Source organism: Jeotgalicoccus nanhaiensis (assembly GCF_015235105.1).
Lineage (GTDB): Bacteria > Bacillota > Bacilli > Staphylococcales > Salinicoccaceae > Jeotgalicoccus > Jeotgalicoccus nanhaiensis.
This window is the reverse complement of sequence record NZ_JADGLW010000003.1, coordinates 346,029-403,699: the sequence shown is the minus strand read 5'-3', so window position 1 is coordinate 403,699 and position 57,671 is coordinate 346,029. Positions and strand designations below refer to the sequence as shown.

Sequence of the window (57,671 nt, the reverse complement as noted above, 5' to 3'; positions counted from 1 at the left end):
CCCTGCAGTGACAAAATTGAAGGGTTTACTGCAAGAATGTAAGCCATCGACAGAAACGTCGTCAGTCCCCCGATAATTTCCTTTTTAAAATTAGTGTCCAGTTCATCGAATCCAAAAAACTTTTTCATAACAAACTCCAATCATATAATGATTATTTAAATTGTATAATCTTCGGATCATCGTAACCGATAAAACGAATCAGCAGTTCCCTTGTATAAGGGAAAAACATTTCGATAATTCTGCCGTAAAAAAGCACAATCAGCACCGTACCAATAAATACCGGTCCGCCAAGTATAAGGCCAAGTACAGCAACTGTAAGCTCCATTAAAAACCGCGCTCTCGCCATTCTTAAATTAAACTTCATGACCAGCACCATCATTAGCGAATCTCTCGGTCCCGCTCCTAAATTCGGTGTCATGTAAAAAGCCGAACCAAAGGCTGCAATAAATACACCCGCTGTAAAAAATAGTGCCTGTGCCGGCCAGGCTTCCGCATCCGGCAGTATCCAGACAAAAAAGTCGATGAATGCACCGATCGTTACCAGATTGACGTAAACTCCTCCTTTAGGAAGAGCTTTTAAAATCAGCGAAGTTGCAATAACTATTCCAATGCCGACGATAACCGACCAGCTTCCGAATGTCAGTCCGAGTGATTGCCACAGGCCAAAATGCAGTACATCCCAGGGAGACAGCCCCATAACGAAACCTTTGACCTGCATCGCTACACCGACCGATAATATGATTAAACCCGCAAAGTAAAACAGGCAACGCTTAATAAAGCTGTGCGACAAATTATCACTCCTATGTATAATAAGCATAAATTTTACCAGTTGGATTAAATCTCAAATACAAGTATATTATACACCTTTTTTTATATTAATCCATGCTAAAACCGTACATTTACATTTTTTTTAACGTTAACGTTTGTCTAAAATTTATTGCTTTCTCATCACAATTAGAACTCCACTTTTATGATATGATATTAATTAAGTTTAGGTGGTGGTAAAAATGGATTTGGAAAGCAAATTGCAGGAGTTAAAGTATGAATATGTTCACCTTCAGGGTGATTTGGAAAAAATTGAGTCAACTGGTCATCCAACTGCGAAAATGACTGACCGTCTTCACGACCTCGAACAGCAAATTAAAGAAGTTCGCCAGGCGCTAAAAAATAAGTAATTTCAGGACGTGTATATAATGAAACGAATGATTACCCTGATTATGATCATTCAATTTTTAATCTATTTCGGATTCAGTATGATTATCCCCGTCATTCCCGAACTTGTGAATCAGCTCGGTGTCAATACGATACATATGGGGCTGCTGCTTGCAGTTTATTCACTTGCAAGTTTTCTTTCGGCACCGTTCTTCGGGCGGCTGTCGGATAAAGTCGGCAGACGTCCGCTTCTGCTCGGAGGGCTCGCTGCTTTTGCACTCAGCTTTTTAATTTTCGGTTTATTCATCGATAATTTAACCGTACTGTATATAAGCAGAATTATTGGGGGTGCCGCTTCAGGCGCACTTTATACCGCCACAACGAGCATGGTTGCAGATATTACAACTCGTGAAGAGCGTACAAAATACATGGGCCTTGTCGGTATGTGCATTGGTCTCGGCTTTATTTTCGGCCCGGGTGTCGGAGGAATTCTCGCCGGCATCTCTTTAAGTTTTGCCTACTACATGACGACAATCGTGATTACCGGCGCCTTGATTTTCAGCTTCTTTAAAGTCTCTGAAACATATCGTCAGTCAACACAGCAGGCACCGAAGAAAATTACCCTCGCCGCTGATTACTTCACGCAGCCGATTGGCATACTGATGATCGGCACTTTTTTCGTAATGTTTTTCATGAGCGGGATGGAAAGTACTTTCCAGCTGCTCGGACAGGACCGCATTGATATTACACCGACAGAAATGGGTGTACTGTTTTTCATCGGCGGAATATTCAATGCGCTGACTCAAGGAGTGTATATAAGAAAGCTGAAGGACGGCCAGGAGAAAAAAGCAATGGTTGCCGGACAAATTATGGCAGTTATTGCCTTTATCATGCTGCCGTTTATGACCGGACTTGTCTACGCAGGAATCTGTATTGTGCTGCTTATGACAGGCAACGCACTCGCAAAAACATTAATGACATCACAGATTACGAAAGAAGCATCTGCCCATGATATGGGACGCGTTACAGCAACGACATATTCTCTCGACAGTCTCGGTAGAATATGCGGGCCGCTTATATTTAACGCACTGTTCTTAGTATCTGCCGGCCTGCCGTTTTATTTCGGTGCGCTGATGACTGTGCTGTCTACACATTTTATTTTTCAATATTATAGAAAACGAGGGAGAGCCGCATGACCTTACTAACGCTCCTCATGCTTTTAATTTATATCGTTATCAGTGCTGCTACCATTTTAAATATGCGGTCGCGCGTTCTTGACGTTGCACGTTATATTTCCGGCGCTGCATTTTTAATGATGACAATTACATTCAGTCTGTCACTGACCAGCCCGGATATTTTTATCGTACTGGCACTTTCTTTATGTATTGTTCTGTCAGTTGAAATTACAGCTTTTAAAGAATCAAAAGGCGACCGCGAAAATTTATTTTTAGTTCATGCCTTTACGCTGACGATGGCGCTTGTACTTATAATAATACTGCTCACGCTGTAAGGAGATGTGTACATGAGACGTGTTATCCTAATACTGCTGATGTTAATACAGATACTGTTCTTTATAAATTATTCGATTAACGACGGCATTATTTTCTACAACATTTATATCTGGTTCACTCTCGCAGCGCTGGCTATTATTACAGGCATCCGGGCTTTCCGCTCAGAGCCTCATCTGAATGAAAGCCGGAATATGCACTCTTACTTTTCACTCGCGCTGATTATTATCTCGTGTGCGTCCGTGCTGTTTATATTGTATATTGCTATAATGCAGCCTTATTATTTATAAGCGAAAGATCCATCCGGAGTACCCGGATGGATCTTTTTTACTATTATCTTCTTTTAAGTATTCTATTCAGCTGCATTTTACTTTTCTGGAACAGCGGAAACATCACTTCCGCCATGGTATACAGAGGACGGTTTATTACATAATCAAATTCACCAATTTTATCTGATACTTCTGTGCCCCATACTTTTTTAAATTGCCACAGCCCAAAATGTTCATCCTCTTTATCGGGCTCAACCGATACACCGCCGAAGTCATATGTCACTGCCCCGTGTTCTCTTGCATACTGCATCATATGCCACTGCATGTGATGATTCGGTAGAAACTCCCTGAAATCGTTTGAAGATGCTCCGTAGAGGTAATAAGATTTATGACCGGCCTGGGCATAGAGCGCTCCTGACAAAAGAACCCCGTCCGGATGTGTACGCTGAATTTCATTCATGCCTTCAAACTGCGCCTGAACTTTTGCCATACGCTTATTTAAGTTTTCAAGCTGATTTTGCTTCTTCTGTTCATCTTTAATTTTTTCCGCTTTCCTGATATCTTTTTCCACCTTGGCAATATCGTTTTCAAGAGCCTGCAAAGCTTCTTCCGGCATCAGTTTTACCATAAACAGTTCCATGTGGCCTTCTGGATTTAAGTTATCATACAGCGATTCAAAGTAAGTAATATCTCTCGTTAAGAAACCGTCGCGTTCGCCGGTCTCTTTCATCAGCTTAACAAAGTCAGGCAATTCTTCTCTCGCTGCCTTATACACCGTCGTTCCCGCGCGAAGAGAATTGCGGACTTTCGTGCGGTTGTTGCGCTCGAAACTCTGCAGCAGCAGTTTATCATCAACACTGATATCCGTCACCATCGTCGTACGGGGCTGGATAACATCTTTGCTCATTCCGTCTGTAAGACCGTGGTGTTTAAAACCGAGGGATTTCAGGTATTCTATTGTATCTTCATTGCCTTCAGCGGGAATGTCCGGATCTATTTTAATCGTATAGGACTTTTCATCCGCTGCAATTTTCTTGGCCGCTTCGAGCAGTGCGCGGACAACTTCTTTGTCCTTGTAATCACAGACGAAACCCCGGGAGGCATAACACATAGTGAAAAATGTTTTCGGCACTTTTTTAAACAGGAGCAGCGCCGCTCCTTCAACTTTGCCGTTCCGCCCGACAGCTATGCGCCTTGAGTACCAGCCTGTTAATTCCTTTGAACCTGCCCATGATGTCAGCTGCAGCAAATCTCCTGACGGATGGGACATAACAAATTCATCGTGCATTTCATCTGTAATATTCAGTAGTTCAACCATAGTTTCTCACCAATCATTTCTCGATTATTTCTGATATAATAAAATCCCAAAGGGAGCGTGCAAAAATGAAACAGATTATTTTAATTTTATTTGCAGCATTTAACATTTACAGCTTAATTAATATTTCAACCTCTTACCAGCATGATGAGCTCATTGCTCTGCTCAGCACAAGGATAATTTTCATGGCAATCTCTATTATACTGTCTGTATTATTCCTCATTGCCGGTGCATCCAAAAGTACTAAAATTATAGCAGTCCTAACGATTCTAACCGGTCTGCTGCATTTTGCTGCCATCCTGCTTATTTACATTTAATTTCTACAATATTGTAGCATATTTTAGTATACAGTTCTTTTGAAATCATCTGGTTTAGGGAGTAGATAAATATGAGAGACCTCGGTATATATTTTGGTACATTTGCACCTTGTCACGTCGGTCACTTCGAACAAATTGTCAGAGCAAAAAGAGAAAATAAGCATGCCGCTGTAATTATTAGCGGTTACGAAGGTGATCGGGGCGACCGGATCGGCATGAATCTGGCACACCGTACCCGGTCGATGCGCCAGCTGCTCCGGCACGACAACAATGTCTCGATCCTTGAACTCAACGAAACAGATATTCCGCGTTATCCTGCCGGCTGGCAGCCGTGGCTTGAAATGCTCGAAAGTCTTATTCGTCAAACTAAAGATGCCCTCGATTTTGATGTTGAAAGTGCCACATTTTATATGGGCGAGAGGGAATATATAGAACCGCTTGAAAGTTACTTCAATGATAAGTGGCCGGAGATTGATATTCATATGACTATGGTGGACAGAAAAATTCTTGGTATCAGCGGGACTGAAATTAGGGAAACACCTATATTAAACTGGGACTACGTTACCCGTCCTTTCCGCCGCTTCTTTGTACAGAACGTCCTTGTTACCGGCGCTCCAAACAGCGGTAAATCAATGCTCATTGAAGATTTGGCCCGGAGATATTCTACGAGCTGTTCCATCGAATATGCTGAAGAATATTTTGAAGACCATCAGCTGAAATCACCCGATCTTGATGCTAAAGATTTTCATGCCATCGGCATCGGTCAGTTCGAACTGAACCGCCGCCATATCCATTCCAATGCAACACGCAAAATATTTTTCGCCGATACCGATGTCCTGTACTCAAAAGTACATAATATGCTCGCTGCTCACGACGAGCAGGATTACGTCAATCAGATTTTTGAACATTATATTCATCTGCAGACATGGAGTCTGATTCTGATTATGCCGCCGCCAGAAGACTCATCAGATTACGACCGTAAATTTTACAGTCTGCTTCTCGAACAGCTGGAACATTATAATTTAATGAACCATGCGGTCATTTTAAATGATACATATCTTGAGAATTACAACCGTGCTCATGCGCTGATCGATGAAATTTTAGAAAAAGGAAAAGGTAACTGAATTTAATGATTTTTCTGTTATAATGTAATTTACTATTCGTTTATACAGGAGGAATCGCTATGCAAGAAGAACTGCTGCTAACACCGGGACCAACTCCGGTGGCCCGACGCACGTATCAAGCAATGTCCCAGGGTATTTTCGGTCACAGAACAAGCCGCTTCAAAGAAATGTCAGCCGGCATTCAGGAAAAACTGAAACCTTTATTTGGTACAGATAATCCCGTTGCTATATTGACTTCATCAGGCACCAGCGCACTTGAAGCTGCTATGGTTAACCTTGTTGATGACGGCGATACAGTTGTTTTAATTGTCAGCGGCGTATTCGGCGGCAAGTTTGCCGATATTGCCGGACGCTATAACTTTAATGTTCATATCTATGATGTGAAATGGGGAGAAGCGGCTGATCCAAAAGCTTTTAAAGAATATCTTAACGGACTCGATAATGTTACTGCAGTATTTACTCAGGCATGCGAGACTTCCACCTCGGTTCTGCATCCGCTGTCTGAACTGGCTGATGTCGTTCACAATTATAATGAAGAAACGCTGTTTATCGTAGATGCGGTCAGTGCCCTCGGCGGCGCAGATATGAATATGCAGCGAGATAAAATCGACTGCATCGTGTCGGGCAGCCAAAAAGCGCTGATGCTTCCTCCGGGACTTGCATTTGTTGCGCTGAACGACAGAGCTGTAAAAAAAGTAAATAACTCTCGTCATGGCCGCTACTATCTGGATTTAAAAATGTATTTTAAGTCTCTCGAAGTTGATTACACACCGCAGACACCTGCAGTCACTCTGTACCAGGGGCTCGAGGATGTTCTCGATATGATACACGAAGAAACAATTGAAGAAGTATTTGTACGCCATAAAAAAATGCAGAAAATGCTCCGCCGCGGCATTGAAGCGCTGGAGCTGGAACTTTTCGTCAAAGAAGCAGCGGCTTCGCCGACAGTAACAGCCGTCACCTCGACACCTGAAGAGATTTCGCATATTAAAGACACGCTTGAAAAGGATTATCATATTTCGGTAGCAGGCGGTCAGAAAGACCTCGCCGGAAAAATTATCCGTATCGGCCACATGGGCTTTATGTTCCCGAAAGATATGCTCGCTATATTAAGTGCCCTTGAAGATATTCTAAGCAGACTGCGCAGCAAAAACTACTACGGCAAAGCATTAACTGCCGCCCAGGAGAGTTTATATGACCAAGCATAACGTAATCGTACTGGACCCTGTCAGCCAGGATGGGATACAGGCACTTATTGATAATGATAACTTCAGAGTTACACGTCAGGAAGGCTTATCGGAAGCGCAGATTATCGATATAATCCATGATTTTGATGCAGCAATAGTCCGAAGCCAGACTAAAATTACAGAACGTATTATCCAGCATGCGAAGAAACTTAAGATGATTGCACGTGCAGGCGTAGGCGTTGATAACATCGATATTGATGCAGCCACCAAACATGGTGTAATTGTCGTCAACGCTCCTGAAGGCAATACTATTTCAGCCACTGAACATACGCTCGCTATGATGCTGTCGATGGCACGCGATATTCCTGAAGCATATAAAGAGCTGACAGATGGTACATGGAACCGTGGCGCTCATAAAGGAGTGGAGCTTTACGGCAAAACTCTCGGTATTATCGGCGCAGGAAAAATCGGCTTCGGCGTTGCGAGACGTGCCAAAAGTTTCGGTATGAAAATTGCAGCATTTGATCCGTACCTATCTGATGAAAAAGCCCGTGACAACGAAATCCTTAAAATGGAAGTTGATGAACTGGCAGCTGCAGCAGATTTTATCACTGTACATACACCGCTGACACCTCAGACCAAAGGTATTGTCGGTGCAGACTTCTTCAGCAAATGTAAGAAGAGTGGTGTCTACCTTATTAATGTGGCACGCGGAGGGATTATCGATGAGGATGATTTACTTGAAGCACTTGATGCAGGCATTGTAAAAGGTGCCGCACTCGATGTATTTGTTACCGAGCCGCCGGAAAACACTGCACTCCTGACACATCGCCGCACTGTGGTAACACCGCATCTCGGAGCTTCTACAGCTGAAGCTCAGGAAAAAGTTGCCGTCAGTGTATCGAAGGAAATTATCGAGTACTTTGAAGACGATAAGATTACTCATGCTGTCAATGCACCGCGAGTCAGCAGTTCTGTCACAGAAGAATTGAAACCTTATATGTCTATCGTGAAACATTTGGGACAGTTCGGCATTCAGCTCCTCGACAATCCGCCGCAGGAGATTAAAATCAAATATCATGGAGATATCGCGGTAGATGATACGAGTATTCTGACACGTACTTTCGTGACTAACATGCTAAAACCCCATTTCGGCGACGAAGTGAATATTATTAACGCTCTGTACTACTTAAATGAGCGGGATGTAACTTACAAGGTTGAGAAGAAAGCAAAAGCGGACGGCTACACAAACTATCTGGAAGTTGAACTTATCAACGATAACGAACACGTTACTCTCGGCGCCTCGACTATCCCAGGCTACGGAGAACGTCTCGTAAAAATTAACGAATATCCTATCGACTTTAAACCGGAAGAAAATATACTCATTATAGAGCACACGGACCGCCCCGGTATTATCGGAGAACTTGGGGCACTACTTGGCGAAGATTCAGTGAATATCGCTTCTATGCAGCTGGCCCGGCTGTCTAAGGAAGGCGACGCCATGGTTCTGTTTATATTGGATAACCAGGTCCTGGAAGCAACTTATGAAAAAATAAAAGAAATACCAAACATCCATAAAGTCCACACGATTAAGCTCGGATAAAAAAGAGACTGGAATAAAAGTTTTGAAACAATAAGAGAAATGGCTTGGAAATCTTAAGTTTAAGATTTCCAAGCCTATTTTTATAGAATAAAATATATTAAAAACCGATCGCCGGACAAGTCTACTATCATGAGAGTAAATGCCCGGTCCTTAGGTTTGCGTGACAGGGTTTCATGTGTATCCGAGCTTCTTGGGGGTGGCATGACGGGGTTTCATGTGTATCCCAGCTCCTTGGGGTTGGCATGACAGAAGCTCATATGTATCCCAGCTCTCCAGGGTTGGCATGACAGAAGCTCATATGTATCCCAGCTCTCCAGGGTTGGCATGAAGGAAGCTCATGTGTACCCCAGCTCTCCAGGGTTGGCATGAAGGAAGCTCATGTGTACCCCAGCTCTCCAGGGTTGGCATGAATGAATCTCATGTGTACCCCAGCCCAGCTTCTTTTTATTTAATTAAGCGTTCCACAGCATCGGGAACATCCAGTACATCTTTCAGCATCTGCTGTTCCGGTACATTCAGCTCTTCAAATGTACCAATAATTTCACGTCCTGTAAGTCCTGTCAGCGTTGCAATAAATACTGCCCCAATCTTATCGGCGCAGTAAAAATCTGCTACGGAGTCACCCACGATAAAAATTTGTTCATCGCTCTTGTTTTTTCCGTCAACAGCTGCTTCAAACAGTGCATCGTTCTGCACATACAGACTCCATAAGTAGCTGAAAGGGTGCGGCTTTGTCAGCGCATGACCGGCAGTATTTCTATCTTCCGCTTCCATCACTTCACTTGCAGTTGAAATACGGCGTTCATCGAATACTTCCAGCAGGCCGCCTTCTTCAAACGGCAGAAGCGTTTCCTGTCTTGGCCTTCCTGTGGCAACACCCACTGTGTAGCCTTTTACTTTCAGTCCATCGAGCATTTCTTTAATCAAGGACGGTTCAACAATCCACTCTTCATCGTAAATAAATCCCGGTTTCTGCAGTTCTTCAGCAGGTTTGCCGGTGTCCGCTTCAACAAGCTCACTGCCTAAATACCATTCCTGATATTTAAAGTGTCCCTGCTCCCATATCGGACCGTACATACTGAAGTCTTTCGGATCTTTCAAATTCTGAAGTGTTCCGGCATAGTTCATTAAAGCACTGTAAATTTCATCTTTAGTGAAATTTTCCCGGGAAATAAATTCAAGCACTGCTTCCGGATTTACAGATACTTCTCCGAGCATATCTCCGACTTCATTTAAATTCGTCACGTCGACATCAGCCAGATTTAAGTTTTCCTGTTTCAATATATCTATGTACATAATTGCAAAGGTAATAAACAGCATATCCCAGTTTGAATTCAGTCCTGCTTCCTTAAAGCGTTTCAGCACCTGATCATCAGCAAAAATCGTTCTCCGGATATCTTTAATTTCGCCCTCTGTATAATCCGTTACGAATTTTCGGCCATCTAAATTTAAATAACGCGGACTGTACAGCAATTCCTCAACTGTCAGTGCAGAAACATCAAAACATCTTTCTTCACTTAAAAATACACCGTCAACATCAAACAGAATCGTTGTCATAATAACACTCCAGTAATTTTTTATGTATTTTCAGTTTCTCACACCGCCTTACTATTGTCGACTATTTATACAAATTTTCTGGCAACTTGAACTTTTAAGTCATAAATGATTTTTATGTTTTAAATTTCACCTTTTTGTAATATGATAAACAGTAGATTGTAAATTTATCGCATAGTTCAATAAGGAAAAGTAAAGTTTGTAAATTAAATATTATATGGAGGACTCTTTATGTCTCTTAGTCCAATGGAAGTTATCTTCATGTTCCTCGGTGGACTCGGTATCTTCTTGTACGGTATCAAACAGATGGGCGACGGCCTGCAGGCAGCTGCCGGCGATCGTTTGCGGGATATTTTAAACCGTATGACATCGAACCCTGTCAGAGGAGTGCTTGCAGGTATCATTGTTACCGTCTTAATTCAAAGCAGCTCTGGCGCTACTGCCATTACTATCGGTTTAGTGAGTGCAGGGTTCCTGACGCTCAGACAAGCCATCGGCGTTATTTTAGGTGCCAATATCGGTACGACAGTTACGGCATTTATTATCGGACTCGATATTGGTGCATATTCTCTGCCGATTCTCGCTGTGGGTTCATTTATGCTGTTTTTCTTTAAAGGCAATCAGATTATTAACATAGGGAGAATCCTCTTCGGATTCGGGGCCCTTTTTTACGGTCTTGAGTTAATGGGCGACGGCGTTGGACCGCTTGCTGATCTCGCATATTTCCAGGATCTGATGCTGACCATGAGTGATAATTCACTTCTCGGTCTCGCTGTAGGTATTATCTTGACTGTCATTGTCCAAAGTTCGAGTGCCACAATTGCCATACTTCAGAATTTCTATGCTAATGATATGGTTGATTTGCAGGCTGCTTTGCCAATCCTGCTCGGAGACAACATCGGTACGACAATCACTGCTGTATTAGCAGCTCTCGCCGGCTCAATTGCCGCTAAACGTGCTGCTCTGGTCCACGTTACATTTAACATCATCGGTGCAGTAATCTTTATGATACTGATGCCGCTGTTCATAATATATGTTGGATATCTCGAAGACTTCCTGAGCCTGAACAAACCGATGACTATCGCTTTCGCACATGGCTCATACAATATAATTAATACATTAATTCATCTGCCGTTTGTCGGTGCTCTCGCCTGGCTGGTTGTTAAAATAATTCCGGGACGTGATTTTTCTGAAGACTTCACACCTCAGCATTTAGATCCGCTGTTATTAAAACAGTCCCCGAGCATTGCTATACAGGGAGCACAAAGCGAGGTTAAGAATCTTGGACAGCTGGTCCTCAGCACTTTGCAGGATGCACGCCAGTACAGTGACAAACAGGATGATAAGCTCTTCAAACAGATTGAAGATAAAGTTAACGTTGCAGCAACACTGCAGGATGCAACACGCAGCTACCTGCTCGATGCATCGAAATACGAAGTTTCACAGGAAGATACTGAACGTGTCAGCACCTTGCTGGAAGTATCTCGTATACTGCTTAAAGTAAGTTCACAAGCTAAAAACCTGGCGGATCAGTATCATACTAAGTATGAAAATAATATCGAACTGTCAGATGATGCAAAAGAAGGTCTGGAAGACCTATACAGACATGTTTACGAATCATTCACAATGGCTCTTGAGACGCTTGATGTTTACAATCCTCAAGCACTGGAGCAAGTTATCAGATTGAGCCAGAAATCTCACAGAATCGAAAACAAACTTCGTAAAGAACATATCAAACGTCTTTCGAGAGGTGAATGTTCAACGGATGGCGGTTCCCTCTATGTTGAGCTAATCAGTAATTTAGAGCGTATTGGCTATAACGCAAGAAACATTACAGAAACAAACTTAAATAACGTTACGGAAGAGCTGCACGATGACTTTACTGTATACGATTGATAAAAAAGGAACCGGGATTAATTTCCCGATTCCTTTTTTTATTTTAATATTTATCCATATAAGATTTAAGTTCCCATTCCGAAACAACTGAACGATAATCTTCCCACTCGAGCATTTTGTGTTCGTAAAATGCTTTATAAATATGACTGCCGAGCGCTTCTTTTGCAAGTTTGCTGTCACGAAGCTCTTTTAAGGCATTGTAAAGCGTCGAAGGCAGATCTTCTACGCCGTTTTCAAGGCGTTCTTCTCTGGTCATTTCATAAAGGTTTAAGTCTATGGATTCTTGAAGCTCCAGCTTATTTTTAATGCCATCCAGTCCCGCCTTTAAAATGACTGCGAGTGCCAGATAGGGATTCGCTGATGGATCGACAGAACGGACTTCCACACGTGTTGATAATCCGCGTGAAGAAGGGATTCTCATCAATGGCGAGCGGTTCTTTTTACTCCATGCGATGTAGCTTGGCGCCTCGTAACCCGGCACCAGGCGTTTATAAGAGTTTACAAGCGGATTCGTTACCGCAGTAAAGCCTCTTACGTGCTTCAGTACACCTGCCATAAAGTATTTCATATCTTCGCTTAAGCCATCTTCTGCAGACTCATCAAAGAATGCATTCTCTTTTCCTTTAAAAAGCGACACGTTAAAATGCATGCCATTGCCGTTAATTCCAAACAGCGGTTTCGGCATAAATGTTGCATGCAGATTATGCTTTCTTGCGACCGTTTTTACAACGAGCTTAAATGTCTGTATATTATCACATGCTGTGACAGCATCCGCATATTTAAAATCAATTTCGTGCTGTCCCTCAGCTACTTCATGGTGGGACGCTTCGATATCAAAGCCCATATCCTCCAGTTCAATAACGATATCCCGGCGGCAGTTCTCCCCCGAGTCCGTAGGTGCTAAATCGAAATAGCCACCCTGGTCATTTAAGACAGTCGTCGGTTTGCCCTGCTCATCCAGTTTAAAAAGAAAGAACTCCGGTTCAGGTCCGAGATTGAATGATGTATAACCGAGCGATTCCATTTCTTTTAAAACAGTTTTTAAATTAGTCCGGGGATCGCCTTCGAATGGTGTCCCGTCTACTTTGTAAACGTCACATATCAGCCGTGCTACTTTGTCACCCCGCGATGTTGTCCAAGGAAATACCGTCCATGTGTTTAAATCCGGAACCAGATACATATCTGATTCTTCGATGCGCGTAAACCCTTCGATTGAAGATCCGTCAAACATCATTTGTCCGTCAAGAGCTTTATCGAGCTGGCTGAAAGGCACTTCCACATTTTTAATCGTTCCGAGAATATCTGAAAACTGCAGCCGGATAAACCTTACATTCTCTTCTTGTGCAATACTGATAATTTTTTCTCTGGTTAAACTTTCCATACCTCACGCCCTTATCTGATTTTGATGTTATTCATGCTGAAAACTCATGAGAAAATATTACCATACCTATTTTTCATGCGCAATCAGCAATTAATTATATTAAAAAAGATGCAAACCCGATATTGAGTTTACATCTTCTCTCTGTTTTAAAAGACACTGATTATATTCATGATAAAGACGAATAAAATTATTGCGGGAAGAATAAATCTGAGCAGGAAGATCCAGGCTTTAAAAACAGTGTATGAACTGCTCCCTTTTGTAACGTTCAGCTGTTCCATAGCAACTCTTCTGTCTAAAATATAACCGATAAAAATTGATGAGAACAAAGCTCCTGCCGGCAGGAGTATATTCGATACAAGGAAGTCCACGTTGTCAAATATCGTTCCCGCAAAGAATTGAACGTCATTCAGCACCCCTTCTGACAACGCAGACGGAATACCGATAGCAAAAACGATAACAGCGTAAATGTAAGTTACTTTTTTACGTTTCGACTGATCACCTTTAACCGTATTGGCAACGTTAATTTCAATCATAGAGAACGAAGATGTCAATGTCGCAAATAAGAATGCGAACAGGAACATCAGATAGAAAATAATACCGAACGGTATCGCATTAAATATTTCAGGCAGGACGATAAATACCAGACCCGGCCCTTCCATACTCTGCATGCCGAACGAAGCAATCGCCGGAAAAATCGCAAGTCCCACCATTACAGAAACTGCGATATTCATGAGTACTATATAAGAGGCCGACTTAGGCAGATTCTGATCAGCTTTTAAGTACGATGCATAAGTTATCATCTGTGTAATCCCCACACTGAGCGCAAAGAACGACTGTCCGAGTGCAAACATTATTCCATTGGCACTGAGTTCACTGAAGTCCGGGAGCAGAAAGTATTTAACTCCTTCAAATGCATTCGGCAGCGAGAGCGAACGGATAATAATGAACAAGAACAAGATGAACAGCATCGGCATCATAATTTTAGATGCGCGTTCAAGTCCTTTTTGTATCCCCTGGGCCACGACAAACGCAGTGATAAATATAAAAATACCCTGAGCAGCAATTACATATACCGGATTGGTAATAACATCCCCAAGCAGCACTGTATAATCATTGACAGTATACAAATTCAAAAAATCCATCAAAGCAATGAGCAGATAAATTAATATCCAGCCGCCGATAACACTGTAGAACGAGAGCAGCAGCATCGTTCCAAAGTGTCCGATCCAGCCGAAAATTCTTAAACTTTTTTTACCGCTTAAGTATTCGAAACCGTCAATCGGATTTCTTCCTGAGGCACGGCCGATAACAAACTCACTGATTAAGAGCGGCAGGCCAATAAGTATAGTAAATAGCAGGAAAACAAACAGAAACGCACCGCCACCGTGTTCAGCAGTCATATAAGGGAAACGCCAGACGGCGCCGAGACCTATTGCAGAGCCTGCTGCCGCCAATATAAAACCTAATTTTGAGTTCCAATTATTTTCGGACAAAATATTACCTCTTTTCCATCATCAATGTTCGTATTTTACCACACTAAAGAGAGTTTTTATATACAAAAAAACCGGGAGAGGCGTTTCTCCCGGCTTTTCGGTATTTTCTATAACTTTAGTTAGGATTATCTTCTAGTTCAGGTATAGATTTCTCTAAATACTGACGGTCCTTATTCGCATTAAAGTGATCGGCTTTTTCCATCTTAACGTCTGTCACATAGTCAGGCATTTCTACGAAACTTTCGTAAATACCTTTCTCCACCAGGAAGTTTCCTTCCGGGAACTGAACACCGATGTTTCCGTCTTTAATTGCTGCATACTTAACGAATCCCTGGAAGACTCCGTTCTTATTGTATAGAACGACCGCTTCCCCGTCTTCGAGTCCTTCTCGTCGTGCATCGTTTTCACTGACGAGTACATCGTAGCGCCCCATGTGGTTAAAGGCATCCTGATCTCCATAAATCATCGCGTTAAACTGCTTGCCGCGTCTCATCAGAAGTTTGAATTCTCCAGCTTTCTTATTGTTGTCAGGAATATCCATCGTAATCAGGTTCGCTCTTCCATCCGGTGTCGGACATACCCCGCCTTCACACAGCCATGCTCCGCCGTACTGATAAACGTCACCAGCTTTCTTCAGGTGCTGAACACCGTCATACTGAGGATTCGCTTTGGCAATCTCGTCGCGGATTTCCTGTCCTGACTGGAAATCGATTAAGTGAGACTCTTCAGGCTTAACACGTTTCGCAAGGTCGACGTAAATCTTCCATTCACTGCGTGCTTCGGCAATGCGGTTGCGGTTCCCTTCAATCTCAGGAGAGAAGTAAATCATACGTTCTGTCGATGTTGACAATCCTCCGCCATCCTGCTCATAACGTGTTTTCGCAGGCAACACTACAACTGTTTCTTTTGCATCGAGCAGGGTTGATGTATTTAAAATAATATCCTGGTGAACACGGATGTCGAGATTTTGCAAAGCTTCTCTTACAAAGTCCGGATCCGGCATCGTTTCCAGGAAGTTACCGCCCGACATATAGTAAAGCTTAAGCTTTCTTTCATTGTCGTCCGGCAGCATTGCGTTCTCAATCGTTACACCAACAGTATCTCCAGGCCACTGAGGAAGTTTGAAATTCCACAGTTCTTCGATGCGCGGACGGTTTTCATCGTTATAATCCCCGCCCGGCAGTGAAAACGGATCTGCTCCCATTTCACCTGAGCCCTGCACTGATGAGTGTCCGCGTAATGGCATAAGACCTTTGTTTTTACCGCCCAGCCAGCCCCGTAATAAAGCTAGGTTCGATACTTGTGAAATATTATCTGTCGCGTGTTTGTGCATTGTTAAGCCAAGTGCCCAGACCATAACGCCTGTTTTCGCTTTAGCAAGACTGTTTGATAATTCGATAATTTGTTCTTTATCGATACCTGAAGACTGGACAATCTCATCCCAGCTCTGCGACTGAACGTTTTCTTTAAGATCGTCATAGTTGTTGACGTGTTCATTAACAAACTCGTGATTAATGGCCGAACCTTCATTTTGTTCTTCAAGATCGAACCAGTGTTTCATTACACCGTGCATGAGCGCGATGTCCCCGCCGATGTTTACTTCATAGAATTCATCTGCTATTTCAGTACCGAACAGTGCTGATTCAACAACTGAAGGCACCCAGTAATTCTCCATAGCAGGCTCCCTGTAAGGATTTATAACGATAATTTTCGTACCGCGTTTTTTAGCTTCCATCATATATTTGGTAGAAACCGGTGATGCGTTTGACGCGACACTGCCCCAGAACACCAGTACATCAGTTCCAAGCCAGTCCTGATAGTTACAAGTCGAAGCTCCGACACCTACAGAGCGTTTCATTGCTGATTTACTCGGCGAGTGACAGATACGCGAGGCATTATCAATATGATTGGTTTCCAGATAACGCGCAGTTTTCGCTGCAACATAATAAGATTCATTCGTAATACCGCGGCTGGTTAAGTAAAATGCATACTGTTTCGGATCGAGAACTTTCATTTTATCCGCAATAGTATTCATCGCTTCATCCCATGATACTCTAATAAATTTGCGGTCGCCTTTACGGCGAATCATCGGATATGGAATACGTCCAAGCTCGCGGAGCTCGGTGCTGTCCATCTTGCGCAGCTCATCTATATCCTGATGCAGTATCTCAGGTTTAATCGGAGGTGCTGTATTCAGACGCAGGACATTAAAACGCGTCGTACACATATGCGGACCGTTTAAAGTCTGGTCCTGCAGACCTGATACTCCCAGTGCACAGCCGTCGCAGACACCTTTTAATATAATATTTTTCGCGTAGTTTAAATTATCTCTGTTTTTCCAGACGATTTTAGCTGTATCTCTCATATGATGCGGTTTTACTTTAGTTAAACCGAATGGCACAGGACTTACCCATAATTTCGGATCCCATTTTTTAGTTTTATTGATCGGACCCGGATGCAGAGTTTTACCCATGTAGACACTCCCTCTATATTATAATAATTCCATTGTACACTATTTCGCGGAAGCGCTCACAGAATCAAGCTTATTTTTTTCTTTAAGCCTTTTAATATCCTGTCTGATAAATATAGAAATTACTAGCGCAATAACAAACAGACCCGCAAAAATGTACAAGGACCATGCATAACTTTGTGTAGCTTCATAAATCTTAGCAACGATAAATGGCCCGGCGAGTCCCGCTGCAGCCCACGCTGTTAAAATATAGCCGTGAATTGCACCCAGCTGCTTGGTTCCGAAAATATCCCCGATATAGGCAGGAATAGCAGAAAATCCGCCGCCGTAGCATGAAATCATGATGAACAGCAGTATTTGGAAAAGCCATTCATTGGTCGTAAACGGCAGAACTGCAAAGATGCCAATCTGCAGCACGAAAAACAGCGTATAAAGATTCGTTCTGCCTATGTAATCTGATATAGATGCCCAGACCAGGCGTCCGGCACCATTAAAGACACCCATGACTCCAACCATGAAAGCTGCTGCACCTGCAGTTAATCCCGCAATTTCAACACCCATCGGACTTGCAACTGCCAGGATAGCAATACCGCACGTCACGTTGATAAACAGCATCAGCCATAAGAAATAGAAGCGTTTTGTTTTTATCGCTTCGTTCGCCGTCAGCTGAGCAAGATCTTTAGAAACTGCCCCGTCGCTTTCATCGATAACAACGCCTTTTGGATGGTAGCCTTCAGGCGGTCTTTCAAGATATAAACTTGATACAAACATCACTGTGAAATAAATAGCGCCTAAAATAAAGAACGTATTCGGAATTCCGACCGATTCTATCAGCATGCGCATAACCGGACTCGCAATCATTGCGGCAAAACCGAACCCCATAATCGCGAGACCCGTCGCCATTCCTCTGCGGTCAGGAAACCATTTAACCAGCGTTGAAACCGGAGTGATATAACCGATCCCGAGTCCTATACCCCCAAGGACCCCGTACCCTACATATAAAAGCCACAGCATTTCAAGCTGTATCCCGAAACCTGCTGTAATCATACCTGCTGCAAAAAAGACTGTGGAAACCAGTCCCGACTTTCTCGGGCCTTTCGCTTCTACAAAGTGTCCCATAAATGCTGCCGACAACCCTAAAAATAAAATAGCGATACTAAATGTAATTGAGACCTGACTCAGCGACCATCCGATTGATTCCTGAAGCGGCGTTGTAAATACACTCCATGCGTAGACTGAGCCGATTGAAATATGGATGCCCACCCCGGCAAGTGCAATCAGCCAGCGATTTTTCTTTGTTTGCATGTAAATCCCCCTATTGTTTTGACGGAATTCCTTAAATTGTAATTTCGTCTTAAATGTGATTATATAAAGAAAAAGAATGCTTTACAATAAGATTCAGAGTGGGAGAGTTATATGTTATGGAAATCGTTACGAAAAATACAATACGGCGGTATACAGACGGGAATTTTATCGAAACTGAAGATATAATAGCTGAAGAATTTCCGCTGACTATATATTTAAACGATGTAGAATTCGCTACTTTAGTCTGTTCGCCTGATGACCTTGAAGAACTCGTCATCGGCTTTTTAGCTTCAGAAGGCGCACTGCGTTCATTTAAGGAAATTGAATCCATGAACATCGATGAACGCGGCGGTTTTTGTCACGTGAAAGTGTCGCGCGAACTTCCTAAAGACTACGGCACGTTTTCAAAACGCGTACTCGGCTCATGCTGCGGCAAAAGCCGTCAGTTCTATTTTCAGGCAGACGTTGATACTGCTAAATTTTCACTGTCGGAGACGAAGCTGACACCCGAGCAATGCATCAGCCTCATGAAAGAAATGCAGGAGAAAAGCACTATATTTAAAGACACCGGCGGCATTCACAATGCGAGCATCGCTTCCCCTGACGGCACTATTGTCCATAAAGGTGATATCGGCCGGCATAACGCGCTTGATAAACTGTACGGTCACTGTCTGCAGAACAATATTTCCGTCAAAGATAAAGTTATCGTATTCAGCGGGCGTATCTCATCAGAAGTACTGACGAAAGCTTCAAAAATCGGCGTCGGCATCGTACTCAGTAAATCTGCTCCGACCGATCTCGCAATTAAACTCGCACATGATTTAAATATTACAGCCGCCGGCTTTATCCGCGGCAGTTCATTTAATATATACAGTCATCCGTGGCGCATTATTGGTGCGGACGAGCTGGATACTGAGTAAACTTTGACATAAGCAAGCTCAGTCTCTTAATTCAACTTTCAAAAAATAGCGCTTGTCTCTGTAAAAAGACAAGCGCTATTATTTATTCTTCATTATAATTTTCTTTTTCCAAGTCATCGTATTCGAGCTCTAAAGCAGAGTAATAACTGTTCATTATACTTGCAATTTTTTCTGCCCATTCTATGTCTGTCGCATACAGATGCGTACCGGGGTTTTCCGGATTCCAGCGCATGCGGTACAATGTATTTTGACCGTTATCCAAGTAATTTGTACGGATAAATTCCGCTCCTCCGATTATTGCTGCTTCCGGTGTCGACCAGCCGGCTTCGCGGGCGTAACTCGAACCTTCCGCTACCGCTGCGCGGTCAAATGCTCCGATACCAAAAAAATTATAATAAGTAGTTCCGTCGACCTCGATGCCGGAAGCGAGCTCCGACCCGCCATGTCCTGTTTCGAGCAGTGCATGGCTGATCAGATACAGCGCATTTACATTATGTTTTTGCTCAGCTTCTGCAAAAGCGGCTCCTGTTCCTTCCAAAATCCCTTTGCCTTCAAGCAGTTCATTCAGTTCATCTTCCCCGGCACCCGCCGCATAATTTAAGGGGAGGAATTGAAAATCATTGCTGCCGCTTATCGTCATCGCTTCCTTTATGTCATCCTCTTCTGCATACTCTGCCGCGCTGCCGGTAAGTTTCACATCTCCAGTATCATTATTTACCTGCATGCTGACAGCTTCATCAAAAGTGTACGTGGAAATCTCCTCCGTTTTAAAAATTGATGTTTCCGAAACGAAGAATGCCAATGTAAATAATGCCATTACAATAATCAGCAGTATAAACGGAATATTTTCTTTTAACTTGTCCATAGACATCCTCCGAAAAAATAAATGAGACTGACAATGTCAGTCTCATATTTTATGTTTAATATATTAACGCTGTTTTTCCGCTAGTCAAATAAAACTGCCTCTAATTGTTTTAACTTTTCCTGGCTCTCTTCATCCAGTGATTCCACAGTAATCCGCTGTTCAAGCAAATCTGCAGCTTCTTCAATAGAAATGCCAATCGCTTCACTGATTTGATATGCAGTTAAATTGCCTTTTAAAATGTTTAAATCTGTCTCCATACAATCACCTGTTCAAAAGTAATATATTATCGAGAGCTTGCACAATTCATCCTCCGCAGACAAATTCATTAAATGATTAATATGAAGCTCCAGACAAATTCGCTGCTAATTAGTGAATTTTTTTACTTAGTAGATTAATTAAACTACATTATTTAAAAATTATCAAGCTGGCAGTAATATTTTTATCATTTTATAATATTTTACAGTCTTATAATATCATACCTGCGATAAAACCGGTAATGACAACAGGAATATTTAAAAAGACAAAAGTCGGTACACATGTATCCCATATATGGTCATGCTGACCGTCGATATTCAATCCTGCAGTAGGTCCGAGCGTTGAATCTGATGCAGGTGACCCCGCATCCCCAAGGACACCAGCAGTACCGACAATCGCAATAATCGCAGCGATCGATAAGCCGAGTTCTGCACCCATAGGGACAAAAATCGCTCCAATAATCGGCAATGTCGCGAAAGATGAACCAATACCCATCGTTACGACTAAACCGACAACCATCATACCCATAACGATAAAGGCCTTGTTATTACCGAGAGAATCTGAAATACTGCTGACGAGCGGCAGGACATCTTCTGTTTCTGTAATCACACCTGCAAAGCCGTTTGCCGCCAGCATTACCATACCGATATACGCCATAATTTTTATGCCGTTTACAAGCTCACGGTCAAGTTCAGCCCACTTAAACTGCATTGACAGAAAGAAGACCATAATACCACCGAGGGCACCGAAGATCATCGAATCCGTAAAGAACTGCACAATGAATGTGACAAGAATTGCAATCACAGCAGTAATAATTGTTTTTGCACTAACTGTTAGCCGCTCTGAGGACAAGTCACTTTCTTTATTAAGATACTTCCGCGGTTTGCTGAAATAGAAAAATGCGAGTATCAGACCAATCACAAAACCGAGAGCGGGAATAATCATATTTGGAGCGACATCGCTGAATTCTATTGTTACCCCGGCATTCGCAAAACTTGTTACAATCGTATTCTGAAATATTTGTCCGTAACCAAAAGGCAGTACCGCATAAGTAAATGTCAGCCCAAAAGTCATGACTACTGCCAGCAGTCTGCGATCCAGCTGAAGCTCATTAAACAGACTGATCAGCGGCGGAATAAGTATAGGAATAAATGCAATATGCACCGGCACTAAATTTTGACTGATTATAGAAATAACAAGCAAGGTTGCGATTATAGAAACTTTCGCTATTACGCGTGCTTTCGCCGTTTTGCTTGCATTCAGCAGACTTAAAATTTTATTGACCATAACGTCGGTTATACCGCTGTATGCTATCAGGGCGGCAAATCCTCCAAGCAGTGCATAGCTGAGTGCAATTTCTGCTCCGTTAACAATTCCTCCGGTAAAGACACCGATGACTTCATTGACGCCCATACCCGATATCAGCCCGCCGGCCAGCGCACCGATAAACAGAGCCAGTATAACGTTAAGTCTGCACAAACTTAAAATGACCATAACGAGAATAGCTATTAAAACTGAATTCATTATTGTTCCTCCAAAATTTATCTGTCTTCAGATTGTGATTTTTTTGATAATTTAGACATTGACTGTCGTTCATTTTCACTGTTACATTATATAGTACTTATCATTTGCTATTTAAGGACGTGAACGCATGCCAATTAAAATCATCGAAGGACTTCCTGTGAGAACGAAACTCCAACAGGAACAAGTATATACCATAGAAGCTTCCCGCGCGATAACCCAGGACATCCGTCCATTAAAAATTCTTATTTTAAATCTTATGCCTCTTAAGGAAAAAACAGAGTTACAGCTGCTGAGGCTGCTTGGCAACTCACCGCTTCAAATTGATGTTGAATTTTTACATATGTCTACCCATAAAAGTAAAAATACTCCGACCAGCCATCTCCAGAAGTTTTATAAGACACATCAGGAAGTGAAAGATGAATATTTCGACGGGATGATTGTTACTGGCGCCCCGGTAGAAAAATTTAATTTTGAACAGGTAGGGTACATCGACGAACTGAAAGAAATTACTGACTGGGCACAGACACATGTCTTCTCCCGATTTTATATTTGCTGGGGAGCACAATTCGCTCTGAATCACTATTACAATATCGAAAAACTTATGTTATCAGAAAAGCTGTTCGGTGTGTTCGGATATCAAAATATAAAACCGGAACATCCATATGTGCGCGGTTTTGATGATATTTACCAGGTTCCTCAGTCGAGACATACAAGAATTGATTACGAAGCATTAAACGGTATTCCGGATCTCGACATCCTGACTGCGCATCCTGACTTCGGCCCGGATATCATTACATCTAAAAATCAGCGGGATCTCTTCATTTTTGGCCACCTCGAATACGACAGAAAAACGTTGAAAGACGAATATGACCGGGATGCAAAAAGCGGGCTCAATACAGCTGTCCCTCTCAATTATTATCCCGATGATAAACCGTCGGAAAACCCAAAATTTCAATGGCGGAGTCACGGGCATCTGCTGTTTAACAACTGGCTGAATGAAACGTATCAGAATACATTGTACGATTTGGAACAGCTTCATAATCTCAAATAAAAAAAGGCGCCCGCGGGCGCCTTTTAACATGTCTTTGTATGCTGCTTAAGACATTCTTTCTGCCTTCTTCTTGAGAGCTCCATGAGGTGTTTACTAAACTCCGAGATGTAGCTGTCCAGCGTCCGGTCAGTCAAATAGGAAATATTTTTATTGATAACCTTTTTTTCGCGCTGCGCATCCAGTACCGGTATGTTATTCGCAAGTTTGTACTCCGCAATTTCCGTAGACACCTTCATTCTCTTCTCGACAAGCTGAACGAGCTCACGGTCTATCTGATCTATTTCTTTACGCAACTCTTCATGTCTCCCCATGGTTAGCCTCCTCATATTATTTTGTTTGAACGATCTTGTTCACTGTTTTCCCTTCAATTTCAAGCAGTACGTTTATCGTGTCCATTAATTCTTTGAATTCTGCAGGTGTCAGACACTGCTGGCCGTCGCTCCACGCATTCTCAGGATCTTCGTGAACTTCTATCTGCAGGCCGTTTGCACCGGCCATAACTGCTGCTTTAGCCATTGAAGGTATCAGGTATCTGACGCCCGCTGCGTGTGACGGGTCAACGATAATCGGCAGGTGCGATTCTTTCTGCGCTACAGGCACCGCTTGAATATCAAGTGTATTTCTTGTTGCTGTTTCGAAAGTGCGGATACCGCGCTCCACAAGCACAACGTTATTGTTGCCGCCGGCCATAATGTACTCTGCTGACATTAACCATTCCTGAATCGTTGCAGACATTCCGCGTTTCAAGTAAATCGGTTTGTTAGTCTGGCCAAGCGCCTTCAGTAAATCGAAGTTCTGCATGTTGCGTGCACCGATTTGAATGACATCGACCATGTCAACGAATGTATCTAAATGATCTGTGCCCATTAACTCTGAAACGATAGGCAGACCGGTTTCTTTTTTCGCTTCATTTAAAATTTTAAGACCTTCTACACCAAGACCTTGGAAACTGTAAGGTGAAGTACGCGGTTTGAATGCCCCGCCGCGCAGCGAGTTTGCACCTGCATCTTTTAATTTAATTGCTAATTCCACTGTGCTGTCTAAATCTTCAACTGAACAGGGCCCTGCACAGACCATGAAGTTTTCCGCTCCGACTTTTACACCGTTGCCAATATCGATAACACTGTCATCTTCCTGGAAACTTCTGTTCGCTTTCTTGTATGGCTTTTGAATTCTGTACACCCCGTCCACGATACTGTATTTTTTGAAATCATTTTCGGAGACTTTAGATGTATCGCCGATCAGACCGATTATTGTACGTCTTTCACCATCAGAACGGTGAACTTTGAAACCTGCTTCTTCGATGTTTGAAACCAGTGTCTTAATATTACTTTCCGTTGCGTCGCGTTTTACATGAATAATCATAATTAAAAGCCTCCTAAAATTTTTAAAAATAAAACTGCCACTTAACTAAAAATTAAGTGGCAGTAAGTATAGAAAAATATGTAGAAGTCCCGACTTCCAGCCACTTATTTAAAGTAAATGGCTAGACATTACAAAATCTTCAGCCATCATTGATACAAACAGTTTGTTTTACGTTTGTACAAATGATGTGTACAAACGGTATCAAAAATAGCTAAAGTAAAGTCGGTTATTCAGTTGTGAAGTTGTATGGGTTAACATAAATAACCGCTCCTTGTAATGTATTTGATTGCCATTATAGGCTGTCTTTAATCAGTTTGTCAATCTATTTATGAGAATTAATTAAATGTTTACATAATTTAGTTAATTAATGTATATTCATTCTTGTAGTATAATGATAAAAATACGGAGGCATAAAATATATGAATATCGCAATTATCGGCTTGGGAAATATCGGAGGTTCCTTTGCTCTTGCTATTAAAGCAAACATACCTGACGCTGACATATATGCAATTGATATCGATGCTGCAGTTATCGAAAAAGCAAAAAAACAGCATCTTATTAAAGACGGTTCTCAGGATTTTAAAGACATCATTCCGCAGGCAGATCTTATTATTTTCGCAGTTTACCCTAAACTGCTTGTTCAATTGGTAAAAGATTACGCACCTTACTTAAAAGAAGGGTGCATCATTACCGATGTTACAGGCGTGAAAACTTCGATTATCGGTGAAGTTGAACCTCTCCTGCCGGACCATGCCGATTTCGTTTTCGGTCATCCGATGGCCGGCAGAGAAAACCGGGGCCTTGAGTTCAGCAGCAGAGAAGTTTTTATCGGTGCAAACTATTTAATCACACCGACCCCGAGGAATAAAGAGAAAAACATCGATTTTCTGAAAAAATTTGTCAAAAAATTGGAATTCGGCAATATTTCAGTAATCACACCAGACTTCCACGATGAAGTTATCGGCTTTACCAGTCAGCTGGCTCACGTCATTGCCATTTCATTAATCAACAGCGATGACGCCGCTCGCAACACTAAAAAATATACAGGTGACAGCTACCGGGATTTAACACGCATCACAAACATTAATGAAAAATTGTGGCCTGAGTTATTTATGATGAATAAACAGCACCTTCTTCAGCATATTGATAATTTCCAGACACAGCTCGACAAACTTTACGCAGCAATTCAAAGTGATGATGTTGAAACGATGGAGAAAATGATGCTTGAAAGTACGAAGCGTTATAAAGATTTACATGATATAGAAGATTAAGTATGAAGAAAACACCGAATTCCTGAAGAATCCGGTGTTTTTTCAATAGACGGCAGCTTATGCCGATTCTGCGAGGCTGGGATACATATGAGAACCGATTATGCAAACCCTGCGGAGCTGGGATACATATGAGAACCGATCATGCCAATCCCACGGAGCTGGGATACATCTGAGAACCGATCATGCAAACCCTGCGGAGCTGGGATACATATGAGAACCGAACATACAAACCCCACGAAGCTGGGATACATATGAGAACCGATCATGCCAATCCCACGAAGCTGGGATACATATGAGAACCGATCATGCAAACCCTGCGGAGCTGGGATATATATGAGACCCGATCATGCAAACCCTGTGGAGCTGGGATACACATGAGAACCGATCATACAAACCCCACGAAGCTCGGATACACATGAGACCCGACCATACCAATCCCAGCCAGCCAAGAACAAAATCAAACACAAAAAAGGCCGCATATCGCATGCGGTCCTTTTATCAAAATATTAATATACTTTATCACCGTTGAAAATTGAGTTTTTAACAACTACATAATCTACTGTACGGATTGCATCTAATTCCTTGCCGCCGGCATATGAAATAGATGACTGCAGATCCTGCTGCATTTCAGTCAGTGTAGCTGCTAATGGCCCTTTGTATTCTACATACATTTTTTTGCCTTCTACGTTTTTGTGTTCACCTTTTTGGAATTCAGAAGCCGAACCGAAGTATTCTTTATACTTCTTGCCGTTTTCTTCATAAACAGTACCAGGAGATTCTTCGTGTCCTGCAAATAGTGAACCGATCATAACCATAGATGCCCCGAATCTTACAGATTTAGCAATATCTCCGTGCGTACGGATTCCGCCGTCTGCGATAATCGGCTTAGAAGCTGCTTTTGCACATAATCGAAGTGCAGCAAGCTGCCATCCGCCTGTACCGAAGCCTGTTTTAATTTTAGTAATACAAACTTTACCAGGACCGATGCCGACTTTAGTTGCATCTGCTCCTGCATGCTCCAATTCTCTGACTGCCTCAGGTGTCCCGACATTACCTGCAATTAAAAATGTTTCAGGAATATGTTTTTTAATATGCTTAATCATATCGATTACTCTGTCGGAATGACCGTGAGCAATATCGATAGTAATATAATCAGGAATTAACCCCTGTTCTTTTAAGCTGATAACAAAATCGTATTCTTCCGGTTTGATGCCGACACTTATAGATGAAATCAGATTTTCATCTCTCATTTTATTAATAAAATCAATACGTGTTTCAGGGTTGAAACGATGCATGATATAAAAGTATCCATTTTTCGCCAAATATTCAGCAATATTCTCGTCGATAATAGTCTGCATATTTGCAGGTACTACCGGCAGCTTGAATGTGTGTTTCCCAAATTCAATTGAAGTATCACATTCTGAACGACTGTCCACAATACATTTGTTCGGAATTAACTGTATATCCTCATAATCAAAAACGCTATCCATGATAAAACGCTCCTCTAATCCGTATATTATTTAACTGATGTTGCAATCTCGTTCGCCAATAGGGATTATAGTAGTTTTATATTCACATGTCAATCAATCTGAAAAAAATAAAAAAAGAATCGAAATAAATTTCGATTCTATCCTTTAAACATGCTTGCTAATTTACCGAGGAATCCTTTTTTAGGCTCCTCGATTTGCTGTTTTGCTGTTTCGTTGCTGTTATCCAGTTCTTCTGAAGCAGCCGATACATTCTCCTCAGCACTTTCTTCCTCGGCGCTCAGGTCAATTGTTCCTGTATTTTGTTCTGCCGGTGTTTCAGCAGTTTCGGTTTCTTCTGTATCAAGTTCTTCGGTTTCTGCTTCGGCGGATTCTTCTTCAGCTGGTGCTTCTGCAACAATCTCTTCTTCAGTTGTTTCCGGTGTCACGGTTTCTTCCATGCCCGCTTCATCCGATGTTTCATCAGCTTTGGTTTCTTCAGCCTGTACAGTTTCATCAGCTTCTTCTTCAGTCTGCGGCGATTCTTCGCTTTCGTATGCCTCTTCCGCTAAAAATGTTTCCACCTTTTCGTCCGGATTGTATTCAAGAGCATTACGATCGTACTCTTCCAATCTGTGTACAAGTGTACTTATATTTGATTTAAGTTCTTTGTTTTCATTTTGGATTTCATCCAGCTTTTCAAGCACTAAAGCAAGCAATCTTGATACGTCGTTATCCGACATTTTCGATACCTGATTCTCACTTTTCGTTTCTTCAAAGTCGTCCATATTTTCTATAATTTCATCTGCCGCAGAGTCCAGTGTATTTCCTGGGGACTTGGCAATTTTAATCATTTCCTGTAAGACACTCACATCTTTTTTTGAAAATAATCTTCTGTTATGTTCATCTTTAGCAACTTCATAATTTCTGTCTTCAAGTAATCTAACGTATTTTCTAACGTTCTGATCAGACAGTTCAACCATGTCCGTTACTTGAGCTGTTGTATAATATATAACGTTCTGTGACTGACTCACTCGTATCACTCCTGTAATTTAATTAACCTAATTATAACGCTTATCGTTACTTTTATCTACCATTTTTTAGCGCAGTGTATTGTCGTTACCCGAATAGAGTTTTCGCAATATTCTACTAAATTATTGACTTATACCGGCTTAATTTATATATTTATAATATCTTTCTAAAAAATACATAAAAGAAGAGGACGATAAATATTGGATACTAAATTATCACAAATCTCATTAAAGCCGGATCACACCGGTGCAACGACTAACCCTATATATTTATCAACTGCATTCGAACATGAAGGTGTGGGTAAATCGACAGGATATGATTACACACGCACCAAAAATCCGACCCGCACACATTTTGAAGAAGCATTCGCAGACCTGGAAGGCGGGACTCATTCATTCGCAACGTCAAGCGGGATGGCTGCTGTCCAGCTGTGCTGCAATTTGTTTAACAGCGGAGATGAGGTGCTCGTAAGTTTTGATTTATATGGCGGTACATATCGTATTTTTGATTTTTACGAACAGAAGTATAATGTGAAATTTCATTATGCAGACTTTAACAACCATGCTGAACTGACTTCTCTTATCAACAGCAATACAAGAGCTTTTTTTATAGAGCCTATTACCAACCCTTCGATGGAAAAAACTGATTTAGCTCCCCTGTACAAACTCGCGCAGGAAAACGACATAATTACTATCATTGACAATACATTTTTAACGCCGTATTTATCGCGTCCGCTTATTGACGGTGCAGATATCGTCCTTCATTCGGCGACTAAATATATCGGCGGCCATAACGATGTGCTGGCCGGTGTTGTTACTGTTAAAGATGAAGTACTTGCTGAGTCGCTCAGCCTGTATCACAACATGATTGGGGCAACCTTGTCTCCTTTCGACGGCTTTTTACTGCTCCGCGGATTAAAAACTTTGCACGTGCGCATGGACCGTGCTATTGAGAATGCCAGGAAAACAGCAGCTCATTTTGAAAATCATGAAGCAGTCGAAGAAGTTCTCTACGCCGGCACAACAGGGATGCTGAGCCTGCGTTTTAAAGAAACTCACAGCGTAAACACATTCTTAGAAAATATTGAAGTCTGTACTTTCGCCGAGAGCCTCGGCGGCACTGAAACATTCATCACCTTCCCTTTTACGCAGACTCATGCGGAAATGCCGGATGAAGAACGCATTAAACGCGGCATCGACGATTCATTAATCAGGCTTTCAATAGGTATCGAAAATTCTGATGATATCATTCAGGATATTGAACAGGCGCTAAATAAATCTGTAAAATAAAAAAAGGCATCGCCTCCTCGGGGGAGACGATGCCTTCTGTATTATTTAGCTCAATAATGCTCCTGCTTCGTGACTTTTCAGTCCTAAAGTATCAGTAGTGCGTTCATTCATTTCTTTGAACAAATCAGGATTATCTGACAGAGAAATTCCGTATGTTGGAATCATTTCTTTAATCTTGTCCTGCCATAATCCGAAATCTTCCGGAAATGCCCGGCTCAAGAGTTCGAGCATAGCATCCACACACACAGAAGCACCCGGAGATGCTCCGAGAAGCGCGGCCATAGATCCGTCTTCCGATACAATTGTCTCTGTACCGAACATTAATGTACCTTTTCCTTTATCCGTATCCTTAATCATTTGAACACGTTGTCCCGCTGTAATCGTCTTCCAGTCTTCTGAACGTGCTTCCGGAATAAATTCTCTCAGCTCATCCATACGCTGTTCTTCTTTTAAGAGAACCTGCTGTACTAAATATTTAGTCAAACCGAGCTCTTTCGCACCCGCTGACAGCATAGTCAGTACATTATTCGGTTTCACGGAGCCGAATAAATCCAGATACGATCCCGTTTTCAGGAATTTCGGAGAGAAGCCCGCAAACGGCCCGAACAGCAGTGATCTTTTACCGTCGATATAACGTGTATCGAGGTGCGGTACAGACATTGGCGGTGCACCGACTTTAGCTTTGCCGTAAACTTTAGCTTCGTGCTGGTTCACAACTTCTTCGTCATCGCAAACGAGGAAGAGACCGCTCACCGGGAAACCTCCGATATTTTTAGACTCGGGGATGTTTGTTTTCTGCAGAAGCGGCAGACTGCCGCCTCCTGCACCGATAAAGACAAAATCAGCGGTATGATATTCCATTTTACTGTTGTTCAAGTTCTTAACTTTGACCTGCCACTTGTCTTTTTGAGTGCGGCGGATGTCCTGAACAGCATGCTTGAAATTCATTTCCACACCCTGTTCTTCAAGTCTCTTAAATAACTTTTTAGTCAGACTGCCAAAGTTAATATCCGTTCCTGAATCAATGCGTGTTACACCAATCTCTTCATCAGGCTTGCGTCCTTCCATCATCAGCGGCAGCCATTCTTTAAGAACATTGTAATCATCGCTGTATTCCATACCTTCAAACAGAGGACTTTCAGTCAGTTTTTCCACACGTTTTTTAAGGAATTCAACATTCTTTTCGCCTTCCACAAAACTCATATGCGGTACTGTACGGATAAAATCTTCCGGAGAATCTAAATATCCTTTTTCAATTAAATACGCCCAGAGCTGTTTTGAAATCTGGAACTGCTCGTTAATTTTAATCGCTTTTGAAATTTCTATCGAGCCGTCTGAAAGCTCTGGTGTATAGTTCAATTCGCACAGCGCCGAGTGCCCTGTACCGGCGTTATTCCATGCGTTCGAGCTCTCGATTGCAACATCATCAAGTTTTTCAAAAACTTTAATGTTCCAGTCGGGTTTTAATTCTTTTAATAGTGTTCCAAGCGTGGCACTCATAATCCCGCCACCAATCAGAACCACATCTGTTTTGCTAATAGAAGTAGTCATACTTAAATTGATGCCCCTTATCCATGTTTAATATATTAATATTCAGTAACAGTATACTCCTTTTTCTTGTATCCTGAAAGCCATATCATGAAATGTGTCATACTATTTGTTAAAAGTGTTATACTAATTAAACTCAAAAAAGATGCACTGTCCCAGTACATCCTCAGTAAGTCTATTTTCCGCTTTTATCATTCACGTAGGCAGCAAATTCATCTGCGTTTCCAGACACTATGTCAACCATCGCAATCTTACCCATACCTTCTGGGAATTCGATAAACAGCACATCATCCTCCACAAATGCTCTGACAATATCGGTATAGGCAAAGACTCTTGTATACGCCTCGCCGTTCATATCGACATTCATAAACAGCCGTTCATTCGTCGTCATATATGCACCCGGGAAATGTGCCTGGTCTCTGACTTTATATAATAAAGTTCCTTCAAGTGATGGTCCGAATTTCTCTGTCGGATAAAGATCCGCTTCGGTTAAATTAATTAAACTCACAGTTTATCCTCCTAAATATCATTTAATATTTTCCAATTTTTGTCCTGCGCAACTGACAGCAGGTCGCTGTCCGGTGCTACTGCTACCGGTTTGCCTACCAGCTCCAGCATTTTAAGATCCGTTATACTGTCGCTGTATGCCTGGCTGTTCAGCCAGTCCACTTCTTTATTTTGGAAGTGTTCTTTTATAATATCAATCTTTCGTTCAGCAAACATGCGTTCAAACCGCGTTTTATAATCCAGTTTATCACCATTGTAATGAATTTTTGAGCCGACGATATAATCAAAACCGACACCTTTAAACAACGCTTCCAATAAAGGTATAAAAGCGCCTGAAATCAGTACTACATAGTAGTTGTCCTGTTTCAGCTGCTGAATTTTTTCAAGCAGCGAAGTCCTGAGCTCGTTACTCATCGAAGCGGCAACATCCGAAAAAAATTCATCAATTTCACGTTTGGAATAACCTTTGAAAGAAAGTATATACGACTCCAAAGCTCTATGCTGCATCTTGATTTTTGGCACCATTTTCATTTTATAGCCAAAATAAGTAGGCGCAAAATATCGAACAAAGTGCTTATAATTCTTTTTATATTTCGGGTGTTTTTTTAAATGTGCACGAAGTGTTTCAAAGGTTTCATGCGGATATAAAGTCCCGTCAAAATCAAATAATGCCACTTTCATATCGGTCTATTCCTTTCTCTGGATAATTAATCTACTCTAAATATTTTACCATAAATAGATTAGGGTATATACTAATATGCAATGACTAATAGGAGGTTGTTTCATGGATTTAACAGTATATTTAGCAGGCGAGATTCACAGCAGCTGGAGAGACAAAATTCAGGCTCTGGCCAAAGAGAAAGATTTACCGTTAACTTTTGTATCACCTCAGACGGATCACGATTTATCGGATGACATCGGTGAAAATATTTTAGGCGAGCAGCCGAATAAATATTACCGCGATGATGCAGCATCCAGTATTAATAATCTGCGCACCCAGGTTTTAATGAACAAAGCTGACGTAGTTATTGCTTTGTTTGGAGAGGAATACAAGCAATGGAATACAGCAATGGATGCGACAACAGCAATTAACTCAGGCAAACCGTTGATTTTAGTGCGTCCTGAGAAATTAATTCATCCATTAAAAGAAATTTCAAATAAAGCAAATATCGTTACAAATTCTGTTGAACAGACAATTGAAGTTTTAGAGTATATTTACAAGTAAAATATCATTCACTCAATCCGCCCGGTATCAGGTATGCCGGGCGGATTTGTATTTGAATTCACAGACTATCCCCTAATTCGCATTGTAATAACAAGTCAGGATGGTTATAATCGGCTTAGGTGTAATTCTATTCTTTTACTTTAAAAAGATGGAATTTTCTTATGTTTGTGTAATTGATTTTAAATTCTGCAAACAGCTCGAATTTATTTCGCAAAGGGGAGAGGATTTATTATGATTCTTAACACAGTAACAGGATCCGCTTTTACATTTACAGCGGGTTGGGAACAATATTTGATGATGGCAGTGTATTTTATCATTCTGATTGCAATCGGAATATACGCTTATAAAAAGTCCACATCAAACCTTAACGAGTATATGCTCGGCGGGCGTAATATCGGTCCATGGGTTACCGCCTTGTCTGCCGGCGCTTCCGACATGTCAGGCTGGATGCTGATGGGGCTTCCAGGCAGTATGTACAGCGTCGGACTTTCAAGTATTTGGATTGCCGTCGGTTTAACAATCGGTGCCTACGTAAACTACATAGTGGTCGCTCCGAGACTCCGTGTATACTCGGAAGTTTCCAACGATTCAATTACGCTTCCGGACTTTTTTGAAAATCGTTTTAAAGACCACAAGCACATGCTGAGAATTATAGCTGGCCTCGTAATCGTTATATTCTTCGCTGTTTATACAGCGAGCGGCATGGTATCAGGCGGTAAATTGTTCGAGAGTGCATTTAACCTGCCGTATCATTGGGGCCTATTCCTTACAGCAGGAGTCGTTGTAATCTATACATTCTTTGGCGGTTACCTTGCTGTAAGTCTGACCGACTTCTTCCAAGGGACGATAATGTTTATTGCTATCGTTATGATTCCGATTGCCACATGGATGACTCTCACAGGACAAGGCATTGAGCCGTTTGTAAGAATAGAAGAGCTCGGCGCGATAGCGGACATCAACTATCTGTCCTTAATCAGCGGGGTTTCTATTATTACTATTATCGGTAACCTGGCATGGGGCTTCGGTTATTTCGGACAGCCGCATATCATCGTCCGCTTTATGTCGATAAGATCTCATAAGATTGTTCCTCAGGCACGTCGTATTGGTATTATCTGGATGGCAATTTCACTAATCGGAGCCTGCTTAACAGGGTTACTTGGTATCGCATTTACGGATGCTACCCGGCACGAAGTAGCAGATGCCGAAACGATTCTGGTTCTAATGAGTCAGGTATTATTCCATCCATTAGTCGGCGGATTCTTCCTGGCAGCAATTTTAGCAGCTATTATGAGTACTATTTCATCTCAGCTGTTAGTCACTTCAAGTTCGCTTGTTCAGGATTTCTATAAAATGATTCGTCTGAAAATGATCGGCGGGACAGAAACCAAATCCGAAGAAGAACAAGACAAACTTTTTGTTTTAGTCGGAAGAATATCTGTCATTATTGTTGCGCTTGTTGCAATTGTTATAGCATGGGATGACGAGTCAGTAATTCTTGATATTGTCGCCAATGCATGGGCCGGTTTCGGTGCTGCATTTGGTCCGCTGGTAGTTATGGCTCTGCACTGGAAAGGCATGACACGTTCTGGTGCTATCGCGTCAATCATCGGTGGGGCCGCAACTGTTATTATATGGATTGCAGCCGGTACATTCGGTACAGGTTTGTATGAAATCGTTCCTGGTGTAATCGTCGCTACCTTGTTAGGTATCATCGTAAGTAAGATGACTCAGAGTGAACTTCAACCGGAAATGAAACAGGAATTTGAAGAAACTGAAAGAATTTTAAAAGAAGATAAGTAAACTTATACTGAACTTAAAAACACGCGGCCGTATTTTACGGCCGCGTGTTTTACTTTCTTTTTTATTAAGCTGCCGCCGGTTCTCTCTTTTTCTTCTTATACAGCTGATAGAGAACAAGCAGAATGAACAGACCGAAACCTATTGAATCGGTTATAAGATCGCTCTGGATAAACAAGAGAGCCGTTATAACAGCAATGATTCTTTCCGCAATATTATATTTTACAAACATAAAGTTTTGTATAAAGGACGCAAACATCGCCATACCGACTGCCGCTGTCATAATTGCCCAGATCATTTCCATTGCACTTGCATCTGTAATCAGCAGAATTGTAGGGTTTATGGCGAACATAAACGGCAGAAGAAGCGCAGCCGAGTCATATTTAAAACCTTGCACTCCAGTTCTGATCGGTCCTGCTTTCGCTATACCAGCTGTCGCATACGCCGGCAGATTGATCGGAGGCGTATCGTCAGCAAGAACACCATAGTACAATACAAACAAGTGTGCCACAATGACCGGCAATCCAAGGTTTGTCAGCACAGGAGCTATAACAGCCGCAAGCACTACGTACGTCGCCGTGGTCGGCAGCCCCATACCAAGCAAGAGACATGCAAATACCGTCAGAATAAGCGCAATATACAGCTGAGTATTATCAGTAATCATAAAGTTCGGCAGCATACTTTCAATCGTGTCTGAAAAATTGATGACTATTCTTGTGAATTTAGTTGATAAGCCGCTCGTTGTGATTACGCCGATCAGAATACCTGCTGTCGCACAAGCAACAACAATACTTAAGGCGTTTCTGGATGCTTTATCGAAACCTTCCAGCAGCTGTTTAAAGCCGTACTTTTGCGGCGTCACATCCCGCTTGGTCATCTTCTGGAATATCGCAAAAAGCAGAGCGACAATAATACCGCCGAGCACCATGGTAAATATCGGACTGCGCCAGCGGATAGTTTCAGCATTAAACAGACCTAAACCGATCGCATTATCGAATATTGACAGACCCTGATTCACAAATACAATTAAATACTGCATAGAGAACGTTAAAGCCAGTAATATTGCGGCAAATATAATCGTCCGTCCCATACTTTCTTTAAAACGATATGCAAAAAAAGCAATAATAATCATGGCGATAATCGAGTAAAATGCCGAAGCATTAACTGATGCTCTTTCAACTACCAGGAAGTAAAGCAATATTAAAATAGGTACAATCAGATAACCCTGACTGAGCAGCAGCTTTCTTGCCGATGTCATTTCAGACCTGTCGATACCGGATATATTATGTTTGTTGGCTTCGAAATGAACCATGAACAATATTCCGACATAGGCAAGCAGCGCTGGTATCAACGCACTTTTAATAATTTCAAAGTAAGGAATACCTGTAAATTCAACCATTATAAATGCAGCAGCCCCCATTACAGGAGGAAGAAACTGCCCGCTCGATGATGCAGCAACCTCAACGCCTCCGGCAACATGCGGCGGAAATCCTACTTTCTTCATTAAAGGAATTGTAAATGTTCCCGTAGTCACCGCATTCGCAGTCGAACTGCCTGAAATACTTCCCATCATTCCGCTTGCTACCACGCTTGCTTTGGCGGGCCCGCCTTTGTATTTACCAAATCCGCGTATGGCAAGATCAATGAACATCTTTCCAGCTCCAGTGGACTCGAGTATTGCTCCAAATAGTATAAAAATAAATACAAACTGGGCGGAAGCGTATATTGGCGTGCCGAAGATACCATTACTTCTGTATGTAATTTCGTATACGAATCTTGAGAAATCACCTCTGTTGTGGTAAAACTGTCCAGGTAAAAATTCTCCGGCAAAGAAATAACCGATTCCTATCAGCGCAATAATTACAAGCGGCAAACCAACAACCCGCCTGGTCGCTTCGATAACAATAACGATAAATAGCGCACCCATAATCAAATCTAAATCTGTTGGACGTGCTGACATTATTTCTGGTGCATCCTGTCTTTGTATTAAATATATCCCTAACAGAAGCGATATTGCTGCTAGAATAAAATCATATATCGGAATTGTTTTTTGAGATGTTCCTTTTTTGATCGGAAAAATTAAAAACACCAGTACTATTGCCAGCGTAAGGTGAATAATCAAAAATGTTTTTGAGCCGATGCCTGGCAAGCCGAATCCTGCTACATAAAGATGGAATACCGCCAGCAGAATAGAAATCGAACTAACCAGTATCGTCAGCTTCTTTCCAAGATCCCTGTCGCTGCCTTCCAATTCCTGAATTAATTTCTGTTGTTCTTTAGCATCCATTAGTTAATCACCTCTAAAATAACCTTTCATTAATTTCACTTCTAAATTTTTCCCTTTATAAGGTGCCTCAGAAATGAGGATATCTTTGTCCCCTATTACAATATGGTGAGGAAACACTGATGAAGGTCTGATTCGCAACGTACCTCCATGTACTTTACGATTTATATTTTTGATGATGAACTTCCCATCATCTATTTCGACATCTTCACCCTCATAAGGCATGCCTGCTCCAAACGATTCTGTATGACTTTCCATCGTATAAATTCCATCACTCCGTACTTCAAAAACTTCACTTACCGGCGAACGTTCGACAGAATGTATATAATTCACTGCAAAGTGTTCTCCATATTCAATATTCTGTTCAAATAGCTTTTCTTCAGTGCTCATATCTTCAATAATAATTTTTAACGGCTGATTCAGCTGAAATATTATCGCTATCTCCAGGAGGATAAAAAGACTTGTAAGGGATAAAAAGGCATTGCGTATATGCAATGCCTTTTTACAGTTATCTTTACTCATTTAATCACTGCTCATCATAATAGCGCTGAACACCAGGATGCAGATCGATTGACATACCTTCTTCTGCAGTATCAAGTGACAGCTCTTCCCCGCGGACATGAGCATTCGCCATTTGGTCCAGGTTATCAAAAATTGCTTTAGTCATTTCGTACATCTGGTCTTCCGGAATATCATTGGAAGCAATCAGCATCGCCTGCACTGCAACTGTAGATGCTGTGCTGTCAAAGTTATCATATGCATCTGCAGGGATGTCTTGTTTTGTATAATAAGTGTATTCTTCCATCAGACTATCCATTGCATCTTCATCAAAACTCACAATTCTCACATCTGCACTTGCACTTAGTTCCTGAATAGCACCGGTCGGTGTTCCTGCAGTAACAAAAGCAGCATCAACGTTTCCATCTTGCAAGTTAGTAGAAGCATCCGCAAAGTCTAAGTATTGAGCATCAATGTCGTCAACTGTCATGCCATGTGCTTCGATAATCTGATTAGCATTTGCTTCCGTTCCAGACCCCATGTCACCGATAGCAACACGTTTTCCTTCAAGATCAGCCACTGATTCAATACCTGAGTCCGCTAAAGTAACCAGCTGAACTGTTTCAGGATAAATAGTGAATACACCGCTGTAGTTATCGAGAACTTCACTGAACATATTACTTCCCTCAGCACCGTAAAATGCGATGTCATTCTGCACGAGAGCGAGCTGGGCTTCTCCGTTATTTAACTGTTCCGCATTAGAAACTGATGCTCCAGAAGATACACCCGTAGCACTCACATTATCGAGAGATGAATCAATAATATCAGCCATCGCAACTCCTAAGGGGAAGTAGACTCCGGCTTCGCCGCCTGTAAGCAGAGTAACATTTTCGATCCAGTCCTCTCCGCCTGCAGCATCCCCTGACTCTCCGCTGCTCTCCTGTTCGTCACCTGAGTCATCCCCGCATGCTGCTAAAACCAGCAAAACTGCAGACAACATCATTAAAAACCATTGGTTCTTTTTCATTAAATTAGTCCCCTTTCAATTTTTTTACTTTCTTACCAGCAATCTTAACATAAAAACGCTTTCAATAATTAGAAAATTCCTATTTAATTTTATACCTTTTCCATGATTCATTTTCCTGATTCCCACAATCTTGTTAAAGTGCTACTATTATCATTAATGAGGTGCACAAATATGATATATAAATATTTCAACAGAACATTTATTTTTGGTATTTTATTTACTTTTATCGTCGCTGTTTTAAGCATTACGCTCTCGAAGTTACCGGTTATTTCAAGTATCGGCGCACTGGCAGTAGCACTTGTTATCGGCGTAATTTACAGACAGACTCTCGGCTATCCTGAAGCTTTACGTCCCGGGATTACATTTTCAGCCAAAAAACTTCTGCGTTTTGCTATCGTACTGTACGGTTTTAAACTTAACCTGCAATTAATTATCAGCGATGGCTGGATTATGATTCTTCTAGGCATCGGTGTCATCGCGTTCAGTTTTGCCCTTATGCATATATTGAATAAGTATTTTAAAACTAATTCATCAATTATGTTTCTGCTGGCAGCAGGAACTGGAATTTGCGGGGCTGCGGCGATATCTGCAGTCAGTTCAATCATCAAGGCGAAAGAAGAAGATACTGCTATCAGTATCGGTTTGATTTCTGTTGTGGGAACAGTCTTTGCCCTCAGCTATACATTTATCGGCCCATTATTCGATATGAATGATATTACATATGGTGTATGGAGCGGTCTCAGTCTCCATGAAATTGCTCAGGTTGTACTGGCAGGGGGCAGTGCCAATGACGAGGGTATGGCAATGGCCTTACTTTCTAAATTAAGCAGAGTATTTCTGCTTATTCCTGTAAGTTTTCTGCTGATGTATTTCGTTTCCAGAAAACAGCATAAGAAAACTGGCGGAAAAGTTGATATTCCTTACTTTCTTTTCTTTTTCGTCCTGATAGCAATATTAAATACATTTATCACAATACCTGAAGGGTTGAGCGCAGTAATTGATCAGCTGACCACTCTGTTAATGGTTATGGCCATGGTCGGTCTCGGTCTCAGTGTTTCACTGCAATCCATCCGGGAAAAAGCATTAAAACCGCTTTACGCTTTAGTTATTACATCGATTTTATTATCGGTAATTACATTTTATATTGCATCTATTATTTAAATAAAAAAGGACAGCTGAAGTCAGCTGTCCTTTTTAGTTTCTCTAATAATCTCAGGCGGCCAGAAGAGTACATCAAGCGATTCTACATAATAAGCCTTTATTGTTTCTCCTGTTATTTCTCCCGGCAGCAGTGAGTTTAACGCATCTGTTTCATAAGTGACAGCCGCTTTGGCCGGTTTCCAAGGAAGATGATGAATACCAACACTGACGATATTACCTCTCACTGTATTAAAAAGATAATATCTTTCAAAAAGCCAGTAATCCAATGTGCCGGAAATTGAAAGTTCCTGCTTTGAAACCGGCCTGTATCTTCCCTTAAAATAAGGTTTCTTTCCTCTTTGCAGCTGCCGTCTGCTGTAATATTCTGTCCAGCCGTTTATTTCTTCAGCATTCATTTTCGCTTTGTAATACGGCAGCGTACCGAGCCGTGCCCCTATAACAGGCATTATTTTTTCTGCATCAAGACTAAAGAAATATATACCCGGGACATTTTTATATTTTACATACGTTCTTACATTCAATTCCAGAAATTCGTGAAAATACGGAAATCGCGGCAGTCCTCTTAATTGGAGTTTATTCACTTTAAAAGGGAATATGGAAATCCACGCTTCCCCTCCGTACAAGTCGAGCTCGAGTTCTTTTGGAATATGGGATATTAATTTTGCAGCATCTGCAGGAATATGCATGCACAGAAGATTTTCCCAGCGCTGATACATCATCCATGGTCCTTTTGGGAGCGGCGCATTTCTATGGTTTAAATAATTTAACAGCTTATTTTTCATTATCCCCCTCCTGTATTGTATATAGACTTCCGCTCCCCAGTCCAAACCGTAAAAAGAAAAAAACCGCTCTTTGAAGAGAGCGGTTAACATCCATTTCTTTTACAGCAGACCAATCCACTGCCAATACGTGGCAGACAGTAGAATGATAAGCAGATAGCCTCCGACTGTAAGGAAGATACCGGATTTCAGTAAGTCGTTTACTGTAAACGTTCCTGTTCCGTAAGCAAGCATATTCTGCGGTGCACTTACCGGCAGCAGGAAGCCGAAACAAATAACAAATTGCTGAACCAGTACAAACCCAAGTGATGCATCGCCCATATTCAGCGTAGTCGTCAAGGCGATAAATACCGGAATCAGCGCAGATGCAAGTGAAGTTGCACTCGCAAAGCCGAGATGAATAATAATGTTAAATACAGAAACGAGAGCAATAACTGCGACCAGCGGAAATGCATCGAGTCCCATGGCACCAAATGTCACATCAGATAACCATTGTGCTGCCCCTGTTCGGAGCAGTACAGTACCGAGTGATATACCTATCGCAAATACGATAATCGTTCCCCAGTTAATTGTGCTTTCCACTTCTTTCCATGTAAAGACACCAATTTTAGGTGACAGCATAAGCGCAAGAGCAATTAACGTAATTGAGGATGAATCAAACGGATGCAGTATACCTTCTGTTGCCCAAAAAATGAGAAGCAGTGCAGCAATTGTTATCAGTCGCCATTCAACAGGTTTAATAGGACCAAGTTCCGCGAGTTCTTTATCAATGAGTTCACGTCCGCCGCTGATTTCATCAGTTTCAGCTTTAAAGAAGCGTGTCATTACAAAGTAAAGAAGTATACTCATTATAATTGAGAACGGCGCTGCATAGATAAACCAGTCAATCCATGAAACGTCCTCGCCCATCGCTTCGTTAATAAATCCGACGGCCACGAGGTTTTGTGCTGCGGCAGTTTTGATACCGACGTTCCAAATTGATACTGCCTGTACAGCTGTAACAATTAATAAGGTAGCAAGTTTACTATCTTTCGGCATACCAAAGGCTGCTACCATACCTATTAAAATCGGTATGACTGCACCTGCTCTTGCCGTTGCTGAGGGAACGAAAAAGGCCAGTAAAATCGAGACCAGAATCGTGCCCAAAACAATCGCATTCGTTTTATTTCCTACAATTCTCAATACGTAGAGCGCGAGACGCTTATGCAGATTGGTAATCTGCATGGCACTGGCAAGGAAGAGAGCTGCTGCAACAAGTGCCAGAGCTGAGCTTGAAAAACCTGAAAAAGCCAATGACAAGGCATTGCTTGTACCAAATTGTTCTGCGCCGTCAGGCACATCAAGTGCGGCGCCAATATCATTTGCAGGCACTGGTGAAAGCCCCAGCAAGATGATGAGCAGACCGACAATCATTACTGCAGAGACCGGATATTTAACAGCTTCGGTTACCCACATGATTACCGCAAATGCCAGAACTGACAACGCTCTGAGTCCGACGACCCCGAGTGCTTCCGGAGCAGGTAAAAAGTTAATAATTATTAAAACTAAAAAAGCAACAATAATCCAGACCGGCTTATAGCCTTTCTTTTCTTTTTCCATCTTGTCCGCCATTAGACAGTCACTCCTTTAATATCTCTGAAGGTTCACTGCCAATATAACATTATTTACCTCTAATTAGCCCCTATAGTTTAATCTGTCACAATACTTTCAAAGTCTTAATTTTTTTATTTTTCTTGCACATAAATTTTTGCATTAAGTTAATATGAAATATATTATTGTAATAATACTCTTCATTTCACCTTATAAAACGGGTTGGGATACTTATGAGAATCTGTGACGCCAATCCTGGAGATCTTGGGTACACATGAGACCCCATCATGCCAACTCTGGAGTTTCCGGATACACATGAGATCCGATCATCCCAACCCCACAGCTCGCGGATACACATGAGACCCCATCATGCCAATCCTGAAGCTTCCGGATACATATGAGATCCGATCATACCTACCCTACAGACCGCGGATACACATGAGACCTGATCATCCCAACCCCGGAAACCTAGCTATTACTCTAGCAGCAAGCAACTGATCCGGTAACCTGTCATTAATCTAATTCATTCTATAAAAAATGGCTTGGAAGTCTTAAAATCAAGATTTCCAAGCCATTTCTTTTATTGTCTTAAAGCTTTTGTTCCAGCCTTCTTATAATGAATCCTTAAGCACTTCACTGTTATAAATTTTAGTATTTCTGAATACATAAGAACCTGCTACTGCAATAAGGAATGAGATCACTGCACATATTGCTGCATATGTTAAAACCTGTACTGCAGGATTATAACCGAACATTACCAGCAATCCGGGCACCGGTGCTGCTGTACCGGGAGCATCATTTACCATTCCCGACATCGCAATAACCATCCCCGATAAACCGCCGCCTATAAAGTTAGTGACGTACATAGGTATAGGATTCGCAGTGATCAGATCTGCCTTCGAAAGCGGCTCGATTGCTACTGAAATAATCGATTTTAAATCTCCTATTTTAAGTTTATAGAAGAGCCACGCGTTTGCTGGCGAAGAAGCGAAAGCGGATAAGGCAGCTACTGCCATCGGCACCCCTGTCAGTCCGAGCAGGGCAGTTAATGCCATGGAGCTCAGCGGCGAAATCCCGACTACTGTAACAATACCCCCGAGCATCAACCCCATAAGCAGCGGACTTGTATCCGTAGCAGTCTGAATAATTGTTCCAATCTCCAGCAGTGAGTTGTCCACAAGCGGTGTAATAAATAATCCCAGCAGACGAATGACCGGCAAAGCGATTAAAATTACAATGATAAAGTCGAGTCCTTTAGGAATAACCCGCTGCAGCCAAAGTACACCAAATGATACGATATATGCTGCAAACAGCCCCGGAATCAGTCCCATGTCACCAAATCCTGCGGCCAGGATTGCAGAGTTTACCGGGTTAACTTTCATAGCCAGACAGACAAGCATAACTACTATCGTGCCATCCAGACCTCCTGCCACTGTTCCAGCAGTCTGGAAAAATTCGAGATCAAAAAGATCTCCAATAACAAATGTATTTAAAGCTTCAACCAAATATGTAGCGATTGCAGCACCTGCAAAAGCACCCATCACTTTTGAACCGTAAGGTGCAAAGTGAGTAAATAAAGTGAAAAATACTAAAATAACCAGAAGAAGACCAATGCCTATCAGCTCGTCAATTGTCAAAACCCCCAAATATTTATCTATAATGGTATATTTTATGAAAAGCCTTTCATGAAATTACAATGAGATTAAGTTACCATACGAAAAATTTTTAGTCAATTTTAATTATTGCAATTTTATGTTTATCCTTATGTTAAAATGGTCATATAATTAATAATTGTCTATTTTAAAAAAAATTTCAGGAGGCAGAATATGCTGAAATATCTCGTTAATTTATATGTAGGTTCTAAAGTATTTGAAGGTGGTCTCGATAAGATTAAAGCTGAAGGAAATCTCGGCGAAGATTTTGAATCGGAATTCAATGTCAACAAAGACCAGATGAAAATCGCCGGCTATTTTGAAGCTGTCGGTTCAATTTTTCTTTTCCTGTCGTTCCTCGGGAAAACTTTTACACGTATCGGAACGTTCCTCATTAACGCAGTTCTCGGCGTCGCTATCTTAAAACATCTGAAAGCGGGTCACGGTTATGAGGGAAGTAAAAAAGCACTCGGACTGTTCGGTCTGAACACGCTGAGTTTCCTTTCAACATTCCGTAAATAAACAATCAGCCTGAAGATTTTTCTTCAGGTTTTTAATATGCCTTTTTGTTTGAAAAACTGCTCTACCGGATAAATACAACTATACAGATACACACAAAATTAGGAGGATTCCACTTTGATTAAATATACTCAGCAATTTATAAATGGTGAATGGACAGACAGCGCAAACAATAAAACCATAGAGGTTATTAACCCGGCTACTGAAGAGGTATTTGCAACTGTTGCCGCCGGCAACTCAGAAGATGTCGACAAAGCAGTCGCTGCCGCACACAGCGTTTATCTGAAATTCCGCAATACTCCTGTAAAGGAACGCAGAGAAATGCTCGAACGTATTGCAGATGAATATGAGAAACGGAAAGATGACTTGATTGAAACTATTACAAACGAACTAGGTTCGCCGCTCTCAGTTTCTGAGAATTCCCACTATAATGCTGGGTTAAATCATTTCAGAACTGCTGCAGAAACACTCGATACATTTGAGTTTGAAGAACAGCGGGACGATGCACTCATTGTGAAGGAAAGTATCGGGGTGGCTGGTTTAATTACACCGTGGAACTTCCCGACCAATCAGACCGCCTTAAAATTATCAGCGGCCTTCGCAGCTGGTTCTCCGGTAGTTTTAAAACCAAGTGAAGAGACGCCGGTTACCGCATGTATTTTAGCAGAGATTTTCCAGGCAGCCGGCGTGCCTAAAGGTGTTTTCAATCTCGTAAACGGCGATGGCGACAACGTTGGCACACCGCTCAGTGAACATCCCGATGTCCGGATGATGTCATTTACCGGTTCTGGACGGGCAGGCAAAAGTATTATGGAAAAAGCAGCAGCTGACTTTAAAAAAGTAGCTCTGGAGCTCGGCGGTAAATCTCCTTTAATCGTACTGGATGATGCAGATTTGGATGATGCTGCAGCTTCTGCGGTAAACAGAGTAGTGAGAAACACCGGTCAGGTATGTACAGCCGGCACCCGGACACTCGTACCGGCAGAACTCAAAGATAAGTTTTTAAAGAAACTGAAAGAGAAAATCAGCACTGTAAATGTCGGTGATCCAAGAGCAGAAGGCATAGAAGTCGGTCCGCTTATCAGCAAAAAACAGTTCGACAGAGTGCAGAGTTATATTCAAAAAGGACAGGAAGAAGGCGCAACACTGTATCACGGCGGTACAGGGAAACCAGAAGGTCTCGATACAGGCTACTTCGTTAAACCGACAATATTTACCGATGTTGATAACAGTATGACTATTGCTCAGGAAGAGATTTTCGGCCCTGTAATGAGTGTCATTACTTATAACGATTTAGACGAAGCAATCCGCATTGCCAATGACACTGTTTACGGACTTGCAGGTTATGTTGTCGGCAAGAACAAAGAAAAACTTCAGTATGTTGCACGTTCCATCGAAGCGGGCACAATCAGTATTAATGATTGCGGAGGCCCGAGCAATTTACCATTCGGCGGCTATAAGCAGTCAGGTATAGGACGTGAATGGGGCGATTACGGCATAGAAGAATTTTTAGAAGTAAAATCTATTAAAGGTTATTTTTCATAAAATAAAAAAACGTCCATAAGGGCGTTTTTTTATTTGAAATGCCATATTCTCCGTTTCAGCAAATACAAAAACAGCATGAACAAAATCAGACATAACGTTAAAAATCCAATGTTCATCATTGAAACTCCAAGCCAGCCGCCCTGCATCCAGAATACCCCCGCAAGCGTCCCCCCTACACTAGAACCAGTATAATAGAAAAACAGGTAGAGTGATGATGCCTGGGCTTTATTGCTGTGTGCAATATTCCCGACCCAGCCGCTCGTGAGCGAATGTGCGATAAAGAACCCGAACGTAAACAATATCAGTCCGGCAATAATCATCCATACAGATGGCAGAAGCACTGTAACAAGCCCTGTAATCGCAACAATAATCCCCGCATAAAGCATGACTACTTTACCAAACCTGTAAACAAGATTTCCTGAAAACATCGAACTTAAAACACCCACGAGAAAAATCAGATAAATCCCGCTGACGACGGTTTGGCTGATATTATAATCTTCTATCAGCACGAATGAAACATAATTATAAAGAGAAACATTTGTTCCGAGAAGCAGAAAACCCATTATAAATAAAATAAGCAGCAGCGGGTTTTTCATGTGGCCGGTCAGTGATTTAAGAAGTTCTTTAACATTGAAATCTCTCTTCACGAAATGCTTGGAAGGAGACAATGCATACCAGAAAATAAATGCTGCAAACAGACCGACTGCACCGACGCCAATCAGACCATACTGCCATCCCCATAATCCTGCTGTTACACCTGAAAAAACACGGCCAAATACTGCACCAAGAGCATTTCCGCTTATGTATAATCCCATCGCGCCCGGGAGGCTCCGCGGATGAATTTCTTCTCCAAGATAAGCCATCGCAATAGAAGGCAGGCCGGCAAGCGCCACCCCCTGCACTGCCCGCATAACAATTAATGAGCTGAATGTCGGACTGAAGGCAGTAAGTATACATAGGACCGAAGCAGCGAGCATTGATGCTATCATAATATTTTTCCGTCCTACTGCTTCTGAAATAGAACCGAAAATCAGCATGCTGACTGCGAGAGTAAATGTTGTTACGGAAAGCGATAAACTTGCAGCTGTCGGAGTGACACCATAGTAAGCAGTTAAATCAGGCAGAATCGGCTGCACTACATAGAGTATCGCAAATGTATTAAAGCCTGCGGCGAAAAAAGCGAGTGCTGTCTGTTTGTAACTTTTAGTTCCCCGTTCTATAAAATCCATTTCCATCCCCCATTAAACTTTTAATTACGATTTGTAAACAGTCTGATCGAGCCAGTCTTTAATTCCTCCAAGCGCACTGTTATCAAGCAGCTCCGGATATGTCATCATGACGAGAGGGATAGTATCGTAACCTTCATTAATTACAGGCTGTATATAACTGTAAGAGGATAAATGAAAACCATTTCTCTCATAAAATTTTACGCGGCGTCTCTGTATTTCATCTTCAGGCGGTTCCACTTCGAGGACAACAGGTTTACTGCTCATATCGGTATATGCCTGAAGCGTTTTTGAACCGAGACCTCGTGAACGATGTTTTTCATTCACTGCGAGGTGTTCTAAGAAGCGGTATTTTGTACTGGTCCATTCTGCAAAGAACGCCAGTATTTCGCCATTTTCGCGCAATATATAAACGTTATAATCTGGCTTATCCAGCAGCATCTGCTGTCTTTTAAAATTTCTTATTTCCGACGGCGGAAATGAATCCGTCATCAATGTATATAATTGTTCAAACTCATCTTTCTCTAGTCGTTCCAGCATAATCACACATTCCTTCATTTTAATATTATTATTACTATAGAACAGTTTGGAATATAAAAAAAGCGGTACACGTTTGTGTACCGCTCGAATAACCCCGTATTTTTAATTGCTGCTGTGCGCACTGGCACTGATTTTTTTCAGCATCTCTCTGAAGGCACTCAGCTCTTCGTCACTTAAGGCAGTAAACAAACCTGCAAGAAGTTCGCTGTGTGCAGGGAAAATCCGTGCAATCAGGTTTTCTCCTTCTTCAGTCAATGCCGCTTTCATACTGCGTCTGTCATTCTCATCACGTTTCCGGATTATATAGCCTTTTTGCTGCAGCTTATCCAGTATATAAGTCGTACTTGAATTTGCAATCAATATCCGTTCCTGAATGCGGTTAATCGGCTGGGGACCTTTATTATATAAAAGTTCCAGGACTGCAAACTCGCTGATATTCAGTCCGTACTGCTGTGCATCATTCTTTACCAACTTCTCCAAAATATCATTTGTTCTTTTAATACCGACAAATGCTTTTAAACTTTCTTCCATTCTCGTCATGATATTACTCCTCAGGGGCTTCAAATCCATCAAATTATATAACTTATCAACATCTCTGTCAACGAATGTACTAGTCTTCAAAATAATCATCGTCGAATTCGATATATCTGCTATCGTACATAGCTGCGTATTCAGCTGCCTCATAGACCAGCTGCTCCATCTCTTCATAATCATCATCTATTTCGAGCCATATAACTTTATCAACGATACCTGTGACAGCATTGACTGTAATCAAGGCGCCTTCATCATCATCATTAACCAGCTGCAGAATATAGTACTCTCGGGTGTCTCCTTCACCGCTCCACGTCGAGTAAACATTTATACCGCCGACTTCTGCTGCTGCAATCTCTACAGCTTCTTCAACTGTCAGCTCTGTGTCTTCCTCCGGCTGTTCAGTTTCTTTTTTATCTTCTGTTTGTTCTTCTCTTTGCACCTGCTCTTTTTCTTTATCTTCCTGAACAGTTTTTTCATTTTCCGGATGTTCAGCCACTGTTTGAATATCCTGTACACTCGAATCTTCACGATCCACAGTAATACTGTGTGTCGCCGATTTACCTTTCAAGTTAATCACAAAATAACGGTCGTCGTCTGACAGCGATACCGTTTCAACAGATCCGCCGTAACGTTCTGTAACAACAGCGCGTGCTTCATCTTCGGAGATAAAATCCTGCTGATTTAAGGTTACCCACAGGACACCTATAACAATACCTGCTATGAGTCCTGAGAGCGCAATTACAAATTTACTCCGCTTCGTCATTGTCAGTCTCCTTTTTCATCGTTAATGTGAATGTTGATCCTTCTGTAAAAATACTCTCAGCCGATATCTCAATATCATTATTCTCTGCCAGCTGTTTTGCTATTGATAAACCGAGGCCCGAACCGCCTGTTTTTCTAGTACGGGCTTTATCCACCCGGTAAAAACGGGTAAAAATTTCGTTTAAATCTTCTTTCGGTATTCCGATACCGTAATCTGTCACAGCAATAATAATCGATTTATCCGTTTCATCGATATTGACATCTATATCGTCACTGCTGTACTTATACGCATTATCCAAAAATATGCGCAGCAGCTGTTCGAATGCCGGCGGATTAACATAAACATAAGGATTTTTACCGCCGGAGTCGATATTAATATTGCGTTTAAACACTTTTTCAAGACGTGACGCAACGCTCTCAATCAGCTTCACTGCAGGAACATACTCCTTATCTTGATTTGTATCGCTATGCGTTACTTTTGTAAAACTCAAGAATTGTTCCGTTAAATATTTCATGCGTGCCGTTTCTTCCGAAATTGCGGTGATTCCTTCATCCAGCAAATCTTCACGGGTTTTACCGAAACGTTCCAGCATACTTGCATATGAACTGATTACTGTCAGTGGTGTTTTTAATTCATGTGATGCATTCATGATAAAAGCCTGCTGATTATCATCATGCGCTTTTAAAGTCATCATCATATCGTTATATGAATCGGTCAGCATTTTCAATTCCAGAGTATCAGATTTATTGACCGGTATAGTTTTATAACGCCGTACGTTTTCTGTATCATTCATTCTTTTTACGAGCTTTTTAATCGGGTTCGTAATCAGATTGGTAATGAACTGATTTAAAACGAAGACAAGCAGCAGCAGAACGGCAGTTGAAATGATTAAAATCCACTTTAAAATATTATAAGTATCATATAAAAAATATACATTCTCATATATTTGCAAGCTGTGCACTTCACCGTTTTCCCAAATGACCGGCATAGATATCATGACAAAATTCTCACCCTTAAACGACACTGTATCCGTATACTGCGACGTACTGTACGAACGGCCGAGATCGAGATAGCTTTCTTCTGTAGCAATTCTGACGATAGGCTTTTCCTGTGCATTCAGCATCGTAATATAGTCGTCTGAGAGCGAGAAATACTGCAGGACAGTTTCGCCGCTGATACCATTCTCTTTTGCCTGCTGGATTTCAGTAATTATATTATTGCCGCGATTTTCGAGCTGTCCCATTTCCGCTTCCAGCGAATAATGTTTATAGGCGAAGTAAATTAATAAGTTAGTCAGCACTACAACAATAGCAATCATTACCGTCGTATATAACTGTATTTTCGTCCCAAGTTTCATAAACTAATCCTTAATAATATAACCAATGCCGCGCACACTGGAAATGATTGATGGTTTGTCTGTATCCAGCTTCTTACGAATATACCGCACGTAAACATCCACCGTATTCGTATCGCCAAAGTAATCATATCCCCAGACTGCATCGATGATTTGATCGCGGGACAGCGCGTGGTTTTTATTATTTATAAGATAAAGCAGCACATCGTACTCCTTCTGTGTTAAATAGACTGCTGCGCCGTTACTGTACACTTCTCTTGCTAGAGGACGGATTTCAAGATGGCGGTATTTAATACTTTCTGTCTTCACTTCGCCTGCCGCTGCCGATTTCAGATGCACACGGATTCGTGCAAGCAATTCCTCCACCTCAAATGGTTTTGTCATATAATCATTAGCTCCTGAATCAAGCCCGCTGACTTTATCCATCACAGCGTCCCTTGCAGTGAGCATTATTATTTTAATATCAGAATTTTTCTGTCTGATTCTTCTCAGCACTTCCAGCCCGTTCAGTTCCGGTATCATGACATCGAGCAGCATCAGTGAAAAGCCGCCTGTTTCATACTTTTCCAGCGCTTCTTTTCCTGTATATGCTATATCTGTTATATAACCTTCAAATTCCAATTCAAGCTGAATAACACGTGCAATTTTCTCATCATCTTCCACTATCAATATCTTTTCCATGATATCGCCTCACAATGTTTGTTGGTGCTTGTAATTATATCATGTAAGCGTGCTGCAGCTGTATTTATGAATGATAAAATAACGCCCCGAAGGGCGTTATAAATTAGTCATCAATCTCTGTAACATCACCTGTTTTTGCATTAATCTTCACTTCGTAATCATCAATTTCAAACTCATATTTAAAGTCGTCCGCATCGTATTCCCATTGTTCAATTTCACCATCCGCAGCTTCCAGGGCGGCCTCTCTTGCCTGTTTCAATGAAATGATTTTTTCTGTTTGTGCTGCTTCCAGACGTTTGAATCCGCGCTCGTTATTATCATTGTCATGCTCTTCTTCAAGGACTGACAAATCATCTGCTTTCAGCTTCACTTCGTATTCTTCATTTTTGTTTTCAAGTTTTACTTCGTAATAATACACACCATCATCTTCATCGTAGCTGACTTCTTCTAAAATACCGTCAAATCTTTTTTGGGCTGCTTCGATGGCTTCAAATGATTTGTCGTCTTTAAATGCATCTGAAAGTTTTACTCTGCTATTCGAGCCGTCAGACTGGTTACTATTTTTTTCTGCTGTCTGCTCTTTGTCTTCATCATCACGGTCCAGATCCTGTTCAATAATGCTCAAATCTTCTGCATTCAGTTTCACTTCAAAATCTTCATGACCGTTTTCAATTTCTATGTCATAGTAATAGACGCCCTCATCTTCATCGTATTCAACATCTGTAACTGTCCCCTCGAATTCTTTAAGTGCTTTGTCCACCGCTTCCTGGGCTGTTGTACCTAATTCTGTTTCAGCGTTGTCTCTGACTGTGACTGAGCCGTTACTTTCTTCAGTTTCCCATTCCATATCATCGGCACTTGCCGTTGTATTTGCACCGCATGCTCCTAAAACTAAGACTGATGCCAGTACGCCGCCAGCTAAAAGATTCTTATTCAATTTCATGTCAATCATCCTCCAAAATTTTTCCGCTGTATTTGTGCGGTATGTTTCATTTGTTACTTACAGTATATCCGCCCTCGGCTAAGGGAAAGTTAAACAATAATTAAAGGATGATTAAAAAGAAAGAATCTTTATTTTAACTGCTGCAGGAGGTCAAGCGCTTCGTCCTGCTCAAGCTTCTTCAGCGTTCGGAGGGCTCTTCTTACAATGAAAGGTGATGTTTCACTAATATTTTCTTTAAGAAAATCTATCACTTCTTCAGGATGGTATTTAGATATATCATTTAGATGATTCGCCACCGATTTTTCAACGTATCTCGACGGATCATTCAGAAATGGCTGCAGCAGTCTGAAGTTTTCCTGTATATCATCTCTTAAAAAAGGAAGTTTTTTTGCCCACGGCAGACGGGGCCTTGTACCTTCTGTCACCAGCCTTCTTAAATGAGCGTTATCACTTTCTCCCCAAACTTTGAATACTGCTTCAACTTTATCGTAATCTTTTCTTATAAAAGGACGGATAGCAAATTCCGCTGTATCCCGTTTCGTAATTTCTTCTATCGCTTTCATTGACTGGTCAAAATGATCGAGACCGTATGTTTCAATAAACTTTGACAGTGCTCTGTAGTAATACATTTCTTCAAACGGAAAGTAAAATTTGTCATTTTCGAGACCGAGTACTTCTATAATAATCTCTGTTGCTTCGATATAATCATCCGGGAGATAATACTTAAGCTGTTTTGAGAATACTTCAATTCTTTCAGACATGCGTCCGCCTTCAATTTCCCTTACTGTTTCTTTAATAAAACTGTCACTGTCAAAATCCGGATAGACGCGGCTGATCTCCCCGGCATAATGTTTCGCAAGATCTTCATCAAAATAATCTTTCATCAGTTTTCGTCCGCTCATTATCTTTACCTCTCTATAAGTAATTAAAAAAAGTTCCTATTTTCATAGGAACTCTGGTAATTCATTTTAGTTTAAATACGGCAGGATACCGAGCCCTTTGCTGCCAATACCTCCATGCACACCAAGTGCAGGTGTTAAATAACCGACCCGGCAGCTGATGCCCGGATACATATTTTCAAATCTTTTTTTAATATGCTGAGCTTCTTCTGCAATGTCTCCGTGAGCAATCGCAATTTTAAACTTGCCGTTAAACTTGTCCATTGCTTCTTCAATAATTGATTCCCACAATTTAATAACACGGCTGTTCGTCCGCACTTTGTCAAATGGTTTCACTTTGCCGTCTTCAGCAAAATATACAATCGGTTTAATTTTAAAGAGACTGCCTATAAAGGCGCTTCCCGCTCCAAGTCTGCCGCCTCTGACAAGGTAATTCAAATCATCCACAACTAGATATATCTGGCTGACTTTAACCAGGTTTTCAATTTTTCCGACAGCCTCTTCCACGGCGGTTCCTTTCTCAATCTGTTCGATTGTCTGTTCGAGAAGATGTTCTATAATATAAGAAGTACCATTGGAATCTATAAGATAATAATTAATTTTACCTTCTTCTTTATACTCATTTAAAACCATCTGTGCACTCTGATAAGTTCCGCTGAGGCCTTTGCCGATATGAATAGCAATGATAGTATCGTAACCTTTTGAAATTATCTGGTCGACAACTTCATAATATTCACCGACCTGAGGCTGAGATGATTTTGGAATTTCTTTTTCCGTTGCCAGACGCTGGTAAAATGATTTGAGCGCCGTTTCATCCGTAGTATCTTTAAAAATCGTTCCGTCTTTGAATGTTACAGATAAGTGTACTTGAAATACATCTGAACGGTTTGCTAGCTCATCTGATAAACTCGCAGTACTATCAACGATATACGCAATTTTCATGTCCTGCCTCCTACTGTTTGCCGTTTTTTCGTCTATATTTATAAGTATAATAAAAATGAAACTATAAGTATATTAAAATCATTTATGTTGTTGTTTGAAGAAAAATTGCATGGACAATTAACAGAAATTTATGTAAACTCTTTATATCCTGCTTATAACTTAATTTAATTATATCGGGGAAAACAAAGTAATATATTATGGGAGGGTTTTCATTGACAGACAAAACAGAGAAAAAAGGAGTTTTTCAAAAATTCCTAGACGTCGTTGAACGCGTCGGCAATAAGCTGCCAGATCCATTCGCACTATTTCTCGGACTGGCGTTTTTAATTATAGTAATATCTTGGGCATTCAGCTTGTTTGACGCCTCGGTAATACATCCGGGGAACGGAGAAGAATTACCTATCAACAGTCTAATTTCCGGAGAAGGCCTGCAATTCATACTGACTTCTATGCTCGACAACTTTACAGGATTTGCACCGCTCGGTCTTGTATTGTCTATGATGCTCGGTATCGGACTGGCTGAGAAAGTCGGCCTGCTCGATTATGCTATCCGTAAAACAATTTTAAAATCACCGCCGTTTTTAGTTACATATACAGTGGTGTTCGTCGGTATTATGGGGAACCTCGCATCAGATGCTGCTGCGGTTATTATTCCTCCGCTCGGGGCGCTGGTTTTCTATAAACTCGGCAGACATCCACTTGCAGGGCTTGCTGCAGGTTTCGCCGGTGCGGGCGCTGGTTTTACCGCAAACTTATTCATTGCAGGGACAGATGTACTTTTATCCGGCATTTCGACAGAAGCAGCTCGTTTAATTGATGACACAATCGTAATTACACCGGTTGATAACTGGTACTTTAATATCATTTCCGTATTTATGCTCACAATTATCGGGGGTCTCTTGACATCGCGTTTTGTCGAGCCGCGTCTCGGAGAATATAAGGGCGAAGGTATTGAGGGAGAAGATTCAGAGGAACTGCCAAACGCTAAAAAGGGTTTGATAGCTGCAATAGTAACAGGTGTTGTTTACTGGGCTGTTATTATCGCAGTTATTCTCCTTCCGAATAGTCCGCTGACCAATGAAGAAGGCGGTATTATACCGTCACCATTCATTGACGGTATTGTACCAATTATACTCATCTTCTTTATTTTAATTGGAATTGCGTTCGGTATCACTACCGGCAAGATTAAATCGACAAAAGACGCAACATATTATATGACTGAGTCCATTAAAGATATGGCAGGTTATATTGTTCTCGTATTTGCAATTGCTCAATTTATCGCTTACTTTAACTGGAGCAACCTTGGTACTTGGCTCGCAGTGAATGGGGCTGAGTTCCTTGAAAGCGTAGAATTTACAGGAATCGGATTAATTATCGGCTACGTTATTTTTACCGCACTTCTGAACTTCCTGATTACATCAGGTTCTGCTAAATGGGCAATTGAAGCACCTATATTTGTTCCAATGTTCATGCAGCTTGGTTACGATCCAGCCTTTACACAGGCTGCTTACCGTATTGCTGATTCATCTATAAATATTATTACACCGCTGTTCCCTTATATGGTTATTATTTTGGCGTTTATGAAGCGTTATGATAAAAATGCAAGTATCGGAACTTATATGTCACTTATGCTGCCGTATTCATTAGTATTCCTGCTTGCATGGATTATCCTGCTCGGAGTGTTCTACTTCACAGGCTTACCGCTTGGACCGGGTGTTTCTACGTTCTTGGAAGACAGAGTACAATAATTAACCAGGAGATGATTCACAGTGTCATTACACACAAAGCTTATAAATTGGCGGAGGGACTTCCATCGGCATCCCGAGCTCGGCTTTCTTGAAATGCGTACATCTACAATCGTCGCAGATACTTTAGAGAGACTCGGATACGATTTAAAAATCGGACGGGAGGTAATGCATCCTGACTTTACAATGGGCAAACCCGATCAGGAAGAAACATCCAGACATTATGTATGGGCAAAAGAAAACGGTGCTGTTTCAAAGTACCTGGATCAGGTAGCAGAAGGCTATACAGGTATTGTCGCAACACTGGATACAGGAGTTCCAGGTCCGGAGATTGCTTTTCGTGTCGATATGGATGCTCTTCCAATTTACGAATCGGAAGACATCAGCCATTTTCCTCTTCAGGAAGATTTCCGTTCAATAAATAATGAAATGCATGCATGCGGCCACGATGTCCACACTTCCATCGGGCTCGGGCTCGCAACACTTTTAATGGACAATAAAGATGATTTAAAAGGCAGGATAAAACTTATCTTCCAGCCGGCTGAAGAAGGAACGCGCGGCGCACGCTCAATGGTTGAAGCGGGGGTTGTCGATAATACTGATTACTTTATCGCTTCGCATATAGGTACCGGGGTTCCGTTCAATCATTTCTTAGGATCAAATAACGGTTTTCTTGCCACTACTAAAATTGATGTATCCTTTAAAGGCGTGTCCTCTCATGCAGGCGGACAGCCTGAAGAAGGCAAAAATGCCATTCTGGCTGCTGCCAATGCCGTTATTAACTTAAACGCTATCCCCCGTCACTCGGGAGGTGCTACACGTATTAATGTTGGTGAACTGCATGCCGGAAGCGGACGCAATGTCATTGCAGACAGTGCCAGTCTTAAAATTGAGACGAGAGGCACAACAAGCGAATTAAATGAATATATGAAACAGTATGCACGGTCTGTAATCCAGGGCGCTGCTCAAATGTTTCAGGTAGATTATCATATAGAGACTGTCGGGGAAGGTAGAAGTGCTGCCGGTTCGACAGAACTCGCACAAGTTCTGGTGGATGCAGCAGATAGTGTGAAACTGGTCACAAAACTTGAAGAAAACAAACCGAGCGGCAGTGAAGACGCAACGTTTTTCATTAATCGCGTACAGGAACGCGGCGGACAGGCTTCTTACTGCATATTTGGAACAGATCTTGCGGCGGGACATCATAATGAGATGTTTGATGTGAACGAAGACAGCATGCTGAGCGCGGTTCAAACCTTATTTGAAACAGCAAAATTATTAAGTGAAAAACAGTAAGACATTACAGAGACAAAATCTTTACGGATTTGTCTCTTTTTGTTTATTAAAGTTTCAATTGGTTATGTATAAAGTATCGCGATAAGTAATTCTTATTGTACTTTTAGCGATTCTTCGTTTTTATTTCTATATGCAGTTGAACTGCGGGGTGTAGATTGTTATTATTTAGACGTTGTGTTAAAAATCATCATAAGGAGTGAAGTAATGACAAATCATTCGTCATCGTCTGAGAAGTCAAAAAAAATATCATATGTTTTCGTGTTTGCAGCAATTATTGTAGGATTGCTTGTAGTTATAGGAGCCATATTCCCCGATGAATTTGGTGAAATTTCAGGTTCCATTTCAGGATGGGTTACTACCTACTTCGGCTGGTATTATATGATACTCGTCACAGTAATCGTATTCTTCTCTGTATTTCTCGTTTTCAGCCCTATTGGAAAACTTAAATTAGGACAGCCTGATGATACTCCGGAGTTCAATACCCTTTCCTGGATTACTATGCTGTTCAGTGCCGGTATGGGAATCGGTCTGGTATTCTATGGTGCCGGAGAGCCGATGGCTCACTTTATGTCACCGCCAACCGCAGATCCCGGAACAACAGAAGCGTTGGCTGAATCTATGCGCTCAACCTTCCTGCACTACGGTATTCACGCATGGGCTATATACGGCATTGTTGCCTTAGCTCTTGCATACTCGAGCTTCAGAAAAGGAGAAGTTGGATTACTTTCAAAAACGCTGCGTCCTTTATTCGGCGATCTCGTAGACGGCTGGCTCGGGGTTGTTGTTGATGTTCTCGCTGTTTTTGCAACTGTTATCGGTGTTGCGGTATCTCTCGGTATCGGTGCAATGCAGATTAACGGTGGATTAAATTACTTATTCGATGTACCTGTAAGTCTTTTGACACAGGGTATCATTATATCCGTGGTCACAGTTCTGTTCTTAATCAGTGCCTGGAGCGGACTCAGTAAAGGAATTCAATACTTAAGTAATCTGAATATGATTCT

54 protein-coding genes (2 of these 54 cut by a window edge) are annotated in these 57,671 nt (G+C 41.6%); 21 read left to right on the top strand and 33 right to left on the bottom strand.

What is annotated here, in order from left to right; all coding sequences use genetic code 11:
* Together IR135_RS06555 and IR135_RS06550 are read right to left on the bottom strand one after the other, a co-directional pair.
* Positions 1-128: the 5' end (the start) of an NCS2 family permease gene (locus IR135_RS06555; protein WP_135097873.1), read on the bottom strand. Its footprint begins 1,204 nt before the window's first position; only the first 128 of its 1,332 coding nucleotides appear in the window; the start codon lies at positions 126-128; the stop codon falls past the left edge of the window.
* A gap of 23 nt (positions 129-151) precedes the next feature.
* Entirely contained in the window at positions 152-790 is a 639-nt protein-coding gene (locus IR135_RS06550; RefSeq protein WP_228063447.1) for a YczE/YyaS/YitT family protein, read from the bottom strand.
* Between the two features lie 217 nt (positions 791-1,007).
* On the opposite strand from IR135_RS06550, the gene IR135_RS06545 reads away from it, so the two are divergent.
* From IR135_RS06545 to IR135_RS06530, 4 genes are read left to right on the top strand one after another with little or no spacing between them, the layout of a single operon-like run.
* Positions 1,008-1,175 (top strand): SE1832 family protein, encoded by a 168-nt coding sequence (locus IR135_RS06545; RefSeq protein WP_162842284.1) that lies wholly within the window; start codon positions 1,008-1,010, stop codon positions 1,173-1,175.
* A gap of 18 nt (positions 1,176-1,193) precedes the next feature.
* A complete protein-coding gene (locus tag IR135_RS06540; protein WP_135097869.1) occupies positions 1,194-2,348 on the top strand; it encodes an MFS transporter in 1,155 nt (384 codons plus the stop codon).
* Positions 2,345-2,662: a membrane stabilizing protein MspA gene (gene mspA, locus IR135_RS06535; protein ID WP_115884855.1), complete on the top strand. Its 318-nt coding sequence runs from the start codon at positions 2,345-2,347 to the stop codon at positions 2,660-2,662. Before IR135_RS06540 ends, mspA begins: the two co-directional genes overlap by 4 nt.
* 12 nt (positions 2,663-2,674) lie before the next feature.
* Positions 2,675-2,950 carry a hypothetical protein gene (locus tag IR135_RS06530; RefSeq protein WP_115884856.1) on the top strand — a complete coding sequence of 92 codons (276 nt, stop codon included), beginning with the start codon at positions 2,675-2,677 and terminating at the stop codon, positions 2,948-2,950.
* A 43-nt stretch (positions 2,951-2,993) separates the two neighbouring features.
* Here the strand turns inward: IR135_RS06530 and IR135_RS06525 are convergent, their stop codons facing one another.
* The gene (locus tag IR135_RS06525) at positions 2,994-4,247 is read right to left on the bottom strand and encodes a lipid II:glycine glycyltransferase FemX (RefSeq protein ID WP_135097867.1); all 1,254 of its coding nucleotides are present in this window, start codon (positions 4,245-4,247) and stop codon (positions 2,994-2,996) included.
* A 65-nt stretch (positions 4,248-4,312) separates the two neighbouring features.
* On the opposite strand from IR135_RS06525, the gene IR135_RS06520 reads away from it, so the two are divergent.
* The 4 genes from IR135_RS06520 to serA all read left to right on the top strand — a co-directional run bounded on the left by IR135_RS06520 (position 4,313) and on the right by serA (position 8,475).
* Positions 4,313-4,561, top strand: coding sequence for a hypothetical protein (locus IR135_RS06520; RefSeq protein ID WP_135097865.1), 249 nt, complete (start codon positions 4,313-4,315; stop codon positions 4,559-4,561).
* Positions 4,562-4,632: 71 nt separating this feature from the next.
* Positions 4,633-5,685, top strand: coding sequence for an AAA family ATPase (locus IR135_RS06515; protein WP_135097863.1), 1,053 nt, complete (start codon positions 4,633-4,635; stop codon positions 5,683-5,685).
* Positions 5,686-5,744: 59 nt separating this feature from the next.
* A complete protein-coding gene (locus IR135_RS06510) occupies positions 5,745-6,893 on the top strand; it encodes a pyridoxal-phosphate-dependent aminotransferase family protein (protein ID WP_194194252.1) in 1,149 nt (382 codons plus the stop codon).
* Positions 6,880-8,475: a phosphoglycerate dehydrogenase gene (gene serA / locus IR135_RS06505; protein WP_135097861.1), complete on the top strand. Its 1,596-nt coding sequence runs from the start codon at positions 6,880-6,882 to the stop codon at positions 8,473-8,475. Before IR135_RS06510 ends, serA begins: the two co-directional genes overlap by 14 nt.
* 444 nt (positions 8,476-8,919) lie before the next feature.
* Here the strand turns inward: serA and IR135_RS06500 are convergent, their stop codons facing one another.
* On the bottom strand, positions 8,920-10,032 hold the full coding sequence (locus tag IR135_RS06500) for an HAD hydrolase-like protein (protein WP_135097859.1): 1,113 nt from the start codon (positions 10,030-10,032) through the stop codon (positions 8,920-8,922).
* A 228-nt stretch (positions 10,033-10,260) separates the two neighbouring features.
* On the opposite strand from IR135_RS06500, the gene IR135_RS06495 reads away from it, so the two are divergent.
* Complete coding sequence (locus tag IR135_RS06495; RefSeq protein WP_135097857.1) at positions 10,261-11,925, top strand: Na/Pi cotransporter family protein; 1,665 nt, start codon at positions 10,261-10,263, stop codon at positions 11,923-11,925.
* 43 nt (positions 11,926-11,968) lie between these two features.
* On the opposite strand, the gene glnA is transcribed toward IR135_RS06495, so the two are convergent.
* The 4 genes from glnA to IR135_RS06475 form a co-directional block, all read right to left on the bottom strand.
* Positions 11,969-13,306: a type I glutamate--ammonia ligase gene (gene glnA / locus IR135_RS06490; protein WP_135097854.1), complete on the bottom strand. Its 1,338-nt coding sequence runs from the start codon at positions 13,304-13,306 to the stop codon at positions 11,969-11,971.
* 146 nt (positions 13,307-13,452) lie between these two features.
* On the bottom strand, positions 13,453-14,799 hold the full coding sequence (locus IR135_RS06485) for a sodium-dependent transporter (RefSeq protein WP_228063446.1): 1,347 nt from the start codon (positions 14,797-14,799) through the stop codon (positions 13,453-13,455).
* Positions 14,800-14,914: 115 nt separating this feature from the next.
* On the bottom strand, positions 14,915-17,272 hold the full coding sequence (locus IR135_RS06480; protein ID WP_135097850.1) for an FdhF/YdeP family oxidoreductase: 2,358 nt from the start codon (positions 17,270-17,272) through the stop codon (positions 14,915-14,917).
* Between the two features lie 39 nt (positions 17,273-17,311).
* Positions 17,312-18,574, bottom strand: a complete 1,263-nt coding sequence (locus tag IR135_RS06475; RefSeq protein ID WP_135097848.1) for an OFA family MFS transporter — start codon at positions 18,572-18,574, stop codon at positions 17,312-17,314.
* Between the two features lie 116 nt (positions 18,575-18,690).
* Here IR135_RS06475 and fdhD point away from each other — a divergent pair, with 116 nt between their 5' ends.
* Complete coding sequence (gene fdhD, locus IR135_RS06470; protein WP_135097846.1) at positions 18,691-19,494, top strand: formate dehydrogenase accessory sulfurtransferase FdhD; 804 nt, start codon at positions 18,691-18,693, stop codon at positions 19,492-19,494.
* A gap of 82 nt (positions 19,495-19,576) precedes the next feature.
* Here fdhD and IR135_RS06465 read toward each other — a convergent pair whose 3' ends face one another.
* From IR135_RS06465 to IR135_RS06455, 3 genes are all read right to left on the bottom strand, one after another.
* Positions 19,577-20,359 (bottom strand): N-acetylglucosaminidase, encoded by a 783-nt coding sequence (locus IR135_RS06465; RefSeq protein WP_228063445.1) that lies wholly within the window; start codon positions 20,357-20,359, stop codon positions 19,577-19,579.
* An 80-nt stretch (positions 20,360-20,439) separates the two neighbouring features.
* Positions 20,440-20,616 carry a hypothetical protein gene (locus IR135_RS06460; RefSeq protein WP_167753382.1) on the bottom strand — a complete coding sequence of 59 codons (177 nt, stop codon included), beginning with the start codon at positions 20,614-20,616 and terminating at the stop codon, positions 20,440-20,442.
* Between the two features lie 208 nt (positions 20,617-20,824).
* On the bottom strand, positions 20,825-22,141 hold the full coding sequence (locus IR135_RS06455) for a Na+/H+ antiporter family protein (protein ID WP_318272306.1): 1,317 nt from the start codon (positions 22,139-22,141) through the stop codon (positions 20,825-20,827).
* A gap of 124 nt (positions 22,142-22,265) precedes the next feature.
* On the opposite strand from IR135_RS06455, the gene IR135_RS06450 reads away from it, so the two are divergent.
* On the top strand, positions 22,266-23,189 hold the full coding sequence (locus IR135_RS06450; protein WP_135097840.1) for a homoserine O-succinyltransferase: 924 nt from the start codon (positions 22,266-22,268) through the stop codon (positions 23,187-23,189).
* Positions 23,190-23,212: 23 nt separating this feature from the next.
* Here the strand turns inward: IR135_RS06450 and IR135_RS06445 are convergent, their stop codons facing one another.
* Positions 23,213-23,500 (bottom strand): chorismate mutase, encoded by a 288-nt coding sequence (locus IR135_RS06445; RefSeq protein WP_135097838.1) that lies wholly within the window; start codon positions 23,498-23,500, stop codon positions 23,213-23,215.
* Between the two features lie 16 nt (positions 23,501-23,516).
* Complete coding sequence (gene aroF, locus IR135_RS06440) at positions 23,517-24,554, bottom strand: 3-deoxy-7-phosphoheptulonate synthase (RefSeq protein ID WP_135097836.1); 1,038 nt, start codon at positions 24,552-24,554, stop codon at positions 23,517-23,519.
* Positions 24,555-24,973: 419 nt separating this feature from the next.
* On the opposite strand from aroF, the gene IR135_RS06435 reads away from it, so the two are divergent.
* A complete protein-coding gene (locus tag IR135_RS06435) occupies positions 24,974-25,825 on the top strand; it encodes a prephenate dehydrogenase (protein WP_135097834.1) in 852 nt (283 codons plus the stop codon).
* Between the two features lie 506 nt (positions 25,826-26,331).
* Here IR135_RS06435 and guaC read toward each other — a convergent pair.
* Together guaC and IR135_RS06425 are read right to left on the bottom strand one after the other, a co-directional pair.
* Entirely contained in the window at positions 26,332-27,315 is a 984-nt protein-coding gene (guaC, locus tag IR135_RS06430) for a GMP reductase (protein WP_135097832.1), read from the bottom strand.
* Between the two features lie 137 nt (positions 27,316-27,452).
* Positions 27,453-28,325, bottom strand: a complete 873-nt coding sequence (locus tag IR135_RS06425) for a hypothetical protein (RefSeq protein ID WP_135097830.1) — start codon at positions 28,323-28,325, stop codon at positions 27,453-27,455.
* Positions 28,326-28,520: 195 nt separating this feature from the next.
* On the opposite strand from IR135_RS06425, the gene IR135_RS06420 reads away from it, so the two are divergent.
* Positions 28,521-29,612 (top strand): PLP-dependent transferase, encoded by a 1,092-nt coding sequence (locus tag IR135_RS06420; RefSeq protein ID WP_135097828.1) that lies wholly within the window; start codon positions 28,521-28,523, stop codon positions 29,610-29,612.
* Between the two features lie 45 nt (positions 29,613-29,657).
* On the opposite strand, the gene mqo is transcribed toward IR135_RS06420, so the two are convergent.
* The 3 genes from mqo to IR135_RS06405 form a co-directional block, all read right to left on the bottom strand.
* Complete coding sequence (gene mqo / locus IR135_RS06415) at positions 29,658-31,163, bottom strand: malate dehydrogenase (quinone) (RefSeq protein ID WP_135097826.1); 1,506 nt, start codon at positions 31,161-31,163, stop codon at positions 29,658-29,660.
* A gap of 172 nt (positions 31,164-31,335) precedes the next feature.
* Positions 31,336-31,668, bottom strand: a complete 333-nt coding sequence (locus IR135_RS06410; RefSeq protein WP_135097824.1) for a hypothetical protein — start codon at positions 31,666-31,668, stop codon at positions 31,336-31,338.
* Positions 31,669-31,679: 11 nt separating this feature from the next.
* Positions 31,680-32,348 (bottom strand): HAD family hydrolase, encoded by a 669-nt coding sequence (locus IR135_RS06405; protein WP_135097822.1) that lies wholly within the window; start codon positions 32,346-32,348, stop codon positions 31,680-31,682.
* 103 nt (positions 32,349-32,451) lie between these two features.
* Here IR135_RS06405 and IR135_RS06400 point away from each other — a divergent pair, with 103 nt between their 5' ends.
* Positions 32,452-32,892: a YtoQ family protein gene (locus IR135_RS06400; protein ID WP_135097820.1), complete on the top strand. Its 441-nt coding sequence runs from the start codon at positions 32,452-32,454 to the stop codon at positions 32,890-32,892.
* A gap of 234 nt (positions 32,893-33,126) precedes the next feature.
* Complete coding sequence (putP, locus tag IR135_RS06395) at positions 33,127-34,692, top strand: sodium/proline symporter PutP (protein ID WP_369891142.1); 1,566 nt, start codon at positions 33,127-33,129, stop codon at positions 34,690-34,692.
* 64 nt (positions 34,693-34,756) lie between these two features.
* Here putP and IR135_RS06390 read toward each other — a convergent pair whose 3' ends face one another.
* The 3 genes from IR135_RS06390 to IR135_RS06380 are packed head-to-tail and all read right to left on the bottom strand — an operon-like array spanning position 34,757 to position 38,498.
* A complete protein-coding gene (locus IR135_RS06390; protein WP_135097817.1) occupies positions 34,757-36,976 on the bottom strand; it encodes a TRAP transporter permease in 2,220 nt (739 codons plus the stop codon).
* Positions 36,977-36,979: 3 nt separating this feature from the next.
* The gene (locus IR135_RS06385) at positions 36,980-37,495 is read right to left on the bottom strand and encodes a DUF1850 domain-containing protein (RefSeq protein WP_135097815.1); all 516 of its coding nucleotides are present in this window, start codon (positions 37,493-37,495) and stop codon (positions 36,980-36,982) included.
* 4 nt (positions 37,496-37,499) lie between these two features.
* The gene (locus IR135_RS06380; protein WP_135097814.1) at positions 37,500-38,498 is read right to left on the bottom strand and encodes a TAXI family TRAP transporter solute-binding subunit; all 999 of its coding nucleotides are present in this window, start codon (positions 38,496-38,498) and stop codon (positions 37,500-37,502) included.
* 171 nt (positions 38,499-38,669) lie between these two features.
* Here IR135_RS06380 and IR135_RS06375 point away from each other — a divergent pair, with 171 nt between their 5' ends.
* The gene (locus tag IR135_RS06375) at positions 38,670-39,659 is read left to right on the top strand and encodes a YeiH family protein (RefSeq protein WP_194194251.1); all 990 of its coding nucleotides are present in this window, start codon (positions 38,670-38,672) and stop codon (positions 39,657-39,659) included.
* A gap of 20 nt (positions 39,660-39,679) precedes the next feature.
* Here the strand turns inward: IR135_RS06375 and IR135_RS06370 are convergent, their stop codons facing one another.
* The 3 genes from IR135_RS06370 to IR135_RS06360 all read right to left on the bottom strand — a co-directional run bounded on the left by IR135_RS06370 (position 39,680) and on the right by IR135_RS06360 (position 43,659).
* Positions 39,680-40,441: a YqjF family protein gene (locus tag IR135_RS06370; RefSeq protein WP_167753381.1), complete on the bottom strand. Its 762-nt coding sequence runs from the start codon at positions 40,439-40,441 to the stop codon at positions 39,680-39,682.
* A gap of 99 nt (positions 40,442-40,540) precedes the next feature.
* Positions 40,541-42,049 carry an SLC13 family permease gene (locus tag IR135_RS06365; protein WP_228063443.1) on the bottom strand — a complete coding sequence of 503 codons (1,509 nt, stop codon included), beginning with the start codon at positions 42,047-42,049 and terminating at the stop codon, positions 40,541-40,543.
* 590 nt (positions 42,050-42,639) lie between these two features.
* Positions 42,640-43,659 (bottom strand): PTS sugar transporter subunit IIC, encoded by a 1,020-nt coding sequence (locus IR135_RS06360; protein ID WP_135097986.1) that lies wholly within the window; start codon positions 43,657-43,659, stop codon positions 42,640-42,642.
* A gap of 195 nt (positions 43,660-43,854) precedes the next feature.
* On the opposite strand from IR135_RS06360, the gene IR135_RS06355 reads away from it, so the two are divergent.
* Together IR135_RS06355 and IR135_RS06350 are read left to right on the top strand one after the other, a co-directional pair.
* Positions 43,855-44,202 carry a hypothetical protein gene (locus IR135_RS06355; protein ID WP_135097808.1) on the top strand — a complete coding sequence of 116 codons (348 nt, stop codon included), beginning with the start codon at positions 43,855-43,857 and terminating at the stop codon, positions 44,200-44,202.
* Positions 44,203-44,316: 114 nt separating this feature from the next.
* Complete coding sequence (locus IR135_RS06350; RefSeq protein ID WP_135097806.1) at positions 44,317-45,744, top strand: aldehyde dehydrogenase family protein; 1,428 nt, start codon at positions 44,317-44,319, stop codon at positions 45,742-45,744.
* Positions 45,745-45,773: 29 nt separating this feature from the next.
* Here the strand turns inward: IR135_RS06350 and IR135_RS06345 are convergent, their stop codons facing one another.
* From IR135_RS06345 to IR135_RS06305, 9 genes are all read right to left on the bottom strand, one after another.
* Complete coding sequence (locus IR135_RS06345) at positions 45,774-46,973, bottom strand: MFS transporter (protein WP_135097804.1); 1,200 nt, start codon at positions 46,971-46,973, stop codon at positions 45,774-45,776.
* 24 nt (positions 46,974-46,997) lie between these two features.
* Positions 46,998-47,510 (bottom strand): GNAT family N-acetyltransferase, encoded by a 513-nt coding sequence (locus IR135_RS06340; protein WP_167753380.1) that lies wholly within the window; start codon positions 47,508-47,510, stop codon positions 46,998-47,000.
* Positions 47,511-47,612: 102 nt separating this feature from the next.
* Positions 47,613-48,050: a MarR family winged helix-turn-helix transcriptional regulator gene (locus IR135_RS06335; protein ID WP_135097800.1), complete on the bottom strand. Its 438-nt coding sequence runs from the start codon at positions 48,048-48,050 to the stop codon at positions 47,613-47,615.
* A gap of 70 nt (positions 48,051-48,120) precedes the next feature.
* Positions 48,121-48,807 (bottom strand): PepSY domain-containing protein, encoded by a 687-nt coding sequence (locus IR135_RS06330; protein ID WP_167753379.1) that lies wholly within the window; start codon positions 48,805-48,807, stop codon positions 48,121-48,123.
* The gene (locus IR135_RS06325; protein WP_135097798.1) at positions 48,791-50,164 is read right to left on the bottom strand and encodes a sensor histidine kinase; all 1,374 of its coding nucleotides are present in this window, start codon (positions 50,162-50,164) and stop codon (positions 48,791-48,793) included. The genes IR135_RS06330 and IR135_RS06325 overlap by 17 nt, the downstream gene beginning before the upstream one ends.
* A 3-nt stretch (positions 50,165-50,167) precedes the next feature.
* Positions 50,168-50,842 (bottom strand): response regulator transcription factor, encoded by a 675-nt coding sequence (locus IR135_RS06320; protein ID WP_135097796.1) that lies wholly within the window; start codon positions 50,840-50,842, stop codon positions 50,168-50,170.
* Positions 50,843-50,945: 103 nt separating this feature from the next.
* On the bottom strand, positions 50,946-51,785 hold the full coding sequence (locus tag IR135_RS06315) for a PepSY domain-containing protein (RefSeq protein WP_167753378.1): 840 nt from the start codon (positions 51,783-51,785) through the stop codon (positions 50,946-50,948).
* A 128-nt stretch (positions 51,786-51,913) separates the two neighbouring features.
* Positions 51,914-52,687, bottom strand: coding sequence for a DNA alkylation repair protein (locus IR135_RS06310; RefSeq protein ID WP_135097792.1), 774 nt, complete (start codon positions 52,685-52,687; stop codon positions 51,914-51,916).
* A gap of 66 nt (positions 52,688-52,753) precedes the next feature.
* Positions 52,754-53,626: a DegV family protein gene (locus IR135_RS06305; RefSeq protein ID WP_135097790.1), complete on the bottom strand. Its 873-nt coding sequence runs from the start codon at positions 53,624-53,626 to the stop codon at positions 52,754-52,756.
* 197 nt (positions 53,627-53,823) lie between these two features.
* Between IR135_RS06305 and IR135_RS06300 the strand changes: the two genes are divergently transcribed.
* The 3 genes from IR135_RS06300 to IR135_RS06290 form a co-directional block, all read left to right on the top strand.
* The gene (locus IR135_RS06300; RefSeq protein WP_135097788.1) at positions 53,824-55,374 is read left to right on the top strand and encodes an AbgT family transporter; all 1,551 of its coding nucleotides are present in this window, start codon (positions 53,824-53,826) and stop codon (positions 55,372-55,374) included.
* 21 nt (positions 55,375-55,395) lie between these two features.
* Complete coding sequence (locus tag IR135_RS06295; RefSeq protein WP_135097786.1) at positions 55,396-56,667, top strand: amidohydrolase; 1,272 nt, start codon at positions 55,396-55,398, stop codon at positions 56,665-56,667.
* 204 nt (positions 56,668-56,871) lie between these two features.
* Positions 56,872-57,671: the beginning of a BCCT family transporter gene (locus IR135_RS06290; RefSeq protein WP_135097784.1), read on the top strand. 829 nt of this gene lie beyond the right edge of the window; only the first 800 of its 1,629 coding nucleotides appear in the window; its start codon is at positions 56,872-56,874; its stop codon lies off the right edge, out of view.

Excerpts from the sequence above, each read along its gene's own strand:
- IR135_RS06545 (WP_162842284.1), top strand. The coding sequence starts at position 1,008 with ATGGATTTGGAAAGCAAATTGCAGGAGTTAAAGTATGAATATGTTCAC.
- IR135_RS06540 (WP_135097869.1), top strand. The coding sequence starts at position 1,194 with ATGAAACGAATGATTACCCTGATTATGATCATTCAATTTTTAATCTAT.
- mspA (WP_115884855.1), top strand. The coding sequence starts at position 2,345 with ATGACCTTACTAACGCTCCTCATGCTTTTAATTTATATCGTTATCAGT.
- IR135_RS06530 (WP_115884856.1), top strand. The coding sequence starts at position 2,675 with ATGAGACGTGTTATCCTAATACTGCTGATGTTAATACAGATACTGTTC.
- IR135_RS06525 (WP_135097867.1), bottom strand. The coding sequence starts at position 4,247 with ATGGTTGAACTACTGAATATTACAGATGAAATGCACGATGAATTTGTT.
- IR135_RS06520 (WP_135097865.1), top strand. The coding sequence starts at position 4,313 with ATGAAACAGATTATTTTAATTTTATTTGCAGCATTTAACATTTACAGC.
- IR135_RS06515 (WP_135097863.1), top strand. The coding sequence starts at position 4,633 with ATGAGAGACCTCGGTATATATTTTGGTACATTTGCACCTTGTCACGTC.
- IR135_RS06510 (WP_194194252.1), top strand. The coding sequence starts at position 5,745 with ATGCAAGAAGAACTGCTGCTAACACCGGGACCAACTCCGGTGGCCCGA.
- serA (WP_135097861.1), top strand. The coding sequence starts at position 6,880 with ATGACCAAGCATAACGTAATCGTACTGGACCCTGTCAGCCAGGATGGG.
- IR135_RS06500 (WP_135097859.1), bottom strand. The coding sequence starts at position 10,032 with ATGACAACGATTCTGTTTGATGTTGACGGTGTATTTTTAAGTGAAGAA.
- IR135_RS06495 (WP_135097857.1), top strand. The coding sequence starts at position 10,261 with ATGTCTCTTAGTCCAATGGAAGTTATCTTCATGTTCCTCGGTGGACTC.
- glnA (WP_135097854.1), bottom strand. The coding sequence starts at position 13,306 with ATGGAAAGTTTAACCAGAGAAAAAATTATCAGTATTGCACAAGAAGAG.
- IR135_RS06480 (WP_135097850.1), bottom strand. The coding sequence starts at position 17,272 with ATGGGTAAAACTCTGCATCCGGGTCCGATCAATAAAACTAAAAAATGG.
- IR135_RS06475 (WP_135097848.1), bottom strand. The coding sequence starts at position 18,574 with ATGCAAACAAAGAAAAATCGCTGGCTGATTGCACTTGCCGGGGTGGGC.
- fdhD (WP_135097846.1), top strand. The coding sequence starts at position 18,691 with ATGGAAATCGTTACGAAAAATACAATACGGCGGTATACAGACGGGAAT.
- IR135_RS06465 (WP_228063445.1), bottom strand. The coding sequence starts at position 20,359 with ATGGACAAGTTAAAAGAAAATATTCCGTTTATACTGCTGATTATTGTA.
- IR135_RS06460 (WP_167753382.1), bottom strand. The coding sequence starts at position 20,616 with ATGGAGACAGATTTAAACATTTTAAAAGGCAATTTAACTGCATATCAA.
- IR135_RS06450 (WP_135097840.1), top strand. The coding sequence starts at position 22,266 with ATGCCAATTAAAATCATCGAAGGACTTCCTGTGAGAACGAAACTCCAA.
- IR135_RS06445 (WP_135097838.1), bottom strand. The coding sequence starts at position 23,500 with ATGGGGAGACATGAAGAGTTGCGTAAAGAAATAGATCAGATAGACCGT.
- aroF (WP_135097836.1), bottom strand. The coding sequence starts at position 24,554 with ATGATTATTCATGTAAAACGCGACGCAACGGAAAGTAATATTAAGACA.
- IR135_RS06435 (WP_135097834.1), top strand. The coding sequence starts at position 24,974 with ATGAATATCGCAATTATCGGCTTGGGAAATATCGGAGGTTCCTTTGCT.
- guaC (WP_135097832.1), bottom strand. The coding sequence starts at position 27,315 with ATGGATAGCGTTTTTGATTATGAGGATATACAGTTAATTCCGAACAAA.
- mqo (WP_135097826.1), bottom strand. The coding sequence starts at position 31,163 with ATGACTACTTCTATTAGCAAAACAGATGTGGTTCTGATTGGTGGCGGG.
- IR135_RS06405 (WP_135097822.1), bottom strand. The coding sequence starts at position 32,348 with ATGAAAGTGGCATTATTTGATTTTGACGGGACTTTATATCCGCATGAA.
- IR135_RS06400 (WP_135097820.1), top strand. The coding sequence starts at position 32,452 with ATGGATTTAACAGTATATTTAGCAGGCGAGATTCACAGCAGCTGGAGA.
- IR135_RS06390 (WP_135097817.1), bottom strand. The coding sequence starts at position 36,976 with ATGGATGCTAAAGAACAACAGAAATTAATTCAGGAATTGGAAGGCAGC.
- IR135_RS06385 (WP_135097815.1), bottom strand. The coding sequence starts at position 37,495 with ATGAGTAAAGATAACTGTAAAAAGGCATTGCATATACGCAATGCCTTT.
- IR135_RS06380 (WP_135097814.1), bottom strand. The coding sequence starts at position 38,498 with ATGAAAAAGAACCAATGGTTTTTAATGATGTTGTCTGCAGTTTTGCTG.
- IR135_RS06375 (WP_194194251.1), top strand. The coding sequence starts at position 38,670 with ATGATATATAAATATTTCAACAGAACATTTATTTTTGGTATTTTATTT.
- IR135_RS06370 (WP_167753381.1), bottom strand. The coding sequence starts at position 40,441 with ATGAAAAATAAGCTGTTAAATTATTTAAACCATAGAAATGCGCCGCTC.
- IR135_RS06365 (WP_228063443.1), bottom strand. The coding sequence starts at position 42,049 with ATGGCGGACAAGATGGAAAAAGAAAAGAAAGGCTATAAGCCGGTCTGG.
- IR135_RS06355 (WP_135097808.1), top strand. The coding sequence starts at position 43,855 with ATGCTGAAATATCTCGTTAATTTATATGTAGGTTCTAAAGTATTTGAA.
- IR135_RS06345 (WP_135097804.1), bottom strand. The coding sequence starts at position 46,973 with ATGGATTTTATAGAACGGGGAACTAAAAGTTACAAACAGACAGCACTC.
- IR135_RS06340 (WP_167753380.1), bottom strand. The coding sequence starts at position 47,510 with ATGCTGGAACGACTAGAGAAAGATGAGTTTGAACAATTATATACATTG.
- IR135_RS06335 (WP_135097800.1), bottom strand. The coding sequence starts at position 48,050 with ATGACGAGAATGGAAGAAAGTTTAAAAGCATTTGTCGGTATTAAAAGA.
- IR135_RS06330 (WP_167753379.1), bottom strand. The coding sequence starts at position 48,807 with ATGACGAAGCGGAGTAAATTTGTAATTGCGCTCTCAGGACTCATAGCA.
- IR135_RS06325 (WP_135097798.1), bottom strand. The coding sequence starts at position 50,164 with ATGAAACTTGGGACGAAAATACAGTTATATACGACGGTAATGATTGCT.
- IR135_RS06320 (WP_135097796.1), bottom strand. The coding sequence starts at position 50,842 with ATGGAAAAGATATTGATAGTGGAAGATGATGAGAAAATTGCACGTGTT.
- IR135_RS06315 (WP_167753378.1), bottom strand. The coding sequence starts at position 51,785 with ATGAAATTGAATAAGAATCTTTTAGCTGGCGGCGTACTGGCATCAGTC.
- IR135_RS06310 (WP_135097792.1), bottom strand. The coding sequence starts at position 52,687 with ATGAGCGGACGAAAACTGATGAAAGATTATTTTGATGAAGATCTTGCG.
- IR135_RS06305 (WP_135097790.1), bottom strand. The coding sequence starts at position 53,626 with ATGAAAATTGCGTATATCGTTGATAGTACTGCGAGTTTATCAGATGAG.
- IR135_RS06300 (WP_135097788.1), top strand. The coding sequence starts at position 53,824 with ATGGGAGGGTTTTCATTGACAGACAAAACAGAGAAAAAAGGAGTTTTT.